Genomic DNA, 57,671 nt, shown 5'->3' on the forward strand with positions numbered 1-57,671 from the left:
AAGTACCTTATTTTTGATTTGGTGGGCTACCGGAAAGACGTCGTTCTGGTCAATCTTCGCAATAGTTTTCCGGAAAAAGAGGAAGCGGAAATTCAAAAAATAGCCCGCGACTACTCCCGAAATCTTACCGACCTGGTGGTAGAAGCCGTGAAGTTGCGCTCCATTACCCGGGAGGAGGTCAATCAGCGCTTTACGTATGATCCCCGCGTGTTTGAGCACTACTACGCGCAAAATAAAAACCTGGTACTGGTGCTGGGGCACCTGGGAAACTGGGAACTGGCCAACCTGTTTGCCTCGCTCAACTTCCCGCATCAGGTGGTGGTGGTGTACCACCGCCTCGCCAACGATACCTTTGAAGATTGGTTTTACAAGATACGTACCCAATTTGGCTCCGAACTGGTACCGATGAACGAGGCCTACCAAAAGGCGGGTGTACCGCGCCAAAGGCCGTTTATGTTTTTGCTCGTAAACGACCAGTCACCCCGGCCCGACAAAGCCTACTGGACTACCTTCCTGAACCAGGATACGGGCGTGTTTCGGGGCGTGGAGCGGATTGCCCGCCAGCTGGATGCTCCGGTACTTTACGGGGTCATCGGGCGGGACGAAAACCGGCGTGGCCACTACACCATTGGTGTGAGGTTAATTACCGAAAATCCGAAAGAGATTCCGAATAATGGTATATTAGAGCGTCAGATCAAGCTGCTGGAGGCGGACATCCGTCGGCAGCCCGCCAACTGGCTATGGAGCCACAAACGCTGGAAACACCCGCGCCCGGCCCAATTGCAGCCCGACCAAGTCCTGGAAGTAAATTTTGATTGTGAGAAAGCCGACTAAATTCCTGATCCTGCGTTTTTCGTCCATCGGCGACATTGTGCTCACGACGCCCGTGGTACGTTGCCTCAAGCAGCAATACCCCGACGCGGAGGTACACTACTGCACCAAGATCCAATATAAAACCCTGCTCGAGGCCAACCCTTACCTGACCAAGAGCTGGTACCTCGAAGACAGCCTTTGGAGCCTCATCAGCCAGCTACGCGCCGAACGCTTCGACTACGTCATCGACCTGCACACCAACCTGCGGACGCTGCAAATCAAGCTTGCGCTGGGTACCCGTTGGTACAGCTTCTCTAAGCTAAACGTGAACAAGTGGCTGTACACCACCTTTAAGCTAAACGTGATGCCGCCCGTCCATGTAGTAGACCGCTACATGGCCACGGTAGCTCCGCTGGGGGTGATCAACGACAACCACGGCCTCGACTACTTCATTCCGTACCGCGACGTAGTGGAGCGCGACTGGATTCCGGCCACGCACCGCGCGGGCTACGTCGCCTACGCCATCGGTGGGCAGCATTTTACCAAAAAACTACCCGTGCGCCGCATGATCGAGCTCTGTCGGCGGATCGACTACCCCGTTATTTTGCTGGGAGGAAAGGAAGATTTTGAGGCCGGTGAGGCCATCCGAAAGTACCTCGGCGACGGCCTGATCTTTAACGCCTGCGGCAAATGCACCCTCAACCAGTCGGCCTCGCTGGTGAGGCAGTCCCGCTGCGTATTTACCCACGACACGGGCCTTATGCACGTGGCGGCGGCCTTTAAGAAAAAAGTGTATTCTTTATGGGGAAACACTACGCCCAAATTCGGCATGTACCCCTACCAAACGTCCTTTGCGGTGCTGGAAAACAACGCCCTCCCCTGCCGTCCCTGCTCCAAGATTGGCCATAAAAGCTGCCCGCAGGGACACTTCAAGTGCATGAATGAACTGCCGCTGGATTTTGAAATCCGAGAACTTCGCGCCCGGAAATAGGGTTTACTTCCTGGACCTTGATCCATTGCTAAAAACCAACGCATGACCAAAAAAGTAAACGTAGGACTGGTGCAGATGAGCTGCACCCAGGACGTAGCCGCCAACGTACAAAAAGCCTCCGAGAAAATCCGGGAAGCCGCCGCGCAGGGCGCGCAGATCGTGTGCCTCCAGGAGCTCTTTACGTCCCTGTACTTTTGTGACGTCGAAGATCACGCCAACTTCAACCTGGCCGAACCCATACCCGGCCCTACCACCGACCACATGAGCCAGCTGGCCGCGGAGCTGGGCGTGGTGATCATCGCGTCGTTGTTTGAAAAAAGGGCACAGGGCCTTTACCACAACACCACGGCCGTCCTCGACGCCGACGGTACCTACCTGGGCAAGTACCGCAAGATGCACATCCCGGATGATCCGGGCTACTACGAAAAATTTTACTTCACGCCGGGTGACGCCTCGCCTGACGATCCCGGTTATAAGGTTTTCAAAACCAAATTTGCCACCATTGGGGTACTTATTTGCTGGGACCAATGGTACCCCGAAGCCGCCCGCATTACGAGCCTCATGGGGGCGGAGATCCTGTTTTACCCCACGGCCATTGGCTGGGATACCACCGAAACGGACCCCATCACCAACGAGGAGCAGTACGGAGCCTGGCAGACCATCCAGCGCAGCCACGCCGTGGCTAACGGTGTGTACGTAGTGTCCGTCAACCGGGTAGGAACGGAAGCAGGGCAGCAGTTTTGGGGAGGATCGTTTGTGGCCAATCCGCACGGACGCCTGCTCTACCTGGCTCCGCACCAGGAAGAAGTTGTACACGTAGAGGAGCTGGACCTTCAAAAAATGGAACACTACCGCACCACCTGGCCCTACTTCCGCGATCGCCGCGTGGATTCCTACCAGCCCATTACCAAAAGGTACATTGACCAGGGGTAGTTGCCAAAACGCCGCGCGGAGCCTCGGGTCTCGCTTTTGGTTAGGTACCTGGTAAGTCGTGTTTTTTTCGGGCTTCCTCTTCCTGCTGGAGCTGCCGGGCCGTCTTTCGGGAGCCGTCGTGGCTCCAGCCCGGCGGGCCAAACAGGTACCCCAGGGCTACTTTGAGCGAGGGTGCGCGGGCCACATCTTTGCTGATGTCGACCCACTCGTGCAGCGCGATCCGGATCGGGTTATAAGTACCCAAGTTGGTGGTGAGGCCGTAGCGTGGCCGCTCTTCTTCTTCCTGAAAGGTACCAAAGAGCCGGTCCCAGATGATGAGAATCCCCGCGTGGTTTTTGTCGAGGTACTTGACGTCGGAGCCGTGATGTACCCGGTGGTGCGCGGGCGTATTGAAAATAAACTCAATGGGCCGGGGTAGTTTGTAGATGGTTTCGGTATGAATCCAGAATTGGTACAACAGGCTAATGGCCTGCATCAGTACCACGTCGATGGGATGAAAGCCCACCAGCGGCATCCAGAGATAAAAGATAAAACTACCCGACAACTCGCCCGTCCAGGTCTGGCGCAGGGCCGTGCCCAGGTTGTAGTACTGCGACGAATGGTGTACCACGTGCGAGGCCCAAAAGTACCTCACGCCGTGGCTGGTACGGTGAAACCAGTAGTAGCTGAAATCGTCGGCCAGGAAGAGCGCCACCCAGTACCACCAGGCCGCGCGATTTAGCTCAAAAAGACGGTAGTTGTAGACTAAGACCAACGCCCCCACCACCAGGGCTTTGGACACCAGGCCCGTCACCACGTTGCCGATGCCCATCGAGAGGCTGCTGACGGTATCTTTGGTTTGGTAATGATCCTGGTGCCGCTGCAAATGGCGCAGGTAAAGTACCTCCACCACGATGGAAAGTACGAAGACCGGAATGGCGTATACAATGGGGTTATCCATAATTTGTTATGCTTGCATACCAATACACAAATATACCTTTTTTTTGTACAAAAAGGAATCGTGCTTCCAGCCGCTGAACTTTGCCTGCGCTTTACGACCTTTGCAAAGTCATTACCTTTGTTACCATCAATCTCAGGACCCGGAAGGTACCTTTTATTTTTTTGAATAATAACTTACGCTAAAAAATTTGGAACGCCACTTCCCCCATACCAACGCCACCCTTACGCCCAAGCAGCTCGGCTTTTTATTTCCGGCCGAATGGCACCCACACCGCGCCACCTGGCTCACTTTCCCGCACAACGAGGCCTCCTGGCAGGGCGACAAGCTCGCCCGGATGCGCCCCCAGTACCTGGCGTTCATCCAAGCCATCAGCCAGGGTGAGCAGGTAGGGATCGTGGCCAATGACGAGCCGCTCCAACGATTTATTCAGGCGGAGCTGGAAAAAATCGGCGTTGATCTGAGCCGCATTGAGTTTTTGATCAAACCCACCAACGACGCCTGGTGCCGCGACCACGGCCCGGCCTTCCTGATCAATCCCGAGACCAAACAGCGTATGGTCATCGACTGGGGCCACAACGCCTGGGGCGGCAAGTACCCTCCTTACGACGACGACAACCGTACCCCCACGGCCATTGCCGAGCAGTTGGGGCTGCTTTCGGTGCAGCCGGGTATCATTATGGAGGGAGGCTCGGTGGAATTCAACGGCGCGGGCACGGTGCTCACGAGCCGGTCGTGTTTGTTAAATACCAACCGCAATCCGCACCTGAGCCAGCAGCAGATCGAAGAGTACCTGCACAACTACTACGGCACCGAGCAGGTACTTTGGGTAGAAGACGGCATCGTAGGCGACGATACCGACGGCCACATCGACGACACCACGCGCTTTGTGAGCGAGGACACCGTGGTGGCCTGCGTGGAAACGGACCCCCACGACGCCAACTACGAGGTACTTCAAACCAATTTGAAGCTGCTCCAAGAAATGCGCCTGCTCAACGGCAAGCCGCTGAACGTCATCGAACTACCCATGCCCAAGGCGGTGATGATCGACGGCTTCCGGACGCCCGGCTCCTACGCCAACTTCCTGATCTGCAACGCGGGCGTGATCGTGCCCGTGTTTAACAATCCGCACGATGAGCAGGCCATCGACATCCTGGAAAAAGCCTTTCCGGAACGGAAGATCATCCCGCTGCTCGCCACGGAGATCATCTGGGGCCAGGGTAGTTTTCATTGCCTCAGCCAGCAGGAGCCGCTGGTCTAAATTTGTTTTTTACCAAACTACAAAAACACAAGTACCTCATTTCGTGAAGCGTAGCCTCTTTTTTGCCCTTATTTTTTTGTGCTCCTGCCAGGCTTCCCGCCAAACGGTCACGAGCCTTCAGGTGACGTCGCTCAAGGCGCTGGATCTGGAAGAAAACCTCACGGACGAGCTCCTGATGGCCTACTCGCTCACCAGCTTCGATGGTAGCGGCCGAGCGGTGGAGACCGTCAACGGCAGCTGGGGCATTCAGGAAACCAAGAAGAACCAGGCGTTTGACGAAAAGGCGTTCGTGCCCATCGAGATTCCGCTTCCCAAAGACGGCAAGGTGGTGGCGTCGCTGGTGCTGGTGGAAATTGACGACTACGAAAAAGCGCGCCGCACCCTAAACGAACTCCGCAAGTACCACGACATCATCAAAGTACCCGCGGGCCTGGCCGAGCTGGCCGACGTAGCCCTGACGCCCCTCAAGTACCTCTCGCTGGGGCTATCGGCGGCGGGCGTGGGTTTTCAACTCGCCGACCGCCTCGACAACGACGACGTGCTGGGTCAGCACAGCACCGAGCTCAGCTACCAGCAGGCGCTCGCCAGCCCGCAACGGCCGGTACCGGTTACGTTTAAAGGTACCCACCTGGCCAATACCTTCCATTACGAGCTCACCTACGACCTTCGCAGCCGGACCATCCTCATGAAACCAAAACGCTGAGTACTTGTGTTTTTATCCTGAGCCGAAAGGAGCTAACTTTGTGGGCTGTACAATAAATGCGTCTTGGTGCTGTTAGCTTTGTGCGCGTTACCCAATCTTATCGAACCATTGAGTCACTTTATGCCTATGTCCCGCTTGCTGTGGGCCCTCGTTGCCACCACACTAGTACTTTCCTGCAAAACCTCCAGTCCTCCTCAACAAGCTACTCCGGTCGAAACGGTGACGTTACTTCAGCTGGGAGATCGCCATTTTAGTCCCGATGAGTTTTTTCAATCGTACACCAAAAACCGCTTTTCGGCCGACTCTGCCAAGGCCCTGAGCGCGCGCGAGTACTTTGATCTGTATACCAACCTAAAACTGAAAGTACTAGCCGCCCAGCAGGAAGGCCGGGATACAGCTTCCGACTTTAAGGAGGAAATTGCCTCCTACCGCGAAACGCTCGCCAAAAACTACCTGGTGGACAAAAACCTGGTGGAAGAGCTCACCAGCGAAGCCTACGAGCGGCTGAAGGAAGAGGTACATGTCTCGCACATGCTGATCGCAGTTTCGGAGTTCGCCGCCCCGGCCGATACCCTCTCGGCCTACCGCGCGGCGGTGGCCATGCGGGCGCGGCTGCTGGAAGGCGTTGATTTTGCCGAAATGGCCGAGAAATTTTCCAAAGACCCTACGGCCCCCCAAAACCGCGGCGACCTGGGGTACTTCACGGCCTTCCAGATGCTGTACCCGTTTGAGAACGCCGCCTACCAAACCCCCGTGGGGCAGATTTCCGAGCCGGTACGGACGCGCTCGGGCTACCACCTCATCAAGGTACATGATCGCCGTCCCAGCCGGGGCAAAATTCAGGTCGCTCACCTGATGGTACGCTTAACGCCCAACGCCACCCCCGACGAAATAGCAACCGCCCAAAAACGCGCCGAAGAAGCACACCAGCGCCTGACGAAGGGCGAGGCCTGGGAAAAGATCGTGGGCATCTACTCCGACGACTTCCAGTCACGAAAAAGCAATGGGGTACTTCCGCTGTTCGGCACGGGCGAAATGGTACCTCCCTTTGAAGAAGCGGCCTTTAGCCTGGCCACTGTCGGGGAGTTTTCGCGCCCGGTGCGTAGCCCCTACGGCTGGCATATCATCCGGCTGTTGCAAAAACGAAGCATGGAGCCCTACGCGACCATGGCACCCGCCCTGCGCCAGAAAGTAGTGACCGACTCCCGCGGGAAAGTGGTAGAAGACGCTACCTACCGTCGCCTGCGCGCCCAGTATGCTATTCTTGAAAATCCGGACACCTGGGCTCAGCTCGCCAAGTTGGCCGACAGTAGCCTCGTGAAAGGTACCTGGGTAGCGCCAACAACCCCAGGTACGTCCGTAGGTCAGGTACTTTTTAGCATTGAAAAACAAAATTATGCGGCCCAGTCGTTTTTAGAATACGTTCAAAATCGTCAGAAACCACGGCCCGCTGGCTCGGCTCCGGAAGTGGTTTTGCGCAGTTTCTACCAGGATTACCTCCGCGCCCGGCTGCAGGATTACGAAAAAAACAACCTGGAAACCAAGTACCCTGATTTCCGAACGTTGATGAACGAAATACGCGAGGGGGTACTTCTCTCGCAGGTGATGGAAAAGTACGTGTGGCAACGCTCCCTGGCCGATTCGGTGGGGCAGCAGCGCCTTTACGACCAAAATCGGGAAAAGTACCGCTATCCCGAACGCGCCCTGGCCACGATCGTAAGTACCCCCGATACGGCTACGCTTCGGCAAGTCCGGCAGAGCCTGGCGCAGTCGCCCTATCCGCTCCGTCGGAAAGGCGAGGAGCTGCTATTTGCCAAGGGCCAAAGTACCTTCACGCCCGAGCTTCGCGAAAAATTATTTGGTCTCCTGGCAACATTAGTTCGCAATCAGGAGTATGTAGTAGAAGTATCGGCCTACCGCACGCCCGACGAAGCGGACAGCGTTTCGGCCAACCGCCTGCGAAATACCGTAAAGTACCTAACCGACAACCAGATTCCCATCGTGCGGATTATTGAAAAAGACCACGGCTCGTTTCGTCCCGTACCCGAGCCCGACCGCAACCGGCGCGTAGGCTTTCAGTTTTACAGCCGCTCGAAGCAAGACGTAGCCAAGGCATTCAACGCCGAGCTGAGCCAGAGCTCGGCCGACGAACCGGTGAGCCTCGAAGAAGGATATTTTTCGCAGGGATACGATTTACTACGGGGGGCTCGTTGGGAAGTAGGCGAACAAACCCTGGCGAACGCTGGCAACGCCCGCTGGATTGAGATCCGGCGCATTGAACCGGCGCGGGTAAAAACCTTCGCCGAAGCCCGGGGTAGCGTCATCAACGATTACCAAAAAGTACTGGAACAACAGTGGCTAAATTCCCTGCGGGCCCAGTTTCCGGTAAAAGTCAATGAGCCAGAGTTAGAAAAACTCGTTCGATAGCTGTATTTTAGCCAATGATATTATATTCAACTATGAAAGTTAACTCTCTTTTTTTACGTAATAGTCTGATTGTTGGGCTATTACTAGCCGCTTGGTCGTCTTTTGGACAGGATAAGCCGGGCGTAAGTATCGACAAAATCATTGCCCGCGTCGATAACTACTACATCCTCAACTCGGAGCTGGAAGAAATCTACCAGAGCTACGTAGCCGGTGGCCAGAAAGCTCCCGATCGCTGCCAGCTGCTGGAGTCGCTCATCATTAACAAAATGTTGTTGGCCAAAGCCGAAATCGACTCCGTGACGGTAGAAGACAAAATGGTGGACAACCAACTCGACGGCCGCATGGGCCAGATGATCCAGCGCTTTGGCTCCGAGAAAAACCTGGTGGAAGCCTACGGCAAAAGCATCGACGCGCTCAAAATTGAGCTCCGCCAGCAATTGAAAGAACAGATGGTGGTGCAGACGATGCAGGATAAGATTGCCGGGGACGTGAAAATAACGCCCAACGAAGTGCGTAAGTTTTTCAATTCCATTCCAAAAGATAGCTTGCCGTATATTCCCGCGGAGGTAGAGATTGGCCATATCGTGCGGCTGGGGACGGTTACGCAGGAGCAAAAAGACAAGCTTCGTAACCAGCTCTACGATCTTAAAAAGCGCGCCGAAAGCAAAGAAGAGTTTTCCATGCTGGCTCAGATCTACTCAGAGGATTTGGGGTCGGCCAAAAACGGGGGCGACCTGGGGTTTGCCAAGCGGGGTGCCATGGTACCTACCTTTGAAGGCGCTGCGCTGGCGCTGAAACCCGGTGAGATCTCAGACGTGGTGGAGAGTCCCTTTGGCTTTCACCTGATCCAGCTTATCGAAACGCGCGGGGCAGAGTACCACGCGCGCCACATCCTGCTTCGGCCCGACTACAACCGAGGCACCGACGTAACCGAGGCCACCCGCTACCTCGATAGCCTGCGTACGCTTATTCAATCGGATACCTTGCAGTTTGCCCAAGCCGCCCGGGAGCATTCCGAAGACCCGGAGTCGGCCGACGCCGGTGGCCTGCTCCAAGATCCCGAATCGGGCATGACGCGGCTTCCGCTGGATGCCTCCATGGACCCTGCCCTGTATTTTGCCATTGATACCATGAAGGTAGGCTCGGTGAGCCCGCCGATCTCCTACCGGACGAGCGACGGCCGGAGCGCGATGCGCATCATTTGGTATAAGCAGAAAACGGAGCCCCATACCGCCAACCTTCGCGACGATTACGAAAAAATAGCGCAGATTGTACTGGTTAACAAAAAGAATAACGCCCTGGAAGAATGGTTCAAAAAGGCTGAAGGAGATGTGTTCATCAGCGTGGAGCCCGAGTTTCAGAAGTGCAGTATCTTTGGTCTGTCGCCCGTTGCCAGTCAATAGCAGGCCCCTTTTATTCCTAACCTAATATATTCCTTCACCCAACTGCATCATCGTGAAATATCAATCGGACGTAGAAGCCGCCGAGGCCATGAACCAGTCCTACCAGAAACTTCGTGCCGAAATCGGACAGGTTATCGTGGGTCAGGAAGAAGTAGTTAAGCTGTTGCTCACGGCTATTTTCTGTCAGGGACACTGCCTGCTGGTGGGAGTACCCGGATTGGCCAAAACCCTGCTCATTCAGACCATCGCGTCTTCACTGGACCTGAGTTTTAACCGCATCCAATTTACGCCCGACCTCATGCCTTCGGATATTCTGGGGTCCGAAACCCTGGATCAGCAGCGGAATTTCAAGTTTATCCGCGGTCCCGTGTTTGCCAACATTATTCTGGCCGATGAGATCAACCGGACGCCACCCAAAACCCAGGCGGCCCTGCTCGAAGCCATGCAGGAATATTCCGTGACCATTGCCGGGCAAAAGCACGCATTGGACCGCCCGTTCTTTGTGTTGGCTACCCAAAACCCCATCGAGCAGGAAGGTACCTACCCCCTACCCGAGGCCCAGCTGGACCGCTTCATGTTCATGATTTCGCTGGACTACCCAGCCTACGCCGAGGAGGTCAATATTGTAAAAAATACCACGACCGACCGGCGGCACCAGGTACGGGAAGTACTAAGCGCGGCAGAGATTACCGAGTTCCAGCACCTGGTGCGGCGCGTGCCCGTCACGGATCATGTCATCGAGTACGCGGTGAAGCTTGTTCATAAAACCCGGCCCAACACCGCGCTGGCGGCGAAGGAAGCCAACGACTACCTGGAATGGGGCGCGGGCCCACGGGCCTCGCAGGCCCTCATCCTGGCCGCCAAATGCAACGCCTTGCTGGCGGGCAAGTACTCTCCGGACATCGAAGATGTGAAGGCGGTGGCCTTGCCGGTGCTGCGCCACCGGATCGTTCGAAACTTCAAGGCCGAAGCCGAGGGCATCACCCTGGACGACGTCATTGGCAAGCTTGCCTAATTGGAGAAGCCCCGAATTTTGGGGCTTTTTTTATAGTTAAATAGTAATAAAACCCCGATGGTCGGTATTAGTTAGCAGGGAAGCACCTTATCTTTCCATTCAAAAAAATATCTTTCTTTACAATTAGCTTAATGTACCCATTGCCCATGACAACGATTCAAGGAAAAAATTTTATAGGGTATTCACTGTCTGCGCTGGCTACCAAAACGTTCCGATCGTACGTACCCGCTCAGGACAACTACCTGGAGGAGACGTTTCACCCGGCTACGCCCGACGAGGTAGAACAAACCATGGCCCTGGCCGAAAAAGCCTTCGATACTTACGCTTCGCTTCCGGCTAGCCAACGAGCCGACTTCCTGGTGGCCATCACCGAAGAAATCATGGCCTTGGGCGATGCGTTACTTGAGCGCGCTCATCTTGAGACTGGCCTGCCTATGCCCCGGCTTCAGGGAGAGCGCGGCCGTACTGTCAATCAGCTACTCCAATTTGCCGACCTCATTCGGGAAGGCTCCTGGGTTGAAGCCCGAATCGATACCGCCCTTCCCGATCGTGCCCCCGCTCCCAAACCGGATCTCCGTAAGATGCTGATTCCGATCGGCCCCATTGTGGTGTTTGGTTCCAGTAATTTTCCGTTTGCGTACTCCGTAGCTGGCGTGGATACGGGTCCGGCGCTGGCCGCCGGGAATCCGGTGATCGTCAAGGCACACCCTGCACATCCGGGCGTGAGCGATCTTACGGCTCAGGCTATCGTGAAGGCTGCCCAGCGCACCGGCATGCCCGAGGGCGTTTTCTCCATGCTCTACGATGACGGCCACGAGGTAGGTACCGCGCTGGTGCAACATCCCGCTACCAAAGCGGTAGGCTTTACTGGCTCCATGAAAGGGGGAATGGCCCTCTACAAAATGGCGATGGAGCGGGACGAACCCATTCCGGTCTTTGCCGAAATGGGCAGTGTGAATCCCGTGGTGATCTTGCCCAAAGCGCTCGAAAGCCGTACCGAAAGCCTGGCCAAGACCTTGGCCGGGTCGGTCACGTTGGGTGCGGGGCAGTTCTGTACCAATCCGGGTTTAGTATTCACCGTTCAATCTCCGGCGCTGGCTCAGTTTGAAGCAAGTTTCCAGCAGGAAATAGCGGGCGTAGCTTCGGCTACCATGCTCACGGCGGGGATTTGCCAAAATTACCGGAGCCTACGAGATGAGGCCGTGGCGCACGAAGGGGTAAAAATCCTGCATCGGTCCGAAGCCGAAGCCAACCATAGCAACCAGGCCGAAGCTACTTTGGCTCGCGTAGACGCCAAAACTTTTATTGACAACCCTACCTTACAGGAAGAAGTATTTGGGCCTTTTTCGCTGCTTGTGGTTTGCGAAGATACGGAAGAACTCTATACCGCCTTGGCCCTGCTGAAAGGGCAGCTCACCACCTCGCTCATGGCCGATGCCGAGGAGGCAGCGCAGTACCCGCAGCTGCTTCGCCTCCTGACCCGGCGGGCCGGACGCTTTATCATGAACGGGGTACCTACAGGGGTAGAAGTATGCGCTGCCATGCACCACGGCGGACCATTTCCGTCGACTACCGACTCCCGCTTCACCTCCGTAGGGCGCGACGCCATCCTGCGCTTCGTGCGCCCGCAGTCTTTTCAGGATTGGGATAACTCGCTTCTGCCCGCTGAGCTCCAAAACGAAAATCCACGGGGTATTTGGCGGCTGGTCAACAATGATTGGACCCAGGCGCACGTTTAGAGTATAGTCGTTTTAACGACCGGGTGGACGAACGCAGTGATCGTCCACCCGGTTCTTTTTTTTAGGTCCCCCACACGTTCATCATTCTGTATGCTACGTATTGCTTTTTCTCTTTGCTTTTGTTTTCTGCTGTTTTCAAGTTTGGCACCTGCGGCCCGGGCTCAGCCCAAGCCTTATCCCATCGACCTGGCCGTGAGTGATTGCCTGGAAGTGAACTCCTCAACAGCCGGTATGGTACAGTGCCTCCAGAAAGGCTACGAGAAGTGGGATGAAGAGCTCAACAAGCAGTACAAAAAACTTTTCTCCCGTCTTAATAAAGAGCAAAAAGCGGCTCTTCAGGCGACCCAGCGCGAATGGATGAAATTTCGGGACCTGGAATTGGCCTACCTCACGGAGCTGTACGCCACGCAGGAAGGTACCTTGTACCGGATCTCGCTGGCGAGTGAACAGCTGGAGCTAATCAAAAAAAGGGCGCTGGTGCTAGAAAAACACAACGAGCTGCTGGACATGAAATAAAAGTACCCCGCCGGGCTATTGCTGATACCGCCGGTAGTCTTCGGGGGTGTCCAGGTCAATGGCTCCCTGATCAAATGCTACCCAGGCGATCTCCTGCTTGTGTTTTTGCAATACCGCCTTGGCTCCCTGATCGCCCTGCAAATAGGTCAGTTCGCCAAAAAGCGCTGATCCTAACAAGGCAGGTACCCCCCAGGCCTCGCCGTACCGGCACACCACGGCTTTTTTACCCGATTCCCGGTAGGTGACCAGCATTTGCTCCAGCAGGCCGGGAGTTACAAACGGCTGATCACACACCAGCAACAGGACCGCCTCCAGGTCCCGCTCCGTCATGTAGGTAGCGGCAAGTCCCATCTTCACCGAACTCGCCATCCCTTCCTGCCACTTGGGATTGTCCACGATGGTCAGCGGCAGGCCTTTCAGTTCAGGTACTACCACCTGTTTATTTGCGCCCACTACCACCACCACCGGGCGGCAGGCGGTAGCCAGGGCGGTCTCGGCCGTATGCCGAAGCAGGCTTTTTTCGTTCTCGATGGGTAACGTTTGCTTGGGAGTACCCATGCGTTGGGAAGCCCCGGCGGCCAAAATGATGATTCCGATGGACATGAAATTAAAGCTAAATCACCGCGACAGATGCGCGCTCGTGTACACTGATTTTGTCGAGGTACCTAGTTAGCACTTTTTTAAAAGAAGTCAAAAGGGTACTTGATAAAGTACCCCACTGCCGCTGTTTTTCGTTATTCCAGGTACCTCGCTGGTGTGTTACCTTACAAATGTTGTTAGCGATCATATAAAAACGGACATCCCGTCCGTGGTACTAGTAAAAGAAAAATAGGCAGAAGCTTATGAAAACAGCTCCGCCGGGTACCCTACCTCCGTCAGGAACAACCCGTGCGCCGGAGCCTGCGCGCCCGCCTGCTTGCGGTTTTTGGCGAGGATCACTTGCTCAAAATCCGCCACCGTCCGTTTTTCCAGCCCCACTTCCAGCAAAGTACCCACCAGCGCCCGCACCATGCCGCGCAAGAAACGGTTGGCCCGCACCCGAAAGACCAACGCCTCTCCGTGAAGTACCCATTGGGCCTCATTGATGGCACAGCGGAACGTTTTGACGTCGGTATGAATTTTACTAAAACTCTCGAAGTCGTCGTAACGCAGCAGCAGCGCCGCCGCTTCGTTCATAGCGACCACGTCCAGCGCAGGCCGAAACAGGTAGGCCTGCTGGTACTGAAATGGGCTTTTGTGCCGAATAATCCGGTATTCATAACAACGGTGCGTGGCCGCAAAGCGTGAGTGCAGATCGGGAGGTACTTGCAAAAGTTGGCGCACGGCAATATCATGCGGCAAAAGTCCGTTCAGGCTATTGACCACTTTCCCTACCTCCGGCAGCGGCCCCGGTAGGTCAAAATGGGCAAATTGCTGCTCGGCGTGCACGCCCGTATCCGTTCGGCTGCTACCCACGAGCTCAATCGGCTGCCGAAGTACCTTTTGCATCACCTCTTCCAGCACCTGTTGCACCGCCAGGGCGTTGGGTTGTTTTTGCCAGCCATTGTACCGGGTACCCTGGTAGCTACATTCGATGAAATACCGCATGGCACAAAGATACGCGCTCCGGGAAGATCAACGCGGCCACGGACTAACAAAAAACGCCACAACCAGCAGTCGTGACGTTTTAGTATCATCCGGTTAAAAAAGTAAAGGCTAATGGGTGGGTACGGAAGCCGTGGTAGCAGCCCCGCCAAAGTACCTTTGCATGAACAAAAATAGCATAATACAAGTACTGTGTTGTACGATAAAGACACATTTTTTCGTGCCGCTAAAAACCTTGTTTCGTTAGCGGGAAGTGAATTAACTTTGAAGAAATATTTGTATTGCCAGCGATATGACCACCGAAGAAAAAAAAGAAGAGAAAGCGCTTAACTTCATCGAGGAGATCGTAGAAGAAGATATTCGGGCGGGCAAGCACGCCGGCCGGGTACTTACCCGCTTTCCGCCGGAGCCCAACGGGTACCTGCACATTGGCCACGCCAAATCCATTTGTCTGAACTTCGGACTGGCCAACCGGTACGGCGGCGGTACCAACCTCCGCTTCGACGACACCAACCCCGTGACGGAAGACACCGAGTACGTGGAGTCCATCAAGTACGACGTGCGCTGGCTGGGCTTCAACTGGGTCAATGAACTCTACGCTTCCGACTACTTCGAGCAGCTGTACGCCTTTGCCGTAGACCTCATCAAAAAAGGATTAGCCTACGTCGACGACTCCACCGCCGAAGAAATTGCCGCGCTCAAAGGTACCCCTACCGAACCCGGCACCAACAGCCCCTACCGCAACCGCTCGGTTGAAGAAAATCTCGACCTGTTTGAGCGGATGCGCCGCGGTGAGTTTGCCGAGGGCAGCCGGGTACTTCGGGCCAAGGTAGACATGGCTTCGCCCAACATGCACCTGCGCGACCCGCTTATGTACCGCATCAAGTTTGCGCACCACCACCGCACCGGCGACGCCTGGTGCATCTACCCCATGTACGACTTCGCCCACGGCCAGTCGGACTCCATCGAGACCATCACGCACTCCATCTGTACGCTGGAGTTTATACCCCACCGCCCGCTGTACGACTGGTTCATCGAGAAGCTCGATATATTCCCCTCGCGGCAGTACGAGTTTGCGCGCCTCAACCTGACGTACACCGTCATGAGCAAGCGGAAGCTCCTGCAGCTCGTCAATGAAAAGCACGTGAGTGGCTGGAATGACCCGCGCATGCCCACCATTTCGGGTATGCGTCGGCGCGGCTACACGCCCGAATCCATCCGGAATTTCTGTGACCGCATCGGGGTAGCCAAGCGCGAAAACCTCATCGACGTGGGCCTGCTGGAGTTTTTTGTGCGGGAAGACCTGAACAAGAAAGCCCAGCGGCGCATGGTAGTGCTCGACCCGCTGAAGGTCGTGATCACGAATTTCCCCGAGGGTCAAACCGAGGTATGCTACAGTGAAAACAACCCGGAAGAACCCGCCACAGGCTCGCGCGAAGTACCCTTCACGCGGGAGCTGTACATCGAGCGCGAGGACTTCATGGAGAACCCGCCCAAGAAGTACTTCCGCCTGGCCCCCGGCCAGCAGGTGCGCCTCAAAAGTGCGTACATCATCACCTGCGACGAGGTACTTAAAGACGCAAACGGCGACGTGACGGAGGTACATTGCTCCTACGTCGAAAACAGCAAAAGTGGGCAGGATACGTCGGGCATCAACGTAAAGGGTACTTTGCACTGGGTGTCGGCCACGCAGGCCGTGCCGGTAGAAATACGGCTCTACGACCGCCTCTTCAAGGTAGAAGACCCGTCGTCGGAAGAAGGTGATTTCAAAACGTATATCAATTCTGATTCGCTGGAAGTGATTACCGGCTACGCCGAGCCCGCGCTTCAAGGTACCGAGCCGGATGAGTCGTTCCAGTTTTTGCGGAAGGGGTACTTTTGCGCCGATATTGACAGCAGCCCGGATAAACCCGTCTTCAACCGCACCGTCACCCTGCGCGATACTTGGGCCAAAAACGCCGCCAAGTAAGAGTAAAGTACCTTTGGAATACTACAAAAAAATGAGACTCCTTCCGGGTCTCATTTTTTTTGTAACCCATTCATATCAAAACAACTAGGAGCGTCGTTGTGAAAGTACCCCCATTTTTTTCCACTCCTAAACCTACCTACCGCAATGAAGAAGATCTGCTTGCTCGGACTATTGATGTGCCTCTCGGCAGTGGCGTCGGCTACCCACCTGATGGGCGGCGAAATTCAGGCCAAACACCTCAACGGCTTTACCTACGAAATTACGGTAATCCTTTACTTAAACAAACAAAACGGCGGCGCGGCAGTCGAGGCGCAAGAGCAGGTACTTGTATGCCTGGAAAACACGGAAAACGTACGGATCAATCGAACTAGTACTGAGCCCATGCCGGGCGTTGCCTTTGCCGTTAAATGCACCTACCGAACCACCTACACCTTTGCGGCACCGGGTACCTACACAATACGTAGTATTTTAGATAACCGAACAAATAATATCCTCAATGTCAATCTAGCTTCTCCATCGCAAGAAAGCTCCGGGGTAATCCAAACGACTCTCAACACGAATTTCCCTAACACGACGCCCTCTTTACCGAATCCTGTTTTGTTGACGGGCGTCCGGCAGGTGTTTACCACGCCCCTGGCCACCACCGACGTCGACGGGGACAGCCTGGCTTACCGCGTCACGCGCGTACTCAGAAGGAACGGCGCGGCTTGCCAGGCCGCAACGCCCGACCCAACCTACCGCTTCCCCAACGACCTTACCCAGGAAGGTACCTTTCGGGCAGAAAACGCCGCGCTGATTTGGAACGCCCCCACGCGGGTAGGTTCCTACCTCTACGCCCTGGTGATGGAAGAATGGCGGCAGGGGGTCAAAATCAGCGAAACGCTGCGCGAAAGCCTGGTCCTCGTCACCGACCAGGGCGGCACGCCGGTAACACTGCCTCCTTACGAAGTAGTAGGTTTCCACCCATCGGACCCGATTACCTCCCTGACGCCGCTGGAATTCACAACCGCCGACATGGCTCTGAACCTCTACCCCGTTCCGAGTGAAGAATGGCTGCACGTGGAGGTCCAAAGTCGCCGCCCCGCCAGCCACCTCATCGAGCTGCTGAATGTGCAAGGCCGCACCCTCGACCAGGTCCATTTTACCGAGCCCGCCCCCCAGCGGTCGCATTCTTTCCGGGTAGGTACTTTGCCCCAGGGTGTGTACCTGATTCGGGTGCGGGGTGAGCAGCAGTCGCTGACGCGGAAGTTCGTTAAATAATCCCCAATTTATTTAGATCGATTTTAAATAGTTATTGCTTCCTTAACAAGTAAGCCTTACCTTTGTGGACGTTAAAGGTTCGTGTCAACCCAGCCCTACTATACAAGTGAAAATCGGCGAAGAATTATTCAGTACTTCCAAAGGTAGCAGCTACCAGTGCGATCGTAGCAACCGAGTGATCCTCTGTTTTGGTGATTTAGTGACGGCTTTCCGCATTCATGAATTTGTTAATTTTCGGCGTCGTATCAACAGCATTGACATTCAAAGCAAGCTTTTTGATCTGTCCGACGAATGTGACTACGAAGTAATCGAAGCCCCCCAGCAGGCCCTGCCCCAGCGCATGGCGCTTTGCGAAGTGATTCAGCTGCGGGAGCTGGTCAATGGCACCCACTTTGCCCTGGAGCTCAACTCCCTGCTGCACGAGGTACTTTATTCGTCCTGCGAAGTATAACCCTTAGATACCTAACTACTTACCCGGAGGCACCTTAGGTGCCTCTTTATTTTTAGATTGATTCCAAATTCCTAGGATTCATTGACTTATCGAACCAACTCCGCTATTTTTGGTTTAAATAAGTACCAAATTAAATCAAGCATACGCATGAAAGACCTACTGAGACACCGGACTTCCCTGAAAGAAGAAATTGAGATACTTTTGAATAATCAGGTTAAAATGGAAGCCGAAGCTTCGGCCAAGTACCTGGCCATGGCCTCCTGGTGTGACCGCAACGGCTACCTGAAGAGTTCGGCGTACTTCCTGCGCCAGGCCGACGAAGAGCGCGAGCACATGATGAAAATCTTTAACTACATCCTGACCGTGGGCGGCACGGCCATCTCGCCCGAGGTACCCGCCGTGAAACAAGAGTACCCTACGTTCCGGAGCGTGTTCGAAACCGCCCTGCAAAGCGAGATCAGCGTGACGCAAAGCATCAACCGCATCGTGACGGCCAGCCGCAAAGAAGAAGACTACGCCACCGAGGCCTTCCTGGATTGGTTTGTGAAGGAGCAGGTCGAAGAAGAAGATAACGCCCGCCGCACGCTGGAGCTCTTCGATGTCATCGGCGAAGAAGGTACCGGCCGGTACTTCATCGACAAGGAAATTGGCAAACTGAACGGGGGCGACGCCTAATCGCTTTCTCTTTCCAAGTACCCCCATGATTCAACCGTCCGGGCCGCGCAAGCAGTCCGGACGGTTTGGTTTTTGGCCCTACTTTATTTTTTACTGACCAAGTACCCACGAAGGTTTTCCCCTGCTCCTAAACTTTCCCGCGCCCTCGGGGGTTGTTTTTAGCAACAAACTATCTATACTTTCAACGCACATGGCAGAATCGAATAAAGTAGCCTTCGTAACCGGAGGCACCAAAGGCATTGGTTACGGCATTGCCCAGGTACTTATCCAGCAAGGCATCAAAGTAGCCATCACCAGTCGCTCCCAGGCCAGCGCCGACGAGGCCGCCGCCCGGCTCAACCAGATTCAGGACGGCTACGCCCTCGGGTTGGAGTCGGATGTGCGCAGCCTGGAGTCGCAGCGGCAGGCCGTACAACAGGTACTTGACCAGTGGGGCCGCCTCGACTACTTCATTGCCAACGCCGGCATCGGGCACTTTGCGCCCATTCAAGAGATGACCGACGAACAGTGGCACGAAACCATCGACATCAACCTGACGGGCGTTTTTCACAGCGCCAAGGCCGCCCTGCCCGCCCTCAAAGACAGCCAGGGGTACTTTATCACCATCGCCAGCCTGGCCGGTACCAATTTCTTTGCCGGAGGTGCCGCCTACAACGCCAGCAAGTTTGGTCTGGTGGGCTTTAGCCAGGCCATGATGATGGACGTCCGGAACGACGGCATCAAGGTCACGACCATCATGCCCGGCTCGGTAGCGACGCACTTCAACGACCACGAGCCCAGCGAGAAGGACGCCTGGAAGATCCAGCCCGAGGACATCGGTCAGATCGTGGCCGACCTCATCAAACTACCCGCCCGGACGCTCCCCAGCAAGATCGAAGTACGGCCCTCGATGCCGCCTAAGTAGGTACTTGGCCAAAGGTACTCCGCCCGGTTTCTTTCCAGAGGCCGGGCTTTTTTGTTTTCGTTGAGTTGCTGATCCCACAAAATACCCCCAAAAAATTTGGCACAAACAAAAATTTAGTACATTTGTCTACAAGTTTACTAGACTAAATCTGCCAAGATAAACCACCTACCCAGAGCAGAGCTGGAAGCTATTCATCACTCACGACAGAAGCGACAACTACACATTCTTCGTGCAAAAGATTCCGGTCTGGTAAGGTCACAGCAACTTATTTCTGAAAGTACCCTGTCGCTTCTAATAACATGACGCTCAACTACCTGGCCCTGGCGGTCCCGTTTTTTCTGTTCTTTATCGGACTGGAGTACTTGGTGGCCAAAAAGAGAAAAAAGAACTATTTTAGTTTCAGCACTTCCATTGCTAACCTAAACGTTGGCGTCGCCGAACGGCTCATCGACCTTTTTACGGCCGGTAGCTTCTACTTTTTCTATGACTATCTTCACCGAAACTTCGCTTTTTTTGACATCCAACCTACGCTATTGTTATGGATCGCCCTGCTCCTGGCAACCGACTTTCTGTGGTACTGGTACCATCGCTACGGGCACGAGGTAAATCTCTTCTGGGGTTTTCACGTTGTACATCATCAAAGCGAAGAGTTCAACTATACCGCCGGTACCCGCATCACGATCTTCCAGGCAGTAGTTCGTACTTCCTTTTGGGCTATTCTTCCAATCATTGGCTTTCCGGCGCCTATGATAACCACCATTTTACTAGTGCATGGACTGTACCCATTCTTTACGCACACCCAGTTAATTGGCAAACTAGGTCTGCTGGAATACATCCTGGTCACCCCCTCGCACCACAGGGTACATCACGCCAGCAATGAGCAATACCTTGATAAAAACTTCGGGGATATGTTTATCATTTGGGATAAGCTCTTCGGTACTTTTGCCGAGGAAGAAGAAGAAGCCGTATACGGACTAACGGTGCCGCTGCGAAGCCATAGCTTTTTGTGGCAACATTTTCATTATCTGGTGGAACTAGCCTACGGCGTTCGTAGGCAACCTGGACTGAGGGCCAAGATCAAGCTGATCTTGGGTCGCCCCTCCGATTTTGACCCTAGTCTTCGCCCCCTCGCTGAGAAGCGCTTTCTCTCGCCACACAAGGTACAAGTAGTTTCCCGAAAATTCAGAGGTTATGTGCTCGGTCAATTCATCGCGATGGTCACGATTTTATTTTTCTTACTTTTGTTTGAGCACACCGCGTACTCTTTTCTTCAAATTACAACTGCTCTTTTTATTCTGGTCACACTGATCAATTGCGGAGCACTTCTAGAACAACGCCGCTGGGTTTTTTATTTGGAGTATATTCGGGCGGGGTTGGTACTCACCACTACCTACTACTATTTTCCCACGCCCACGATGGGAGCTCTGCTTGGCCTCGTCACGATCGCTACCATTGCTTTCTTTTCAAGCTTACAAAAGCAATATTTGCGGTATGTATACGGTTAGCGTTCTTATAAACCCATTGCTTCGTCCATGACCCCAAAGTACCTTTCTCTTCCAAAAGCTTTTCTCCTGTATAGCCTCACCACGCTGATCGCCTGTACGAACCAAAACGGCAAAAGCGAGTCGGCCGAAACAACAACCGCGGCCAGCAACTCTAAGGAATTTAGGGTAAGTACCGGCGACACCACCGGCATGAAGTGGGTACCGGGGGGTACTTTCCTGATGGGCTCCGACGAGTTTCCCGACGCCCGCCCGCTGCATCCGGTGAGCGTGGATGGGTTCTGGATGGATGCGCACGAAGTCACGAACGCCGAGTTTGCCCGCTTTGTGGCGGCCACGGGCTACCAAACCGTAGCCGAACGCCCCCTCAACCCCAACGATTACCCCGGCGTGCCCGCCGACAAGCTGGTACCCGGCTCGGCAGTTTTTTCGCCGCCCGCCCAGGCGGTTTCGTTGGATAATCCCCTGCGCTGGTGGGAATACGTGCCCGGAGCCAACTGGCGGCAACCCGAAGGTACTTCCAGCCACATCAAGGGGCGAGAAAACTACCCCGTGGTACACGTTAGCTACGAAGACGCCGCCGCCTACGCCCGCTGGGCGGGTAAGCGCCTCCCCACCGAGGCCGAATGGGAATACGCCGCCCGCGGCGGTCGGGGCAACACCACCTACTACTGGGGTGCCGAGCTGCAACCCCAGGGAAAATGGGTGGCCAATATTTACCAGGGCAATTTCCCCGACCATAATACCCAAGAAGATGGCTACGCCACCGCCGCGCCGATGGCGTCCTTTCCGGCCAATCCGCACGGCCTGTACGACCTGGACGGCAACGTGTGGGAATGGTGCCAGGACCTCTACCGCCCCGACTACTACCTCAACAGCCCCAAAGAAAACCCCACCGGCCCCACCGACAGCTACGACCCTGACGAGCCGGGTGCGGTAAAATACGTACAGCGGGGTGGCTCCTTCCTCTGTAGCGACCAGTACTGCATCCGCTACAAAGCGGGAAGCCGGGGCAAAGGTGAGGCCAGCAGTGGTAGCAACAACCTGGGTTTTAGGTGTGTGAGGGACAAATAACAAAAAAAGACGCGTTTTGTTTGCTATTTAAAAAATCATAAACTTACTTTGTCTATCATTTAAGTAGACTAATACATGGCTTATTAACCACCAGTAAGCGATGTATTGCTCACGTTTTTCATTTTAACAATTCATGAAAATGAAACGTATACGCCTATCAAGCCGTTTGGCGGCTTCTTCCATGGTGGTTTTTCCAACTGTTCCCTCTCGGAAACTTTTCACCTGCCAGCCGCCAGGTTGTTGTACCTGACTCGCTAAGTATACCCGTCCGTAGTTACTGCTTGCGTCGCTCAAGACGGAGCTAAGGACTCCCTTGGAAGGTACCTGCATCAGGCTGGCCGGAATTTTCGGTGGTTGACTATTCATGCTGGTCCGACGGGTTCTTCCGGGGTTCCTTAGCGCTGTTGTGGAGCGACGAATATACTGCTTCCGATTGAGAGCAACAATATGTGTTTCCATCAGGCAGTTGACATATACCCCTTCCATTTAGATTTTATTACTTCTTAAAAGGCCTCCTGAAATTGATATGCGGTACTTCATGGCTGTCAGCCCTCCTGGACAAAGGAGAGCTACCTAACTATTTCTATTGCACAAATGGCCATTTCTAATTCTATTTCATTCACTACACTACATGAGACGATTTATTTACTTCCTTATTCTGAACGTCTTCACACTGGCTTTGGCAAGGGCTCAGGAACATACCATAACCGGAGTCGTGACAGCCAGTTCCGACGGCCAAGCCATTCCTGGTGTGAACATCGTTGTGAAAGGTACCCAGCAAGGTACCCAAACCGACGCCAATGGCGCATACACCCTACGGCTTCCTGCGGCGAGCAATACCCTCGTTTATACGTATATTGGCTTCATAACAAAGGAATTGAAGGTCGAACGCCAGACCATTCTGAACGTGGAACTCCAAGCCGACACCCGGCAGTTAAACGAACTCGTCGTGACGGGCTATTCTACGGAAAGCCGGAAATCGTTTACGGGTTCGGCGGCAAAGGTAAACGCAGCGCAGCTCGAAAACCGCCCAGCTCAGAGCCTGGATCAGCTCCTGGGCGGGCAGGCCGCCGGCGTTAATATCGTACAGCCTAGCGGGGCGCTCAACAACACCCCTGTATTTCGGATTCGAGGCATCAATTCCATTACGTCTTCCGTGTATCCGCTCATCATCATAGACGGCGTCACTGTTTTTACGGGTTCGGCGGGTGGAGCCGTAGGGAATAACCCACTGGCAGACATCAATCCTAGTGATATTGAAACTATTGACATCTTGAAAGATGCTTCGGCCACGGCTATTTACGGCTCTCGGGCGGCCAACGGCGTGGTGGTGATTACCACTAAACGGGGTAAAAAAGGAAGTACCAAGGTGAACTATGACGCCTGGGTAAGCTTCAGCAAGCCTTTCAATCTTCTTCCCCTGTTGGGCCCCGAAGACTACGTCACGATCAAAAACGAAGCACGGGTCAACGCTGGCCTGTCGCCCGGCTTTGTGCTGGGCCGCAACGCCGATGGTAGTACTATCGGTACGGACTGGTATGACGTAGCCTACCAAACGGGCGTGTCACACAACCATAACCTTAGCTTTTCGGGAGCTAACGAGCAAACTACCTATTTTCTAGCCCTAAATTACTCTGACCAAAACGGCATACTTAAGACCAACGCCTTCAAACGCCAGGGAGCCCGCCTAAACCTGGATCACCGCCTGAATAAATTTCTAGCGCTAGGTACTACCATTTCCTACAGTAATTCGCTCAATAGTGGGCCAAATTCGGGCGCTATCGGCCCAAATTCCGTTGCGGCTTCTTCGGGCAATAGTGTCAATACCCAGTACATCGGCCTACAGCCCCTGGCCCGTTTGACCTACATTTTACCGCCCAATGTACCTATCTACAACGCAGACGGCTCTTATAACATCAATACAGCCAATGGCAACATTGGATACGGCCCCAACAGCTCCGCCCTGGGTGTATTTAATGCTTACAACCTCCAGACGATCCTCGATCTTGATAAAAATACCTCCCAAAACAATTCCCTTTTAGGAAGTATCTATGCGGAGGTTTCCCTACTAAACAACCTAACATTCAAAACGCTATATGGTATCAACAACCTGGTCGTTGAAAACCAGACCTTCCGAAATCCATACAGCAGCGAAGGCTTTCCGCAGGGCGGCTCAGCCACAAACTCCAATACTACGTTTTTTCGGTCCAACTGGACGAACACGCTGGCCTACGTTAATACCTTTGGAGATAACCATTCCCTCCGATTGCTGCTAGGCCATGAAGAAATCTACCGGCGGGTAGATGGCTGGGGAGCCTCCCGGGCCGGATTGTCTGATCCATACTACAGCAGCTACCAGGGAGGATGGACGAATATCACCCCCGCCGCCAACGTACAGGCCGAAAACGGCTTGCGTTCATTTTTTAGCACGGTACAGTACGACTACCGCAAAAAGTACCTACTAAGCCTAAACGTACGTCGGGATGGGCTATCGGCACTGGCCGCAGGCAATAAATGGGGTAACTTTGGCGGAGGCTCCCTGGGCTGGAATTTGTCGGAAGAGGCCTTTTTTCAAAACTCAACCCTATCCAATACCATCAATAGCCTGAAGATAAGGGCCAGCTATGGTATAGTGGGCAACAGTAGCCTCGACGACTATGCTTCCCTCTCTCAGTACAGCTCAAGTACCTATGCCGGCGTACCTACCCTCAATTTTGGGCAAGCTGGCAATGCCGCCCTTCGTTGGGAATCTAGTAAAAAGGTAGACATCGGTCTGGATATCGCACTATTTAACAACCGTCTGACCTTTGTAGCCGATTATTACAAAAATACCATCGACGGGCTAATACTGAGTGCTCCGCAGGCCTCCTCGCAGGGTATACCTGGCAACGCGATCGCAGCCAATGTGGGCTCCCTCTACAACGAAGGAATAGAATTTTCCATCCAGGCCCAATTGATCAACAAGGGGGCATTTCAGTGGAATACGCAGTTCAATCTTGCCACACTCAAAAACCGAGTTACTTCCCTGGGAGCAGGAGGGGATATCTATCCTACCTCGTTAAGTACCTTTGGCATCCAGAACGTCACCCGGGTAGGGTATTCGGTAGGATCTATTTTTGCGGTACCCACCGAAGGGGTCAATCCCGAAAACGGGAACCGAATTTACCGAAATCGAAATGACGAATTAGTCCAGTACAACGCCGTAGACAAGCGTTTTACTTACCTGAACGGCGAGGTAGCTCCGGCCATTGATAACTTCGCCGACGGCCGCATACTCGGGTCCTCTTTACCTACTTACTACGGAGGCTGGAATAATACGCTTTCCTACGGCGCTTTTGAACTAAATGTTGGCTTGATTTTCTCAGGCGGAAATTTGCTCCACAATGGTACCCGGGCTACCATTTCTGACCAGCGCTATTTCAATAATGGTACCTTCATTCTGGATCGCTGGACTACTCCCGGCCAAATTACCGACGTCCCCAAGCTCGTTTGGGGAGATAGCTTTACCCACGGGTTTTCTTCTACCAACTCTGCTAACGTAGAAGACGGCTCTTTTCTTAAGTTAAAAAATCTCGCGCTTAACTACCGCATTCCTGTGCAAAAAAGTGGTCTTCGCCAGTACATTTCAGGGGCACGCCTCTATGTACAAGCGGCCAATATTTTCACCCTGACCCGGTACAGGGGTTCAGACCCGGAAATATCCATCAATGGTAATTCTGTCAATTCAGGAAAAGATCAGAACGTGCCCGTTAACGCCTCAGTATATACGCTCGGTTTAAATGTAAGCTTCTAATTCGCCCTTGCGGCCACTCTTAATGCTATCAGAACATGAAAGTACCCTACTATAAACATAACGCCTGGGGCCTGGTATTGACAGTCACGCTCCTGTTTGGCACCAGTGCCTGCCACGAAAACCTCCTGGATCCTGTACCCGTTACAAGCATCTCCGAAGCTACGGCTTTTTCAACCCCCGCCAAAGTGCTAGCGCAGGTCAATGGGCTTTACGGACAATTCAGCAGTCCTTCGTTTTATGGAGGAAGGTACCTTATTTTTAATGAACAGCGCGGCAATGAATTCAGCCAAAACGATGGCAATAACTCTACCGGTGCTAACGTCTGGAACCAGTCCATTACCGGATCGGGGGATTTTGTTAATGCCGTCTGGAATGCCGCCTACTCGACCATCAATTCCGCGAATATCCTCATTGACCGTCTGGATCCTTCCTTTAGTGTCGTTGAGGACGCCGTACGTCGTAGCTACGTAGCCGAAGCCAAGTTCATTCGCGCTTTTAGCTATTTTAGCTTGGTGCAAACCTATGCCAGCCCCTACGTCCAAAAACCTACGGTAGCCGCTTTACCACTACGGCTGAGCGGGGAAACCTCCGGCGGAAATAACGACTTCGTATTCAGCACCGTAACTGACGTTTACAACCAAATCATCCAGGATCTTAACGAGGCCGAAGCGGATCTGCCTGCCACCTACGGTACCGCGCTTCTTAACGTGGCAAGAGCACGCAAAGCAACCGCCATTGCCCTCAAAACCCGGGTATACCTGGCACAGGGCAACTATACCAAGGTAGTAGAAGAAGCGGCCAAGCTGGTACCTACCACCCCTCCCTACCAGTATACAAGCGGAAGCCTTACCCACCGGCTTGAACCCAACCTGACCACCTTATTCAACGGATCTTACATAGGCAACGAGGCTATTTTTACCATTCCTTTCCTAATTCCAACGGAGGCACCCGCCCTACAAAGTGCCCTGGCCAGCAACTACCTTACGCCGGTCATCTACCTAAATCCCCAGGGTATTGTTACCGATCCGGTCTTTTCGTCGGAGACCTCTACCGACGCGCGTAAGAATTTAGTCATTACCAACACCAGCGGCCAAAAGCTATTGCGGAAGTTCCCAAAGAATTCGGCCCCCTTTACGGACTACATTCCGGTAGTTCGGTATGCGGAGGTCCTGCTCAACTACGCCGAAGCCGCGGCTCAGACCAACGATCTGCCCCGCGCCCTGGCGCTTTTACAAGCCGTTCGGAACCGATCTGACGCCACGTTCACCTTTGCCACGGGCGTAAATAGCCGGGAAGAACTTATTCAAACCATTCGAAACGAACGTCGGATTGAGCTACTGGGTGAAGGGTTCCGTACGCATGACTTGTTTCGGACCAATTCTCCGCTTCCTGCCAAAGTCGGGAATGCCGGTACGGCCCCAGCCATTGCTCCCACGGCTCCCAACTACGTATGGCCCATCCCGAGCGGAGAGCTGGCATACAATAAATTAGCCCCTCGGTAGTCCTATTTTCAACCACAACTTTCCAAATGTATGCTTTACAGAACGGGTCTTGCATTACCAAAAGCACTTAGTTTAGTGGCTTTAGCCTTTCTATTCGTCGCTTTTCGAACCCCCAACGAGGAGAAAGATAAACCTCTAGTGGCGGATAAGGTATTTATCAATGGCAAAATCATTACCGTTGATTCTATCAATTCGATCGTACAGGCCATCGCAGTTCAAGGAGGAAAAATCATTGCGGTAGGTACCAATGACCAGATCAGTACCCATAAAAGTACCACTACGGAGATCATCGACCTGCGTGGGCGGACTGTGGTACCTGGTTTTATCGACGGCCACAGCCACTTCATGAGCTTTGGCCGGGCTAGCTTGGCAAACTTAAATCCCCCTCCCGTAGGCAGCATCCGGAAAATAGCCGACCTGGTCAGTGAACTGAAGGCTTTTCAGGCTCAAAAAGGACTAAAAGACGGAGAGTGGATTAGGGGTTTTGGCTACGATGTAGATCAGCTAGAAGAAAAAAGGCATCCTACTAAGGAAGATTTTGATGCTGCTTTCCCAAACAACCCCGTCGTGATTACGCACGTGTCGGGACATATGTCGGTAGCCAATTCGGCGGCTCTACGGCTGGCCGGCATCAATGCTAACACCGTCGACCCTCCGGGTGGGGTTATTGAGCGCAAAACAAACTCAAATGAACCCACGGGTCTATTTCAAGAACGCGCCCAAGGTTTGGTACGGGTCAATATCAGTAGCTCCACTAGCGGGTCGCTGGAGGAACGCTTAGCGCAGCTGAAAGAACAGCAGCTCTACTATGCCAGCTTCGGCGTCACGACGGCTCAGGACGGCAGCACGGGCTTTGAGTCCTTGGAATTGCTGCGGGAGGCGGCTCAGCGCGGCGAATTAATCATCGACATCGAGACCCTCCCCTCCTACACGATCCTGGATAAAGTACTTGGAAATCCAAACTATCAATTTGGAGTATTAACTAACCGACTCAAGCTCAACGGATTTAAGTATATTTCCGATGGATCTCCTCAGGGAAAAACGGCCTACTTTGGCAAGGCCTACCTTACGAAGGTACCCGGATGTAACGGAGAAGAATGCCGGGGATTTCCAACGGCTAGCCAGGACGATCTGAACGAAGCCATTCTGAAAGGCTTCAAAAATAACCTTCAGACGTTCGTACACTGCAACGGCGATGCCGCCATCGACATGTACATCACTGCCATTGAAAATGCGAACCAGATCCTGGGCAACAGCAGCCAGAACCGACGCCCGGTAGTAATCCATTCCCAATTTGTACGCCCCGATCAGCTCGATAAGTACAAGGAATTAGGGATGATCCCGGCTTTGTTTAGTAATCACGCTTTTTTTTGGGGTGATGTACACGAGCAAAACCTCGGTTACGAACGAGCCAAGTTTTTAAGCCCCCTGAAAACAACCATCAAAAAAAATATTATTGCCACCAACCATACCGACTTCGGCGTAACACCCATCAACCAGCTGTTTCTGCTCTGGACTTCCGTGGAGCGGAAGTCTCGTTCCGGGAAAGTTATCGGGCCGGAGGAACGACTGACGCCGCTGGAAGGGTTACGTGCCATCACCATCAACGGTGCCTACCAGTACTTTGAAGAGGCCAGCAAGGGATCTATTGAGCCAGGCAAGCTAGCCGATCTGGTCATTCTTTCCGATGACCCTACCACGGTAGTTCCAGCGCAAATAAAGGACATTCAGGTGCTTGAAACGATCAAAGAAGGCAAAACCATCTTCAAAAAGAATTAATTCCGACCTAGTACCTTATAAAAGGGAGGAAACGAAGAAAGGTATTTCCTCCCTTTTAATTTAGTCAACCACCTAATTTTTGTTTTTCCATGAATTTATCAAATATCAAAACGGTACCCATCCGAACCCCCCAGCGCATTGCCGAAATAGCCTGGTTTGATGATATTATCGGCGGCGACACCGCCTTTTTAGGAGAACTCGATCCTGATCGCCGAAGTACTTTTGCCCATTGCCTTGACATCATCCAAGAGGCCGAGCGCCTTGGATTCAGTAACATTTTGCTCCCTACGGCCTACACCGTCGGGCAGGATGTGCTGACGTTTGCAGCCGGAGCCGCGACCCATACGAGTAAAATCACCCTGCTGGCGGCCATTCGCACCGGCGAGGTACATCCTCCCATGCTAGCCCGTGCCTTGGCTTCCCTTGATCACATGCTGGAGGGAAGATTAATTCTGAATATCATCAACTCTGATCTCCCCGGCACCCGGGAGAATCCGGAACTCCGGTACCAGCGCTGCGCCGAGGTCATCGAGATTCTTCAACAAGCCTGGACCCGGGAACGTATCCAGTTCAAGGGGCAACTCTACGAGTTTGATCTGCCGACCGACCCGGTTAAGCCTTACCAGCAAAACGGCGGACCACTTCTGTACTTTGGAGGTACTTCACCCGGTTCCCGAGCCGTATGCGCCAAGTATTGCGATGTTTTTCTGATGTGGCCCGAATCCGAAGAAAGCATGTACGCAACCATGCAGGATATGAGTGCCCGCGCGGCAGCCGAAGGGCGTAGTATCGACTTTGGCTTACGTATCCACGTCATTGTACGAGAAACCGCCGAGGAAGCCCGCGCCTACGCTCGTCACCTGATGTCAAAATTTGACGAAAAACGCGCGCTGGAGATTCGCAGCCGGGGTGAGGATTCGCGCTCGTTAGGGGTACTTCGCCAGGACGAACTCCGGGCAACGTCCGACGAAGAGGGTTACGTAGAAGATATTCTCTGGACACACATCGGAAAAGTGTTTTCGGGCTGCGGTGGGGGGCTGGTGGGGAGTCCAGACCAAATTCTGGCCAAGCTCAATCGGTATATGGACATGGGCTTCCGGTCTTTTATCTTTTCGGGTTTTCCGCTACTGGGCGAAGCTCGGCACTTTGCTGAGCTGGTACTACCCCACTTACCCAACGAGTCGATGCCCCGTCTACAAAACCGCATTCTCGCAGAGGTACCCGTCACTCCCCTCACTAACGCCGTCCTGGTGTAATTTGCACGATGAGTACCCAAACAACTACGCAGCAAATGAAGCGGGAGCTTGGTTTGCTGGACGCGACTTTGCTGGTGGCCGGAGGCATGATCGGTTCCGGAATATTTATCGTTAGTGCCGACATTACCCGTAACGTCGGCTCGGCGGGCTGGCTACTAGCCGTATGGTTGCTGGGTGGCTTCATGACTCTCACCGCCGCTCTCAGCTATGGTGAGCTCAGTGGAATGTACCCCAAAGCCGGGGGCCAGTATATCTATCTCAAAGAAGCCTTCAATCCGTTAATTGCTTTTGTATACGGATGGAGCCTGTTTGCCGTGATCCAAACGGGTACCATTGCGGCCGTTGGCGTTTCTTTTTCTAAGTTTTTATCCTACTTTATCCCACAAGTTGCCGATGATCTCGTCCTTTTTCAATGGGGTACCTGGAGCGTTTCACCCGCCCAACTCCTGGCTATAGGGCTTATCTGCTTCCTAACCTACATTAACACGCGGGGTGTAAAGGGTGGCAAGTGGGTACAAACGATCTTTACCTCTACCAAAGTATTTAGCATTATGGTGCTGATCCTGCTCGGATTCCTTATTTACAAATCTGAAGTATGGGACTTAAACTGGCAGGATGCCTGGCAGCTGCAAAAGCGGGATCGGGCGGGCACACTATCGGGTTACCCATCGGCCCCAGCCTGGTGGGGCGGGCTGGCCGCCGGGATGGTGGGTGCTATTATGAGCTACGAGGCCTGGAATAACGTAACGTTTGTGGCGAGTGAAATCAACAATCCCCGCCGAAACATCGGCTTGAGTCTTTTATTAGGTACCCTGCTCGTAACGCTACTCTACGTTGCCATCAACCTGATGTTCTTGTATGTACTTCCCATTACAGAGATTGCCGGCGCGGCCAAAGACCGGGTAGGGATTGCCGCTTCGGAGGTGATCCTGGGTAGCAGTGGAACCATACTCATTTCGGTCATGATTCTGATCTCTACCTTTGGGTGCAATAATGGTTTGATCCTGGCCGGTGCCCGGGTTTACTATAGCATGGCACAGGATGGCTTATTCTTCAAAAAAACGGCTCAACTTAATAAACACGCAGTTCCGGCCTTTGCCCTCTGGATACAGGCCGCGATGGCCTCCCTCCTCTGCCTGACGGGCAAATACGGCGACCTACTCGATATGATTACGTTCGTAGTCGTCATTTTTTATGTACTGACGATCGTAGGAATATATATTCTAAGGGTGAAAAAGCCCCTGCATGAAAGGCCCTACCGAGCGATTGGCTACCCTATTTTGCCCGCCTTATACATCTTGATGGGAGTAGCCTTCTGCGTTTTACTTATTATTTTCAAACCAACTTATACCTGGCCCGGCTTTTTTATTTCGGCCTTAGGCATCCCCCTCTACTATTGGGTAAAGCGAAGAGCCCCCTCTTACTAACACACAAAATGAAATATTTAACAAGAATAATTTTATTATAATATTTACACCTAAATTATTAAGTACCTAGGCATATGGTCATTACAAGAAATTTAAAAAAAAGCTCCATAAAAAAATGCAAATGATAGCTTGCTATTATAAATATTTAAAACTTACTTTGTCTATCATTTAAGTAGACTAGTACATGGCTTATTAACCACCAGTAAGCGATGTATTGCTCACGTTTTTCATTTTAACAATTCATGAAAATGAAACGTATACGCGTATCAAGCCGTTTGGCGGCTTCTTCCATGGTGGTTTTTCCAACTGTTCCCTCTCGGAAACTTTTCACCTGCCAGCCGCCAGGTTGTTGTACCTGACTCGCTAAGTATACCCGTCCGTAGTTACTGCTTGCGTCGCTCAAGACGGAGCTAAGGACTCCCTTGGAAGGTACCTGCATCAGGCTGGCCGGAATTTTCGGTGGTTGACTATTCATGCTGGTCCGACGGGTTCTTCCGGGGTTCCTTAGCGCTGTTGTGACGGGCGTTGTGGTGATTTTATTTCGTACTGCGCCTTTCGAAAGTACGCATCTGCTTCCAAATACCCCCAAAGTACCCTATTCGATAGCTCCGCCGGTCGGTCGGAATTTTCGGTGGTTGATCATTCACGCTGGCTTGGCGGGCTGTCAGTAGGGTACATTGGAAAAGTATACGCTTAAGCTAAAATATGTATATCAATTGGAGTTCATTCTGGTAGTTTTTTTAGGTACCTCAGCTAGTACCAGAAACACCCGTCGATGCCCTGAGCTGTGGTCAGTTGGCTTCCTTTAATCATGCATTCAATGTACCTTACTATACGCTTTAAACAAGTATTTCTTTGCGTAGCGGGCTCTTTCGTACTGCTGCTCCTGCTTAGTTCGTCCGGTGCCCAGGCCCAAGCTCGTCAGGCCGTAAAAGGGACCGTCCGGTCCAAATCAGACAATAGTCCGTTGCCGGGTATAAGCGTGGTAGTGAAAGGCACCACCCAAGGTACCTCTACCGACGCCCAAGGCCGGTTTGAGATCCAGGCCGAAACCGACGCTATCCTGACGTTTTCGGGCATTGGGTACTTAACCCAAGAAGTACCCATAAACAATCAAACGACGCTGGACCTCGTTCTGGCCGACGATACCCGGCAGCTGGAAGAGCTGGTGGTAGTGGGCTACGGTACCCAGAAAAAACGGGATCTGACGGGGGCTATTTCGTCCATTTCGGGCCGAGACATCGCCGAAACGCCCGCCCCCAACTTTCTCTCCAATGCGCAGGGTAGGCTGGCCGGGGTCGACATCGTCCGGGCGGGTGGCGCGCCGGGGGCGGGCTTTTCGATCCGCATTCGCGGTAACCGCTCGATCAACGCCAGCAACGAGCCGCTCTACGTCGTCGACGGCATTCCTACCGACGTCAACATCAGCGACTTCAACCCCAACGACATCGAGTCAATGGAAGTACTGAAAGACGCCAGCGCGGTGGCTATTTACGGCTCGCGCGGGGCCAACGGCGTGATCCTGATCACCACCAAACGCGGTAAAGCGGGCAAGGCCGTCATCAGCTACGACGGGTACTACGGCCTCAAGAAAGCCCAGAACGACCTTACCCTGATGAACGGTGAGGAGTTTGCCCGTTACGTGCGGGTATCGCGCGGGCTGTCCCCTACCGATGCCAGCCAGGATGCTTCGTTTTTAAGTCCCGTGGAAGTTAATAATCTTAACGCAGGTACCTCTACCAACTGGCTAGACCTGATTTTGCGGGATGGCATCCAGCAAAGCCACCAGATCGCGGCCAGTGGTGGTACCGACCAAACGACCTACTACCTCTCGGGCTCCCTTTTTGATGAGAAAGGGGTACTTCAGGCCAGTGATTACAAACGGTATTCGTTCCGGGCCAACCTCGATTCCCGCCTGACCCAACGGCTAAAAGTAGGGGTAAGTGCTACGGTGGCTCATGATGTACAGCACGTGATGGCCAACGCTCCCTATGCCAACGCCCTTTCGTTTTCGCCGCTCGTAACCCCTTTCGGAGTCGATGGTACTTTTGTGGCCTATCCTAATCCGCGGGAGGGCAACGCCACCAATCCGCTACTGGAATACCAGCCCAACCAGTACGCCGATGAGCGGCAGAAATACCGCATTTTTGCTAACCTCTTCGGAGAATACACCCTGGCTGAGGGGCTCAGCTACCGTCTCAACTTCGGACCCGACTTCAGTACCTACCGCCGGGGGCGCTACAACGGTACTTTGGCTGGAAGCATCAACGACGCCTCCGTGGACCACCAGCAGAACTTCGCCTATACACTGGAAAACATTCTGAACTACGACAAAAAATGGAACCAGCACAGTCTCAACGTAGTTGGCTTATTCAGCACGCAGAAAAACCGCTTTGAGTCCTCCGCCATAGGGGTACGGGATATTCCCATCGAAACTTCATCTTTCTATGACCTTGGCAGCGCCGTAGAAGTAACCAGCAAGAACAGTTCCCTGACCGAATGGGGCCTCCTCTCCTACATGGGCCGGATCAACTACGGCTTCAAGGATCGCTATCTGCTCACCCTATCGGGCCGGGCCGACGGCTCGTCCCGCCTTTCGCGGGGCAACTACTGGGCGTTTTTTCCGTCGGTGTCGGCGGGCTGGGTACTTTCCGAAGAGCAGTTCCTGCGAACTAGCAAGGTACTTTCGTTCCTGAAGCTCCGGGCGGGCTACGGCGAAGTGGGCAACACATCCATTGCTCCTTTCCAAACGCTGGGCGGGCTGGATCGCTCCACCTACGCCTTCGGCAACGCACCGGCCTACGGCTACGCGCTACGGATCATTCCCAATCCTGACTTGCAATGGGAGATTTCGCGCACGCTCAACGTGGGTCTGGATTTTGGTTTTTTGAACGACCGCCTCTCGGGCTCGCTGGAGGTCTACGACACCCGTACCCGTGATCTGCTCCTCAACCGCCTCATTCCCATCACCTCCGGCTACGAGTCCATCCTCCAGAATATCGGCGCCACCCGCAACCGAGGCTGGGAGCTGACGCTCAACGCGGGTATTTTACGAAGTACCTCCGGCTTCAAGTGGGACGCTTTGCTGAATGTATTCTCCAACCAAGAAGAGATCGTGGAGCTCTTCAACGGCCGCGACGACGACGTGGGCAACCAGTGGTTCATTGGTCATCCCATCCAGGTTTTTTATAGTTTCAAACAGGAAGGTATCTGGCGAACCGAGGAGGCTGCTCAGGCTGCCGAAGTAGGGCAGCGACCCGGCGATATCCGGATTGCGGACGTCAACGGGCGCGATGCCGACGGCCGCCTCACCAACCAACCCGATGGTGTTATCAACGCCGACGACCGTACCATCCTGGGCTCGACGGTACCCGCCTGGAGCGGTGGACTTACCAACCGCTTTTCGTTCAAGGGAATCGACTTCTCTTTCCTGCTCTACGCACGGCAGGGTCAAACGATCCGAAGCGACTTCCATAACCTGGGCGGCAACCAGTGGCAGGGCCGCTACAACAGCCTCAACTACGACTACTGGACCCCCGACAACCAGACCAACCACATACCACGGCCCTACGCGTCGTCGGCTCCGCTTTACGCCGATGCCGTCCGGTACTTCGACGGCTCTTTTGTGAAGATTCGTAACATCACCTTGGGCTACACGCTACCCAAAAGCTGGTTAGAAAAAGTAGGGATTTCAAGCCTGCGCCTGTACGGCACCGCCGACAATGCCTTCATTTTCTCCGGCTACAAACTCGTCGATCCCGAAACGGCCAGCGGGATCGTGGGCGGAAGTACCCCCATGACCTCCGCTACCTATGTGTTTGGTCTTAATCTCAAATTCTAAAAGTACCTTATTCGCAATGAAACGCTCCCTGCTATATACTTTCGCGCTGTTGCTGAGCCTGAGTTCCTGCCAGGAAATTCTGGAAGAAAATCCCGTGGGCCTGGCCACGGCCGATAGCCACTACGCCACGCCCAAGGGCCTAGAAGACGGGCTCAAAGCGACCTACAGCTACTTGCGAGGCTTTTACGGCCGGGAAGAGGCTTTTTTTCTGACCATCACCGGAACGGATATTTTTACCAATGGCTTCGGCGGCGTAACCAACTACCCCGACATCAACAATTATTCACCGAATTTTCTGGGTACAAACGCTTTCGTGACCAGTGTCTGGAACAACTTCTACCGGGGCATCAACCAGGCCAACGCCGTCATTGGCCGGGCACCTGCCGTCAGTGGCTTGTCAACCACCCGGCAGGAACAGATCATCGCCGAGGCCCGTTTCCTGCGCGCGCTGTACTACTTCCACTTGGTACAGCAGTTTGGCGACGTTCATTTTACGCTACAAGAAACCATCGGGGTAGAAACCACCGCCAAACGCACGCCCGTAGCCACGATTTATCAGGAAGGCATTATTCCGGATCTGCGGTATGCCATCGAGCACTTACCTACCCAAGCCAGCGAGTACGGTCGGGTCAATAAGCCCGCCGCAGAAGCTCTGCTGGCACGCGTACAGCTCACACTAGGCAACTGGGCCGAAGCCGAGCAACTGGCCCAACGGGTGATCAACGGCTACAACTACCAGTTGGTAAAGCCTTTTGCCCGGCTGTGGGACATCAACAACGAAGTCAATTCGGAGGTAATCTGGTCGGTGCAGTACACCCCCGACCCCCTCACCAACGGCGAAGGCAACATGGCCCACGTGCTCTTCGTGTGGGATTATACGTTCAATTCTACCATGGTACGCGACATCGCCAACGGCCGCCCCTACCAGCGCTTCCTGATGACCAACTACTTCATCAAGCTCTTCAATACCTCGCGCGACGCCCGCTGGGATGGCTCCTTCAAAACGGTATGGCTGGCCAACCAGGCCGGGGTTATCAATGGCAAGGCCGTAGCCCCCGGCGATACCTCCATCAAAATCGTAAACTACCCCGTTTCGGACGCCCAAAAAAGCCAGGCGCCCTACTGGCTCATCGACTTCCGCGACAACTGGGTGGGGAGCATCACGGGCCAGACCGAGATCGGCGGCTTGTCGCGTCGCTGCTTTCCGGTACTTAAGAAGTACCTCGACCCCCTGCGTACCAGCGTCAATGCCCTGGACGGCCGGCGGGACTTTATCGTTATTCGCCTGGCCGAAATGTACCTGATTGCGGGCGAAGCCGCCTGGCGGCAGAACAAAAGTACCCAGGCTGCCTCCTACTTCAACGTAGTAAGGAGCCGCGCCGCCCAGGCAGGCAAGGAAAATGAAATGCTGATTAGCCCCGACGACCTTTCGCTGGATTTCATCCTGGATGAGCGCGCGCGGGAGCTGGTGGGAGAATTGGATCGCTGGTACGATCTGAAACGCACCGGCCAACTACTGGAGCGCGTTCGGAAATACAACCGGGACGCCGCCCCGAACATCAAAGAAATGCACCTGGTACGACCCATCCCGCAAACGCAGATCGACCGCGTCAGCAATCCGGGCGATTTTCTCCAGAATCCGGGGTACTGATCAAGTACTTTCAACCTAAACCCGATTAGCTTTGGCGGCAGTTGGCCTTTTAGCTTGAATGAATGATTCTATTATTCTAAAGTACCCCCGGCATGAAGGATGTTAAATATACTATAATGCGCCTGGCAGGTACCTGCGCTCCGTACAAGTACCTAGTGCAAAGTACCTTGCTGACCCTGGCCGTAGTAGGTACCCTGGGCTTTCTGACGGCGGGCCGCACCTCCGCACCCGCCGAGCGGCCCAACGTGCTGTTCATCGCCGTGGATGACCTCCGTCCCGACCTGGACTGCTACGGCAACCGCACCGTCCGTTCTCCCCACCTGGATCGCCTGGCGGCGCAGTCGGCTCTTTTTACGCGGCAGTACGTCACGCAGCCTACCTGCGGGGCTTCGCGCTACAGCTTACTCACCGGCAAACTACCCCGCAACCGCGTGGAGCTCAAAAACGAGGCCATCGAGCAGCGCATTTCGGGCCAGCCCCGCACCGAAGTACCCGAAACCTTCGTGGATCAGCTGCGCCGCCAGGGCTATTACACGGTGGGCATAGGTAAGATCAGCCACTCGCCCGACGGCTACGTATACGGCTACAACGACCCCAAAAGTACCCAGCTCGAACTTCCCCACAGCTGGGACGAAATGCTCTTCGACGCGGGCCGCTGGGGTACGGGCTGGAACGCCTTCTTTGGCTACGCCGACGGCACCAACCGCCAGGGCCAGAAGGGCCAGGTGAAGCCCTATGAGGCCGCTGAAGTACCCGACGACGGTTACCCCGACGGACTATCGGCCCGGCTAGCGACCCAAAAACTCCGGGAGCTTGCCCAAAAGAAACAGCCCTTTTTCCTAGGGGTAGGTTTTTTCAAGCCGCACCTTCCCTTTACCGCCCCGCGCCCGTACTGGGATCTTTACGACGAAGCCAAAATCCCGCTCAGTGAAGCGCCCGACCTCCCTCAGCAGGTACATGCCGCCAGCCTGCATGCCAGCCGGGAGTTTAACCAATACCTGGCCGGTGAGGAATCAGCTTCGCTGGAAAAACCCATCTCAGACGCCTACGCCCGCAAGCTACGCCACGCCTACTACGCCTGCGTAAGCTACACCGACGCGCTCATTGGTCAGGTACTGGCCGAACTAACCCGCTTGAAGCTCGACCAGAATACCATCGTGGTCGTATGGAGCGACCACGGCTGGCACCTGGGCGACCAGCGCGTGTGGGGCAAGCACACGCTCTTTGAAAAAGCCGTACGCAGCGTGCTCATCGTGCGCGACCCGCGCCACCGGCAGGGAAGTACCCGCACCGAAGTAGTGAGCTCGGTGGACCTCTATCCTACCCTCATGGAACTCTGCGGCCTTCCCACTCCCGCCGGGGTAGACGGCCAAAGTTTTGCCCGCCTGGTGCAGTCACGGCAAAGTACCCCCTGGAACCACGTGGCCTACAGCTACTACAACCAGGGCATCTCGGTACGTACCGACCGCTACCGGCTCAGCAAGTACTTCCGGGAACACCAACCGGTGGTGGAACTGTACGACTACCAAACCGACCCGCACGAACGCCGCAATAGGGCCTCCGAGCAGCCCGCGCTTGTGGAGCAGCTCAGCCGCCTGCTCGAAAAAGGCAATACCGGTCTTTACCAGGATTAGTTTATATAAAATTAAAAGTACCCCCATTTGGCATGAAACAATTCGCTGGCTTACTTCTCGTTATTCTATTTTCCTGGAATCAGGTACAGGCCCAAAGTACCCCCTCGACCCGGCCCAACATCATCCTGATCGTGGCCGACGACCTGGGCTACGGCGACGTGGGTTATAACGGGCAGAAGCTGTTCAAAACGCCGCACATCGACCGGCTGGCGGCCCAGGGGATGCGCCTCACCCAGTTTTACGCCGGTACCAGCGTGTGTGCGCCCTCCCGCTCGTCGTTGATGACCGGCCAGCACACCGGCCATACCTACATCCGGGGCAACCGCGGCGTCCAGCCCGAAGGCCAGCAGCCCCTGGCCGACTCCATCGTAACGATGGCCGAGGTACTTCAAGCGGCGGGCTACCGCACGGGCGCTTTTGGCAAGTGGGGCCTGGGGCCCGTCGGCTCGGAGGGCAATCCTACCCGGCAGGGCTTCGACCGCTTCTACGGCTACAATTGCCAGACCCTGGCGCACCGCTACTACCCCAACCACCTCTGGGACAACGATCAGCAGGTGGTTTTGAAAGAAAACGGGAATCTTCAGTACAATAAGATCTTCGCCCCGGACCTCATTCAACAGCAGGCGCTGGATTTTATTGGGAAAGTAAGCAAAGACCAACCTTTCTTTCTGTTTCTGCCCTACATCCTGCCCCACGCCGAGCTGGTAGTACCGGATGACAGCCTGCTGCAGTACTACAAAGGGAAGTTTCCCGAAAAGCCTTTTAAAGGAGCTGACTACGGGCCCAACGCCACCAAAGGCGGGTACGCCTCGCAGGAGTACCCCCACGCCGCCTTTGCTGCCATGGTAGCGCGGCTAGACCGGTACGTAGGACAAATTGTGGCGAAAATCAAAGAGCAAGGCTTGGACCAAAATACCCTCATCCTGTTCACCAGCGACAACGGCCCCCACCTGGAAGGCGGCGCCGATCCGCGCTTTTTCAATAGCGGCGGCGGTCTGCGGGGCTTCAAGCGCGACCTCTACGAAGGCGGCATCCGTATGCCCACGGTAGCCTACTGGCCAGGTACCATCAAGGCCGGTACGGAGAGCCCGCACATAGCGGCCTTCTGGGATCTGCTCCCTACCTTTGCCGAGCTGGCGGGAGCCGCTACGCCGCCCTCAGCCCGCGACGGACTTTCGTTTGCGCCCCTCCTTACCGGCAAAAGTATCCCGCCCGTGCACAAGTACCTCTACTGGGAGTTCCATGAGCAGGGCGGCAAACAAGCCGTGCGCCAAGGTAACTGGAAGGCCATCCGGCTCAACGCGGCTACCAACGCTCCCTCCCCGGTGGAGCTGTACGACCTCAGCCAGGACCCCGAAGAGAAAAATAACCTAGCCTCGGCTCATGCCCAAAAGGCCCAGGAACTTGGTCGCTTGATGGACCAGGCCCACCAGCCTTCGGCGCTATTTCCGTTTGGCAGCGAGGCAAAATAAAAAAAATACTAAATAAGTATTGCTATCACTTTTTTGTTTGGAATAAATAAGTTTACTTTGTCTACTGATTAAGTAGACTATACTTAATGAATTAGCCACCAGTTCATTGAGAAGTACTATTGCTAAATAAACAGCTAAATATGTACCCTTCTCCTATTGAATTTAGACTCTCGTTGAGCCATAGTAGATGGCTTTGGCTGCAAGAAAACTCACGGAATACTCCCTTACAGATTTCTTCACTGTACACATATCTGTTTTCCTGTTGTAGACGACCCTTTGGGCCAGGCCCTTGGCTTGACTACCCGTTGAAAAATTTAATAAACTTGGGATAGAGGTAAAATCCACACCATTTATTTATCCTTCTCTTTTTCAAGAGTTAAGTACCCCATTTTCTAGATCTGGAACATCGGAAAATGGGCCAACAGGTACTTGCTCTCGTTCAAATCGTCCAAAATGTAACCTGCTTGCCGTATGAAGCAATCCTTTCTTTCATTTCTACCTTTCCCTTTCAGGGCAATAAGCCTGCAAAAGGCGGTTGGCTGGGGCATCCTTCCCAAAGTACTACCTATGTGTGTCTGACTCTCTGTGGGTCGAAAGGTCCCCATCCATTCATTCGAGTGCTTGGCCGATAGTCTGCTAACGTGGCAAAGGGGTATAGGTCAGTCTTGTACCTAGCTAAAAGCGACTATGAATACATAACCAACCAATACTTCATGAAACCGTTTCTGTATATCACTAGTATCCTATTTCTATTCTCCGGAACAGGGCTCCGGGCCCAGACAAACATTGATCTTCCGCCCGCTGATTTTGAAAAAGCAATCCAGGCAGAGGGTATACAGCTCTGGGACGTACGAAGGCCGGACGAATTTGCGCAGGGCCATATCAGAGGAGCTACTCTGGTGAACTGGGAGGACAAAGCACAGTTTGAAGCTCACGCCCAGCACCTAGACAAAAACGAAACCGTGTACGTGTATTGTCGAAGCGGAAAAAGAAGCCGACAGGCGGCCGATTGGTTGCAGGAAAAAGGATTTATCCACGTCGTTAATCTTGAAGGTGGCCTACTTGGCTGGAAAGAGCAGGATAAACCGATAGCGGTCAACCCGTCTGCCCAGCCTATCGGCAGCACACCTCAGCCTTAATTCTCTTACTCATCAACTCCATACTAAATAGTTCTTTGTCTATTATGCGATTCGCCATTCTGTTCCTTTGTTTTGTATCGGCAAGTACCCTGGCTCAGCGTGCTCGAAGCCAAGAGGCACACAGCCATCATAGTACCGAAGGAGGTCATAATCACCTTCAGCATATTCAGGCCTACCGCCAGGAAACCGCCTACGTGTTTAATTTACCGAGCCCGGTTTTTATAAACGGAATCGGTCAGTCGGATCTGAAGATAGCCACCTCGTCGGAGTTTACACAAAAGTACTTCAGTCAAGGCGTAGCTCTCCTGCACTGCTTCTGGGATTTTGAGGCCTATCGCGCTTTCAAAGAAGCTATCCGTCACGATTCTACCTCCCTGATGCCATACTGGGGCTTATACAGTGCCATTGGAGCTATCGAAGGAAACGATTTTGATCAGGATAAAAAATGGGCACTCAGTAAGCTCAAGGAACTGAAAGTAAAAGCTAGTGAACACGAAAAGCTGTACGCGGAAGCCATTCTGCTACGCGACTCCGGAGGAGAAAATGGTAAAAAAGAGTACCAGAAAAAATTAGAGATGATTGTCCACAAGTACCCCGAGGACGTTGAGGCCAAGCTTTTTCTGGCGCTGAGCAAAATGGCCGGCTACGACACCGACCTCAACCCTCGCGAAGGCCAGCTATACGCCGAGTACCTCATCCGGGATCTCCTCCGTACTCATCCCGAGAATGCCGCGGCTCACCATTACTGGATTCACCTGATGGAGAACTGCTGCCCAGAACAAGCACTGGAAAGCTCGGCCAAACTACCCCAGTTGGCCTTTAATTCCGGACACATGGTGCACATGCCGGGGCACATATACTATAAGCTAGGCGACTACAAAAAAGCCTACGATGCTTTTAGTGCCGCCGTGAAGGTCGACTCCGCCTACATGAAAGTACAGGGCATTCCGGAGGTAGATAACTGGAACTATATCCATAACATCAACTACCTCCTTTCGAACTGCGCAGAAGACGGGCGCTACGCTACGGCTCTGCATTATGCCGAAATCCTAAAGAATATGCCCGCTTCGCCTGAACGCAAGCAGAAGTTTGAAGGACGCTTTTTCTACCAGGGTATCATCGCTCCCGCCAAGATGGAACTGTGCTTCGGCTTCTATGACCGTGCCGCCGGGCGCTTACAGCAAATCCCTGACTCCGACAGTTTGTATAGTACCAAGGCTCTTGCTTACCGCGATGCCCTGCTTTACTTTGCCCGTGGCATGGACGCCGCCAAGAAAGGCAAACTTAGCGAAGCCTACCAATGGTCGCACAGGCTGGATGCTCACCTTTGGCGCAATACCACGCAGCTATCTTCCAACGATATCATCAATACCCGGCGCCTCAACGATCTTAACGTAGCTTCCCTGGAATTACAGGGGGTGATCAAAGCCGCCGAAAAGAAGTTCGATGAAGCCATAGGCTTGCTTAAAAAAGCCCATCAAAAGGAGAACGAGCTTGGGTATAGTGAGCCCCCATCCTACGCCCGTCCGGTATTAATAAGCTTAGCCGATACCTACCAGTTGGCTGGCCAATATGACCTGGCAGCCGACGCTTATACCCAGCTACTGGCCAAACGCCCCCACTCTGCCAATGCTCTGTGGGGCTTGTATAAAGTGTACAAAAAGAAAGGAGACATCGCCCGGTCCAAAGAATACGCCGCTCAGCTACAGGAGGTAGTTCAGTTTGGAGATAAATCGCTATATCCCTTATAGAATATGAAAAACCACTCTCTACTCGCCACTCTGGTCTTGGCTTTCCTTTCCTCCTGGAGCTTTGCGCTCCCCACTAGGGTGGTAGTACGTGCCAAAGCAAAGGATGCTAAGTTTATCGGTACCGGGATTGGAGGTGCCTACGTGGTGATTCGCCATACCTTATCGGGCGAAATTCTGGCGAAAGGTACAACCACCGGCGCATCGGGAAATACCGAACTCATCATGAAACTCCCACACCAGCGCAACGCCCGATTAACAGACGACCAAACGGCTCGCTTTGAAGTTACGCTTGAGCTACAGGAACCCACTTTTGTGAGCGTAGAAGTAACGGCACCCGTTAGTCGAAAAAGCGCCGCCATCACGACTTCCACACAGCTGTGGCTTATTCCGGGAAAAGATATTGACGGAGATGGCTTGATAGTAGAAATTCCGGGCTTCATCCTGGATATTCTGGAACCTCAAACGCATCAGGTCATCGGTGGCAATACCTTAATCAACGGCAAATTAAAGATCCGGATCAACCTGGTCATGATGTGCGGGTGCGTCATCAATAAGGGCGGCATTTGGGATTCGACACCCATACAAGTAGCAGCATTGGTAAAAAAAGATGGTAAGCCGCTACCACCCATAAATCTAGCATTTACCGGCGAGGATAACCTTTTTGAGGGCTTCTTGAGTACAAAAGAAAAAGGTAACTACGAAATTCAGGTGTACGCCTTCGATACTGTCACAAAAAATACAGGCGTTGACAAAATCAACTTTGTAGTACAGTAAAAGGCTAAATCACGATGATTAACCAATGATGTAAAGAGCAGAAACATTCAATCTTATTAGTATACTTAATTAATAGATTTACTATAATTTAACTTTATTACATGATGAAAAAGTCAAGCAAGTACCTAGCAACATTGCTTTTAGCAGTGACCCTCGTGGCGTTCAGGTCTGATTCTACCTACGAAAACGAAATTAAGGCCTGGCATCAGAAACGCGTTGAAGCCTTGAAAACCGAAAACGGTTGGTTGAATTTAGCCGGTTTATTTTGGCTGGAAGAAGGCGAAAATACCATAGGCGGTGATACTAAAAATACCATCATTTTTCCCCCCGATCGCTCAGATGCCTTTTTGGGTAAGATTATCGTAAAAGACGGCAAGATCACTTTTCAGGCGAAAGAAGGCGCCGAGGTACACTTCCAAAACAAGCCCGTAACTACCATAGATCTACTACCACCGGGCAAACCCGTTGTGTTGGAACATAAAACGTTACGGTGGTTCATTATCCAGCGCGGCGACAAATTTGCCATTCGGCTCCGAGATCTGGAAAGCCCCTATTTGACGGGATTCAAAGGCATCGAGACTTTCCCGATCAATCCAGACTGGCGAATCCAGGCTAGGTTTATTCCATACACGCAGAAAAAAGTCAGCATCACCGATATTACTGGCCGTACCTACGAGCAAGACTCTCCGGGTAAGCTTGTCTTTACGGTAGATGGAAAAGAAGTAAGCCTGGATGCGGTAGGTACCCGTGAAAGATTACACTTTATCTTTGCCGATCAGTCCAATAAGCACGAAACCTACGGCGGAGGGCGCTTTCTGGACGCCGAAGGACCTGACGCTGATGGAAACGTCTGGCTCGATTTTAATAAAGCGACGAATCCGCCCTGTGCGTTTACACCCTATGCCACTTGTCCAACGCCCCCTAAGGAGAACCGGCTTTCCGTGGCCATTTTGGCCGGCGAAAAACGCTATAACGATCTGCACTAACAAGCATTAATTTTCCATTTTATGCTCGATCCCCCGGCTGATTTAGTGAGGGGCTGGGCGAGTATGTCCCTTTCAAAATAATTCTTAATATTAATAATCATGAATCATCTCTACCAACGCATACACACGGGTAGGGCAGGTAGTCCATTGTCTTCAGGCAAGCTCATCTGGCTACTTTGGCTCATCACTTCTACGTCAGGATATGTCCATGCCCACTCAGGCCGCTCCGCTTTTCTTTCTCCCGTCGGAGCAATCCAATCCCCATCTGTGCCCGCCGAACGAACCATATCGGGAACAATTCGGGATAAAGAAACCAATGACCCCCTACCGGGCGTATCCATTCTGATCAAAGGAACCACTCAAGGTACCCTATCCGACCAAGACGGTAAGTTCAGCCTCGTTGTACCAGACAACGCCCGTTTGATTTTCTCGTTCATTGGCTATACCCCGTTCGAAACTGCCGTAGGGCAACAGTCCGTATTTAGCATCCAACTTGTTTCGGATACCAAGCAGCTCAGTGAGGTGCGCGTCGTCGGGTATGGTACCCAAACCAAAGCTGAATTCACCGGCTCCGCGGCCCGGGTAACCGGCGACGCCATCAAAGACATTCCGGTACAGAGCTTCGATCAGGCGCTGGCGGGGCGAGCCGCCGGCGTCAATATTGCCACTCCCAACGGGGTACTTAACAATCCACCCGTCATCCGGATCCGGGGTGTCAATTCGATTTCGTTAAGCTCCTATCCCCTTGTGGTCGTTGACGGAATCCCGATCAGCACGGGAAACGTGTCGGCCAGTACCGCTGTACCTAACAATCCATTGGGTGACATTAACCCGGCCGATATCGAATCCATCGACGTCCTAAAAGACGCGGCCTCCACATCCATCTACGGCTCAAGGGCCGCCGCTGGTGTGCTGCTCATTACGACCAAACGAGGCAAAATCGGAAAGCCTCGAATCCAGTATGAGAGCTGGGGAGGAGTGACCAACACGGTAAGATTGCCTGAACTATTAAATGCGGAGCAATACATTGCCATTAAAAATGAATCCGTATTGAACGCTAAACTATTGGGAGGAAACGCCAACAATGACAATATCGCATCGGCGCTTTTCTTTCCCAACTACCATGAGGATGGTACCGAAGTAGATACGCGCTGGTATGACTACATTTACCGAACTGGTACCTCCCAAAGCCACAACCTGAACGTATCCGGAGGCACCCAAACTACTAACTACTTCTTCTCGGCCAACTTTACCAAGCAAAGCGGCTTTCTACGAGAGAATGAATTCAGTCGAAAATCGGTCCGCTTCAACATTGATCAGGAAGTAACTCAGTGGCTGAAGGTAAACGGTAACGTTTCGTATAATACCAGCTTTAACCTATCCCCTTATGCTGGCTCCCTCCCCAACTCAAACTTTTTCCTGGTGGGCGTAGCACGTTTGGCGTTGGCACTTTCTCCCAATGTGCCGGCTTTCAACGCCGACGGCAGCTACAACATCAGCCAGATCAATCGTAATACCATCGGGATGGGCAATAATCAGGTGGTAAGCAATTGGGGAAATCCCGTAGCCCTGTTAAATGAAAACCGCTACAGTTCCGAAAATGATCGCTTCATCGGAAGTTTTGGAGCCACCGCCAGGCTGTTAAAAAATCTGGAATTCAGAACCTCCTACGCCATTGATCGCCTCCGAACGGACAACATCAGCTTTGATAGCGCCATCCAGGGAAATGGGTTTGCCTCGCAGGGGAACGCTTCGAATAGTACGGCGCTACGGGACAATTGGAACTGGACCAACACCCTCTCCTATACCCAAACCCTGGCGGAAAGGCATTCAATTACGGCGTTGGTAGGATATGACGTACAAAAATTTGCAAATAACGCCTGGGGGGCTTCTCGTACCCAAACGGCCGACCCCTTTTTCCAAAACTACCAAGGGAACTGGGGAGCCATTAATGCCTCAGGCAACAGCCTGGACGAGCGGGCATACTTATCCTTTTTCTCCCGGCTCAACTATGACTACCTCAAGAAGTACTTCCTTACGGTTAACTTCCGGCGGGACGGAAACTCTGCTCTGGGCCTAGACCGGAAATTCGGAAACTTCGGGGGAGTTTCCGGTGGCTGGGCGTTGTCAGAAGAAGCCTTTTTTCAACATTCTGCGCTGGCATCTACCCTCACGAGCGTCAAGCTACGGGCCAGCTGGGGGCGGGTCGGAAACGGCAACCTAAGCAATGCCTTCAGCTCGTTGGAACTCTACAGCGGATCGCTCTACGGCAGTGTCCCTACCTGGTCGCTTTCTCAGGCGGGCAATCCTAATCTGGGGTGGGAAACCAGCGAGCAAACCAACCTTGGGGCAGACCTGGGTTTATTCAATGACCGCGTTCAAGCGGAAATCACCTACTTTAACAATAATGTTAACGGACTGATCTTGAGTGCTCCACAAGCCGTATCTAAGGGCATTCCCGGCAATTCAATCCTTGGCAATGTGGGCTCCATGTACAACCGCGGAATCGAACTGGGTCTCAACGCAACCCTGCTTCGAAAAAGCGATTTCTCCTGGAATGCATCCATTAACTATACCTTCTTGACTAACAAGGTAACAGCCCTGGCCGATGGAAACACGGATATCGTAGGGACTACCCACGTAGCCTACGAAACCACGAATATTACCCGGGTGGGTCATTCCGTAGGTAGTTTGTACGGTGCCAAAACCGCCGGTGTAAATCCAGAAAACGGCCAGCGGATTTTCATCAATGCAAAGGGAGAGAAAGTACAATATAGCCAGGTAGTTGCCCCCGGTGGAAGTAACTGGACCTACCTGGACGGGAAGCCCGCTCCGGCCATTACAGGAACCGACTATTACCTGCTAGGCAATGCCTTGCCTAAATGGTACGGTGGGTTCATCAATAGTTTCAAATACCTGAATTTTGACGCTACGGTCAACTTTACTTTTTCGGGTGGCAATCTGGTCATGAACGGCACGCGCGCTACCCTGCTCGATCAGCGCGCGTACAACAACTCAACGGAGATCCTCAATCGCTGGCAACAACCGGGTGATATTACCGATATTCCACGCTTGGTCTATAACGACCAATTGTCCTGGGGGTCCTCCTTTCCCGTATCAACCAACGCCGAAAAAGCCGATTTTCTACGTTTACAAAACCTGTCATTGGGTTATCGCCTCCCTTCGGGACTCCTAAGCAAGGCTGGGATTAGCAGCGTCCGCCTATATGCCCAGGGCACCAACCTCCTCCTGTTGACCCAATACACGGGTGCCGACCCGGAAAGCTCCGTCAACGGTAATTCCAATACCACTCCCGGAGTAGAGAAAAACTCCGTAGGGCAAGCACGCACCTTTACCCTGGGATTGAATTTTAATTTTTAGAATCTCAATGATTTTATCCTTATGAAAGCTAGAAAAATAGTTAATAACGCTCTTACCCTTTTTGGGGGTACCAGCCTGATCCTGGCGCTAGGTTTGCTGACAGCAAGTTGCAGTGAGCAGGAACTCCTCAGGCCCGTTCCTGAGACATCCATTAGCGGTGCTAACGCCTTCGACACTCCCGAAAGGATTCTGGGCTTGGTCAATGGTATTTATAAATCAGTCAAAAACGGGAATTTCTACGGGGGCAATTACCTCATTTATACCGAAGCACGGGGTGAAGAATACATTAACCGCACCAGCAATACCTTCACAGCCTTCGAAGCCTGGAATCACAGCCTGAATGCTGGCTCCAACTACGTGGCTGGTTTCTGGTCAGCGGCCTACTCGGCAATTAACAACGCCAATATTCTTATTCAAGGTCTGGGGGAAAAACCAGGAGTCGTGAGTGAGGCGGTCAGTAAACAGTACATCGCCGAAGCGAAATTCTTACGCGCGCTCAGCTACTTTAATCTGGTAACGCTCTATGCCCGCCCCTATAACGAAAATAATGGCGCTTCGCCAGGCCTACCCTTGCGTTTACAAGCGGAAAAAACAACCGCTAATAACGACCTAAAGCGAAGTACCGTAGCGGAGGTGTACCAACAGATTATCAAGGACCTGGACGAAGCCGAAGCTGATTTACCGCTCAACCATGCTACTTCTCTCCTAAACACCACTCGGGCGCATAGAAATAGCGCAATTGCCCTCAAAACGCGCGTGTATCTCAATGCCGGCAACTACCCTAAAGTCTTGGAAGAAGCCAAGAAAATTGTATCCACTAACCCTCCTTTTCAGGCTGTTAGTGGCGTGCGGCACCAATTACAGGACATAGTAGAAATATTCCGTACCAACTACACCAGCACCGAGTCCATTTTCTCGCTTCCCATGACCGAGCTGGATAATGTAACCGGTCAATCCTCGTTTGCCTACGTATTCAACACTAATTCAGAGTATCATCTAAATCCCGCGGGCATCTGGGGGAATGAAGAATGGAGGCCTACCGACTTGCGGCGGACCTTCGCACGTACCGCCAATGGTGTGCAGTTCCTGACTAAGTATAACAAACCTTCACCCTTTCTGGATTACATACCCGTTATCCGATACGTCGAGGTACTACTCAACTACTCCGAAGCGGCCGCCCGCACCGGCGATCTTCCTACTGCCCTTCGCCTCCTGCAAGCCGTTCGTGGCCGTTCCGACGCTGGTTATACGTTCCCTGAGCAACGCATCGCTACGGCTGACGCTCTCCTTACGACCATCCTGAATGAAAGGCGCATCGAGCTTCTGGGCGAGGGGTTTCGTTCCAATGATTTATTAAGAAATCTACTCCCTATCCCCGCCAAAGGAAGTGGTATCCTCAATGCTCCAGCCGTCACACCTTCTCAGGCGAACTATATTTTTCCGTTGCCTAATACCGAAATTGTTACCAATAAGCAGCTTCTCGATTGATCAGGCAGGACAGAAGCTTTTTTTGATATTACGTAAGATTCCTCTAACTTAAAACACGGTGTGCATTTAGCAATGCACACCACTAGTAACCCCTGAAATTTCTTACTAAACGAGTCAATAACATGCGTCACCTCCTCGTGGTTTTATCCGTTTGCCTACTGGTCACTGATCTTGCTCAGGCCCAAACCCCCATCCAGATCCAGGAAACAACCACCCGCCACGGCCCCGAAACGGGCTCACTGCTCATTATTGGGGGTGGTGGCGCTACGCCCGAAATCTGGTCGCGCTTTACTGAGCTTGCCGGTGGTAAGGAAAAAGCGCGGATTGTAGTCATTACCGCCGCGGCGGGCGACTCGGCCGCGCTAAACCCAACTCCACTCGAGCTCATCAAACGCGAAACGGGCATTCAACGGGTTACGCTCCTGCACACCAACAGCCTGGAAGAAGCTAACAGCGAGCGCTTCGTCGCACCGCTGCGGGAGGCTACGGGCGTGTACTTCGTAGGCGGACGGCAGTGGCGCATTGCCGACCGGTACCTCAATACGCTCACCCACCGGGCTTTGCAGCAGGTACTTGAGCGGGGAGGTGTGATTGCCGGTACTTCCGCCGGGGCTACCATTCAGGGCTCTTTTCTGTGGCGGGGCGACACACGGGGAGCCCACATTCTGATCGGCGATCACACCCAAGGGTTGGCCTTTCTGAAAAATTCAGCCATTGATCAACATTTGTTAAGACGAAACCGTCAATTTGATTTGGTCCATTTCATTGCAAATGCACCAGAACTCATTGGGATCGGGCTGGACGAAGCCACGGCGATTGTGGTGCAAAGGGATTTACTTGAGGTAGTGGGTCGCTCCTACGTGGCTATTTATGATCATGATACCCTGGTGGGAAAAAGGACCGAAAACCACGTGGAAGACGAGAAAGAAATCTATACGGTCTCCAACGGACCCTTTATCCTCCTGAGCCAGGGACAAAAGTATGATCTGGCCAAACGAAGCGTGGTGGCTGCTCCGGCGCGAGCCTCATCAACAACTAATCAAAAATAGAGCGTTTGATTGAGGTACCCCCCAAGGTTCTTTAAAAAAAATCAGGCAGGAGCTTGTTTGTTTACAATCTTATATTTTACTTTGTCTATCAATTTAATAGAGTACTGATTATAACCACCATCATCAGTCTCTTTTCTAAACTTTCTTTGTCTATGAATGCGATATTCCTATTGCCTTCACTGAAGAAATACCTTATTCTTCTGGTGGTAACTCTTAGTCAATTCTACTATTTCCATCGCAAAGAATCCCTTTGTTGTTGACGATGATTCAACGAGGGACTTACCATATAAACGATCCTTTTTGATTTAGCATTTGAGTTGGTTTGCCAGGCGCTTTTATAACGCTCTTTTGGTCGATCGTCCATACCTGGTTCATTCTTGGGTGAGCTACTGAAATCAAAAGAGCCATTTCGTTCTTGAGGCAACATATCTACTAAACGGGCGGAGGTACCTGGTGTTTTCATCAATAAACGATCTCAGTTTAAAATCAATTAGTCTATTAATTCTATAGGAAAAGATATAAAAACAAAAATTCGAGAATTCATTGGCACCCCAATGATAATAAAACCGTCCTGCTGTTACCCGATCTGGAACATCGGATAGGCAGAACGGTCCGTGATTTAATCGTCCAAAATTAAACCAATATCAATTTATGCATTTATTTTTTACCAACCCACTACTTTCTGGAGAAAAATACAAGCGAAATCTTCTGGCTGGTGGTACCTCGCCAGGTTTAGCCTGGCGGATCCAGAGCCCCAATCGAAACCAATCATGGCTACGTGGCCTTGCTATGCTCTTTGCCCTTGGGTTGGCATCTGAGTGTCTTTTAGCTGCGCCCGCCCCTTCTTCCAAGCTACCTAGTACCCTGGAAGTTGCCATTCGTGGTAAAGTAACAGATCCGAACGACGAGGGTTTGCCGGGCGTTAGTATTCGCCTTAAAGATACCAATGTAGGTACCACTACCGACAGCGAGGGGAACTTTCAGATCACGGTACCCGGCGAGGACAAAACTCTGATCTTCTCGTTTATTGGCTACCAAACCCAGGAGGTAAAAATAGCGAAACAAACTACCCTACGCATCAAGCTTGATCCGGATCAACGCCAGCTTAACGAGGTAGTCGTGATTGGGTACGGTAGTCAGGAGCGAAAAAATCTGATTGGCTCCATCTCCAAAATAGACCCTGCCGAAACCAAGAGTATTCCGGTAGGCAGCTTCGATGCCCAGTTGCAGGGCAAAGTGTCGGGGGTGCAAATCTCCTCCAATACGGGGGTACCTGGCGAAGCCGTCAGCGTGAGGGTACGGGGGGCTACCTCCATTAATGCCGACAATTCACCTTTATACGTCGTAGATGGGGTGTTCATTAACAGCAACAGCATGCAGACGATCGGGACGGGTGGGAAAGCCACCTCCCCCATTGCGGACATCAATCCCGCCGACATTGAAAGCATTGAGGTACTTAAAGATGCCGAAGCTACTGCCCTTTATGGATCACGGGGTGCCAATGGTGTCATATTGATCTCTACCAAGCGGGGAAAATTTAATCAGAAGCCCAAGGTGAGCTTTAACCTTTCGCAAGGGTGGGCCAAAGCGGAGCGGCTTTGGGAGCTTACTACCGGGCCCGAGCATGCTACCCTGGTAAACGAATGGTGGATCAATACCGGCCAGGACACCCCCTCCTTAAATCGCACGTTTGCTAACCGCCCCTTCCGTCCGGCATCAGAAGGGGGAAGAGGCCTGCCCGAAGAGCAACAAACCTACGACCGCCTGGGGGAAATTTTCCGGACGGCCAGCTTAAAAAACTACGATATATCCCTGGCGGGAGGTACCAATACTACTAAGTACTACATTGGGGGTGGCTTTACCAGCCAGGAGTCCATCCTGCGCCCCATTACGTTTGATCGGGCTAGCTTTAAAGTTAATCTGGATCAGAAGATCAACGACAAAGTTCAGATCGGCGTGAGTAACACCTTTAGCCGTACTTTTCGGAACCAGGCCCGGGCGGGCGACGGCCCCGCTGGTGGTTTGCTACAAGCGGCCCTGCATACACCTACCTACCTTTCTCCCTACAACGAGCAGGGAGTACTGGTGGGGAGAGCCGGGTTCGACAACGTGACTCTCCTGCTCGAGCACTACGATGTAAAGTCGGTAAGCTTGCGCTACATTGGTAATCTGTACGCGGAAGCCGAATTGCTTCCTAATCTACGGTTTCGCTCAAGCTGGGGGATTGATTATAACAATTACGACGAATCAGAATATTGGAATACGTTCCTGATCTCCGGTAGTCCGGATGGACTGGCTACGTCCAGCATTGGTCAGGCTTCTACCTGGCTTAACGAACAAACGCTTACTTATCGAAAAAAAATAGGAGCGAATCATTCTTTCGGGGTACTGATCGGCAACACGCTACAAAGCGACGTCGAAACCCGTACCGCTTCCTCCGGCCGAGGCTTTGCTAATAACTCATTCCGCCTGATTTCTTCGGCTGCTACCACGACGGGTTCCAGCGGCTGGTCGAAAAAGAATCTGGCTTCCTTTTTCTCCCGCGTTGATTACAACTACGCCGGTAAGTACCTCGTCGACTTTAGCATTCGGGCCGACGGCTCTTCCAGCTTTGGAGCAGCCAACCAATGGGGGTACTTCCCCTCGGTGGGTGCAGCCTGGCGCATCAAGCAGGAAAACTTCCTGAAGGATGTTAACCTTATTAGCGACCTGAAACTCCGGGCCAGCTACGGTACTACGGGTAACCAGAATGGCCTTGGCAGCTTTGCGGCGTTAGGCCTATGGAGCGGAGGTTCTTCCTACCAGGACCAACCGGGTATTGCGCCCCAGCAATTAGCCAATCCCAATTTGCAATGGGAGCGCACCAACCAGTTCAACCTTGGGCTCAATGCGGCCTTCCTACAGGAGCGTGTCAGCTTTGAACTCAACCTATACCACAAGTATACCTCCAATGGCCTGCTGCAACTTAACCTACCCGCCACCACGGGCTTTGGTAGCTACCGAAGCAATGCCGCCGAAATCAGTAACAGAGGGTTTGAACTGGAAATTAATACCGTTAACCTTAAAAAACGTGATTTCAGCTGGAGTACCAGCTTTAACGTGGCCCGGAACATTAATAAAATCGAGAAGCTGGATTATCCGCTCTACTACGGAAGCCGCGACCTGATCCTGATGCAGCAAGGCCAACCGTTGTACTCGTTCTGGGTCTATAAAGAACTTTACGTGGATCCCGAAACCGGCAACTCCGTGTATGAGGACGTTAATAAGGATGGCCGGATCACCGTCGAAGACCGGCAGATTGTGGGGAGTGTCTGGCCTAAATTCTTTGGAGGTATTACCAACAACCTAACGTACAAAGGCTTTGACGCGAACGTTTTCTTCTCGTACCAATACGGCAACCACGTTTACAACCACAACCGTTTCTTTGGTGAAGGTGGGGGTGCCCGCGACGCCGCGCGCATCATCTTTGCCAATAACAACAACCGCTGGCAAAAGCCCGGCGATGTAACGGATGTACCCCGCCCCGACGGCGTCAATGTGAACAACTACCGCGACGGAGGCAGTCGCTGGCTGGAAGATGCCTCCTTTCTTCGCCTGCGGTCTCTATCGATCGGTTATACGATCCCTACCCGGAAAATCCCCGGCCTACGGGTCTACTTCGTGGGTACCAACCTTTTTACGCTTACCAAGTACACGGGCCTTGATCCCGAATCGAGCGCTAGCAGCAGCCAAAACCAACCCGGCATTGACCTAGGTACCCCTCCCCAGCCTCAGGGTATTCAGTTTGGAGTAAACCTTACGCTGTAATTCACCTCATTTTCTTTAAATCATGAAAAATAGTCGCTATATACTTTCTCTGTCGTTACTGCTACTCATAAGCTCCTGCGAGTCGTTTCTGGACGTACAGCCCCGCTCTTCTATTTCGGACGAGCAGACCATCGTTGACCGCTCTTCCGCCGAAACTGCCATTCGGGGCGTATACGCCGCCCTGCGCGGACACTATAGCACCAGCTTTCAATCCATCGGGTACCTTTCCGGTGACAACATCCAGTGGACGGGCTCTCAGTCGCAGGTTCAGGAGTTCATCAATCACCGGGTCAATGCCGAAAATTCGACCGTCAGTGGTGTGTGGAATTCCATTTTCGTGACGTTGAACCGCGCTAATCACGTACTCGATAAGGTACCTTCTATAACCGACCCATTGCTCACCGAGAGCCTCAAAAACCAGATTGTAGGCGAAGCCTACTTCATCCGGGCTCTGTGCTACTTCGATCTGGCCCGTACCTGGGGCGGGGCTCCCATCCTGACCCGCCCCACGCTCTCTCCCAACGACAACCGGGGTGTAGCCCGAAGTACCCAGGCCGAGGCCTACGAGCAGTCGTTGAGGGATCTGGATGCCGCCGAACTTTTGCTCCCCGAAACCACCAATCGTTTTCGGGCTACCCGCAAAACGGTTTGGGCACTCAAAGCACGCTATTTCCTGTACCGGAGCAACTGGGCCAAGGCCGAGGAATTTGCCAGCAAAATCATTGCCGATGCGGCCAACTACCGACTTAACAAACCTTATAATTCTTTCTTTGCCAACGACGCCCGTGGTACCCAGGAATCGGTCTTTGAGCTTTATTACAGCATCAATGAAACCAATGGGCACCGCGGGCAGTGGCAACCCCAGCAAAACGGAGGTACCCGGCAGTGGGCACCCAACGACGCCCTGGTGGCGCTGCTCAACAACCCCGAGATCGGTGGTACCCGCAGTACGCTCGTGGCCCGGGATAACCAGAACCGTTGGTACGGGAACCTCTACTACCGCAGTCCGGCTACTGACCCAACCTTCGTGATCCGGATCGCCGAACTGTACCTGATCCGATCCGAAGCGCGAGCGCAGCTGGCTAAACTACCCGAAGCCCTGGCTGATCTTAACGCCGTGCGTGACCGCGCCGGACTCGCCGCAAGCCCGGCCAGTACCCAAAACGAGGTACTTCTTGCCATCGAAAACGAACGGCGCGTTGAATTTGCGCTAGAACCTCACCGCTGGTTCGATTTGGTCAGAACAGGCAGGGCAGGGGCGGTACTCAGTATCTCCGATCCCAATCGGTATCTCATGCCCGTCCCGGCCGAGCAAATTTTGATCGACCCGATCCTCCAACAAAATCCATCCTACTAACTCCTCAATCCGCTACGCCTTATGGCCACTACTCCAAACGTATCCGCGTCGAGCTCGGAATGGACAAACCTCCAGAAATCCATCTTTCGATTTTTGTTTATTTACTTCATAATTCAAGCTGTCCCTTTAGACTGGAAGTTTTACCGGGATCTGTTTTCCATCCATTGGCTTGAGCTTTCCTACGGAGATATTTTCCACCTCTCAAAGTACCAGCCCAAGTTCTTTACGGGTCCAGATACGTTTGCCAACTGGCTCATTGTGGCAGGATTGGCGCTACTGGGGGCCTACCTCTGGCAGCGGCGCGATCCTCGCGACACAAACTACGACGCCCTTTACTATTGGTTGCGCGTGATTGTGCGTTATCGTCTTGCGGTAGGAGTACTTGCTTTTGGATTCATAAAACTTTTCCCCTTGCAAGCCCCCCTACCATCCCTCAGTAACCTTAACACCCACTACGGCGATTTCTCAGCCTGGAAGTTATTCTCGTTGAGTCTGGGGGTGGTACCTAACTACCAGTCGTTTCTGGGTTTGGTGGAGATCATCGGCGGTTTGTTGCTCCTGCACCGCAAAACGGCCACCATCGGTACGCTCATTATCCTGCCTTTTACTGGCAACGTTTTTCTGTCCAACGTAGCCTACGAAGGAGGCGAGTACGTGTATAGTCTGTACTTAATCACGCTGGCCCTGTTTATTTTCTCTCAGGATGCTCTACGGCTTTTCAACCTGGTTTCGCTAGAGCGTCCCACTACCCCTTACCGGTTTCATCCGGTTTTTACCCAGGCTTGGCAAAAAACCGGTCGGGTTGGGATAAAAATCGCCTTTGTACTCTTTTTCGTGGTACTTTATGGATTCAAAACCCGGACGGGATACCAACAGGGCCCCTACCAGTTTCCCCAGCAGCCTGGCCTCAAAGGAGCGGCGGGGCTCTACAATGTCCAGGACTTTGAGTTAAACGGCACGGCACTTCCCTTTTCCCACACGGACTCCGTACGCTGGCTGGATGTCGTCTTCGAAACCTGGAACACGATCAGTATTAAGTCCAACCGGGCAGTAGCGCTGGATCTTTCCAATACCGAAGAGGTACCTGCCACCGATCAGGACCGTACCTATGAATTGGCTGGCTCCCAGGGGCGTCATTACTATAGCTACAAGCTAGACTCCGCCTCCCAAACGTTGCATCTACAAAATCGAAACCCTAACTACCCTTCCGAAACGCTGCTGCTCCAGTACCAATTCCCCACCGATTCGACGATCCTGCTGAGTGGCCTTAATGAGCGTCAGGATTCGATCAGGGTGGTTCTTCACCGAATCGACAAAAAGTACCTTCTGTTTGAAGCTCAAAAAACGGGTCGCCGCCGGGGCCTGAAGTTATAACCCTTAACCTCCTATTAACCCAGCATTTATCATGGCTATCCTTGATCCTAATA

At 53.1% G+C, this 57,671-nt stretch carries 40 protein-coding genes (2 of these 40 cut by a window edge); 37 read left to right on the forward strand and 3 right to left on the reverse strand.

What is annotated here, in order from left to right; all coding sequences use genetic code 11:
* The 3 genes in view from HNQ92_RS19665 to HNQ92_RS19675 are tightly spaced (at most 42 nt apart) and all read left to right on the forward strand, a layout consistent with a single transcriptional unit that may run on beyond the window.
* Positions 1–834, forward strand: the 3' portion of a protein-coding gene (locus HNQ92_RS19665) for a lysophospholipid acyltransferase family protein (RefSeq protein WP_246440482.1). The gene continues 108 nt to the left of window position 1, outside the view; the window shows 834 of its 942 coding nt (coding positions 109–942); its start codon lies beyond the left edge, outside the window; it ends in the stop codon at positions 832–834.
* On the forward strand, positions 818–1,804 hold the full coding sequence (locus tag HNQ92_RS19670; protein ID WP_184176432.1) for a glycosyltransferase family 9 protein: 987 nt from the start codon (positions 818–820) through the stop codon (positions 1,802–1,804). Before HNQ92_RS19665 ends, HNQ92_RS19670 begins: the two co-directional genes overlap by 17 nt.
* 42 nt (positions 1,805–1,846) lie before the next feature.
* Positions 1,847–2,737 carry a carbon-nitrogen hydrolase gene (locus HNQ92_RS19675; protein ID WP_184176433.1) on the forward strand — a complete coding sequence of 297 codons (891 nt, stop codon included), beginning with the start codon at positions 1,847–1,849 and terminating at the stop codon, positions 2,735–2,737.
* Positions 2,738–2,777: 40 nt separating this feature from the next.
* On the opposite strand, the gene HNQ92_RS19680 is transcribed toward HNQ92_RS19675, so the two are convergent.
* Entirely contained in the window at positions 2,778–3,677 is a 900-nt protein-coding gene (locus tag HNQ92_RS19680; protein ID WP_184176435.1) for a sterol desaturase family protein, read from the reverse strand.
* A 187-nt stretch (positions 3,678–3,864) separates the two neighbouring features.
* On the opposite strand from HNQ92_RS19680, the gene HNQ92_RS19685 reads away from it, so the two are divergent.
* The 7 genes from HNQ92_RS19685 to HNQ92_RS19715 all read left to right on the forward strand — a co-directional run bounded on the left by HNQ92_RS19685 (position 3,865) and on the right by HNQ92_RS19715 (position 12,738).
* Positions 3,865–4,935, forward strand: a complete 1,071-nt coding sequence (locus HNQ92_RS19685) for an agmatine deiminase family protein (RefSeq protein WP_184176437.1) — start codon at positions 3,865–3,867, stop codon at positions 4,933–4,935.
* Between the two features lie 43 nt (positions 4,936–4,978).
* Entirely contained in the window at positions 4,979–5,638 is a 660-nt protein-coding gene (locus tag HNQ92_RS19690) for a hypothetical protein (protein WP_184176439.1), read from the forward strand.
* Positions 5,639–5,764: 126 nt separating this feature from the next.
* Complete coding sequence (locus HNQ92_RS19695; protein ID WP_184176441.1) at positions 5,765–8,065, forward strand: peptidylprolyl isomerase; 2,301 nt, start codon at positions 5,765–5,767, stop codon at positions 8,063–8,065.
* A 32-nt stretch (positions 8,066–8,097) separates the two neighbouring features.
* A complete protein-coding gene (locus tag HNQ92_RS19700; protein ID WP_184176443.1) occupies positions 8,098–9,468 on the forward strand; it encodes a peptidylprolyl isomerase in 1,371 nt (456 codons plus the stop codon).
* A gap of 52 nt (positions 9,469–9,520) precedes the next feature.
* Entirely contained in the window at positions 9,521–10,483 is a 963-nt protein-coding gene (locus HNQ92_RS19705) for an AAA family ATPase (protein WP_184176446.1), read from the forward strand.
* Positions 10,484–10,629: 146 nt separating this feature from the next.
* Positions 10,630–12,222: an aldehyde dehydrogenase (NADP(+)) gene (locus HNQ92_RS19710; protein ID WP_184176448.1), complete on the forward strand. Its 1,593-nt coding sequence runs from the start codon at positions 10,630–10,632 to the stop codon at positions 12,220–12,222.
* Between the two features lie 141 nt (positions 12,223–12,363).
* Positions 12,364–12,738 carry a lysozyme inhibitor LprI family protein gene (locus tag HNQ92_RS19715; RefSeq protein WP_184176450.1) on the forward strand — a complete coding sequence of 125 codons (375 nt, stop codon included), beginning with the start codon at positions 12,364–12,366 and terminating at the stop codon, positions 12,736–12,738.
* 15 nt (positions 12,739–12,753) lie between these two features.
* On the opposite strand, the gene HNQ92_RS19720 is transcribed toward HNQ92_RS19715, so the two are convergent.
* Entirely contained in the window at positions 12,754–13,341 is a 588-nt protein-coding gene (locus HNQ92_RS19720; RefSeq protein WP_184176452.1) for a nucleotidyltransferase family protein, read from the reverse strand.
* A 237-nt stretch (positions 13,342–13,578) separates the two neighbouring features.
* Complete coding sequence (truA, locus tag HNQ92_RS19725) at positions 13,579–14,325, reverse strand: tRNA pseudouridine(38-40) synthase TruA (protein WP_184176454.1); 747 nt, start codon at positions 14,323–14,325, stop codon at positions 13,579–13,581.
* A 289-nt stretch (positions 14,326–14,614) separates the two neighbouring features.
* On the opposite strand from truA, the gene HNQ92_RS19730 reads away from it, so the two are divergent.
* The 27 genes from HNQ92_RS19730 to HNQ92_RS19860 form a co-directional block, all read left to right on the forward strand.
* Positions 14,615–16,291, forward strand: a complete 1,677-nt coding sequence (locus tag HNQ92_RS19730) for a glutamine--tRNA ligase/YqeY domain fusion protein (protein ID WP_184176456.1) — start codon at positions 14,615–14,617, stop codon at positions 16,289–16,291.
* A gap of 144 nt (positions 16,292–16,435) precedes the next feature.
* Positions 16,436–17,551 (forward strand): T9SS type A sorting domain-containing protein, encoded by a 1,116-nt coding sequence (locus HNQ92_RS19735; protein ID WP_184176459.1) that lies wholly within the window; start codon positions 16,436–16,438, stop codon positions 17,549–17,551.
* A 106-nt stretch (positions 17,552–17,657) separates the two neighbouring features.
* Entirely contained in the window at positions 17,658–18,002 is a 345-nt protein-coding gene (locus tag HNQ92_RS19740) for a hypothetical protein (RefSeq protein ID WP_221307496.1), read from the forward strand.
* A 147-nt stretch (positions 18,003–18,149) separates the two neighbouring features.
* Complete coding sequence (locus HNQ92_RS19745; RefSeq protein WP_184176461.1) at positions 18,150–18,677, forward strand: ferritin; 528 nt, start codon at positions 18,150–18,152, stop codon at positions 18,675–18,677.
* Positions 18,678–18,867: 190 nt separating this feature from the next.
* A complete protein-coding gene (locus HNQ92_RS19750) occupies positions 18,868–19,581 on the forward strand; it encodes an SDR family oxidoreductase (RefSeq protein ID WP_184176463.1) in 714 nt (237 codons plus the stop codon).
* A gap of 299 nt (positions 19,582–19,880) precedes the next feature.
* Positions 19,881–21,086 carry a sterol desaturase family protein gene (locus HNQ92_RS19755; protein WP_184176465.1) on the forward strand — a complete coding sequence of 402 codons (1,206 nt, stop codon included), beginning with the start codon at positions 19,881–19,883 and terminating at the stop codon, positions 21,084–21,086.
* Positions 21,087–21,113: 27 nt separating this feature from the next.
* On the forward strand, positions 21,114–22,157 hold the full coding sequence (locus HNQ92_RS19760; protein ID WP_184176467.1) for a formylglycine-generating enzyme family protein: 1,044 nt from the start codon (positions 21,114–21,116) through the stop codon (positions 22,155–22,157).
* Positions 22,158–22,788: 631 nt separating this feature from the next.
* Complete coding sequence (locus HNQ92_RS19765; RefSeq protein WP_184176469.1) at positions 22,789–25,950, forward strand: SusC/RagA family TonB-linked outer membrane protein; 3,162 nt, start codon at positions 22,789–22,791, stop codon at positions 25,948–25,950.
* Positions 25,951–25,985: 35 nt separating this feature from the next.
* On the forward strand, positions 25,986–27,452 hold the full coding sequence (locus tag HNQ92_RS19770; RefSeq protein WP_184176472.1) for a RagB/SusD family nutrient uptake outer membrane protein: 1,467 nt from the start codon (positions 25,986–25,988) through the stop codon (positions 27,450–27,452).
* Between the two features lie 75 nt (positions 27,453–27,527).
* The gene (locus HNQ92_RS19775; protein WP_184176473.1) at positions 27,528–29,231 is read left to right on the forward strand and encodes an amidohydrolase family protein; all 1,704 of its coding nucleotides are present in this window, start codon (positions 27,528–27,530) and stop codon (positions 29,229–29,231) included.
* Positions 29,232–29,320: 89 nt separating this feature from the next.
* Complete coding sequence (locus HNQ92_RS19780; protein WP_184176475.1) at positions 29,321–30,487, forward strand: LLM class flavin-dependent oxidoreductase; 1,167 nt, start codon at positions 29,321–29,323, stop codon at positions 30,485–30,487.
* Between the two features lie 8 nt (positions 30,488–30,495).
* Positions 30,496–31,914: an APC family permease gene (locus tag HNQ92_RS19785; RefSeq protein ID WP_184176477.1), complete on the forward strand. Its 1,419-nt coding sequence runs from the start codon at positions 30,496–30,498 to the stop codon at positions 31,912–31,914.
* A gap of 811 nt (positions 31,915–32,725) precedes the next feature.
* A complete protein-coding gene (locus tag HNQ92_RS19790; protein WP_184176479.1) occupies positions 32,726–35,755 on the forward strand; it encodes a SusC/RagA family TonB-linked outer membrane protein in 3,030 nt (1,009 codons plus the stop codon).
* Between the two features lie 16 nt (positions 35,756–35,771).
* The gene (locus tag HNQ92_RS19795) at positions 35,772–37,406 is read left to right on the forward strand and encodes a RagB/SusD family nutrient uptake outer membrane protein (protein ID WP_184176481.1); all 1,635 of its coding nucleotides are present in this window, start codon (positions 35,772–35,774) and stop codon (positions 37,404–37,406) included.
* Positions 37,407–37,498: 92 nt separating this feature from the next.
* Positions 37,499–39,040, forward strand: coding sequence for a sulfatase (locus tag HNQ92_RS19800; protein WP_246440486.1), 1,542 nt, complete (start codon positions 37,499–37,501; stop codon positions 39,038–39,040).
* Between the two features lie 32 nt (positions 39,041–39,072).
* Positions 39,073–40,512, forward strand: coding sequence for an arylsulfatase (locus HNQ92_RS19805; protein WP_184176483.1), 1,440 nt, complete (start codon positions 39,073–39,075; stop codon positions 40,510–40,512).
* Positions 40,513–41,225: 713 nt separating this feature from the next.
* Positions 41,226–41,651: a rhodanese-like domain-containing protein gene (locus HNQ92_RS19810; RefSeq protein WP_184176485.1), complete on the forward strand. Its 426-nt coding sequence runs from the start codon at positions 41,226–41,228 to the stop codon at positions 41,649–41,651.
* A 44-nt stretch (positions 41,652–41,695) separates the two neighbouring features.
* Positions 41,696–43,402 carry a tetratricopeptide repeat protein gene (locus tag HNQ92_RS19815; protein ID WP_184176487.1) on the forward strand — a complete coding sequence of 569 codons (1,707 nt, stop codon included), beginning with the start codon at positions 41,696–41,698 and terminating at the stop codon, positions 43,400–43,402.
* A gap of 3 nt (positions 43,403–43,405) precedes the next feature.
* Positions 43,406–44,176 carry a hypothetical protein gene (locus tag HNQ92_RS19820; protein ID WP_184176489.1) on the forward strand — a complete coding sequence of 257 codons (771 nt, stop codon included), beginning with the start codon at positions 43,406–43,408 and terminating at the stop codon, positions 44,174–44,176.
* Between the two features lie 101 nt (positions 44,177–44,277).
* Positions 44,278–45,162, forward strand: a complete 885-nt coding sequence (locus tag HNQ92_RS19825; protein WP_246440488.1) for a DUF1684 domain-containing protein — start codon at positions 44,278–44,280, stop codon at positions 45,160–45,162.
* Between the two features lie 99 nt (positions 45,163–45,261).
* The gene (locus tag HNQ92_RS19830; protein WP_184176491.1) at positions 45,262–48,543 is read left to right on the forward strand and encodes a SusC/RagA family TonB-linked outer membrane protein; all 3,282 of its coding nucleotides are present in this window, start codon (positions 45,262–45,264) and stop codon (positions 48,541–48,543) included.
* Between the two features lie 21 nt (positions 48,544–48,564).
* A complete protein-coding gene (locus tag HNQ92_RS19835) occupies positions 48,565–50,031 on the forward strand; it encodes a RagB/SusD family nutrient uptake outer membrane protein (RefSeq protein WP_184176493.1) in 1,467 nt (488 codons plus the stop codon).
* Positions 50,032–50,153: 122 nt separating this feature from the next.
* Positions 50,154–51,080 carry a cyanophycinase gene (locus HNQ92_RS19840; protein ID WP_184176495.1) on the forward strand — a complete coding sequence of 309 codons (927 nt, stop codon included), beginning with the start codon at positions 50,154–50,156 and terminating at the stop codon, positions 51,078–51,080.
* A gap of 789 nt (positions 51,081–51,869) precedes the next feature.
* Positions 51,870–54,887 carry a SusC/RagA family TonB-linked outer membrane protein gene (locus HNQ92_RS19845; RefSeq protein WP_184176497.1) on the forward strand — a complete coding sequence of 1,006 codons (3,018 nt, stop codon included), beginning with the start codon at positions 51,870–51,872 and terminating at the stop codon, positions 54,885–54,887.
* A 22-nt stretch (positions 54,888–54,909) separates the two neighbouring features.
* Positions 54,910–56,244 (forward strand): RagB/SusD family nutrient uptake outer membrane protein, encoded by a 1,335-nt coding sequence (locus HNQ92_RS19850; protein ID WP_184176499.1) that lies wholly within the window; start codon positions 54,910–54,912, stop codon positions 56,242–56,244.
* Positions 56,245–56,265: 21 nt separating this feature from the next.
* Positions 56,266–57,618 carry a DoxX family protein gene (locus HNQ92_RS19855; RefSeq protein WP_184176501.1) on the forward strand — a complete coding sequence of 451 codons (1,353 nt, stop codon included), beginning with the start codon at positions 56,266–56,268 and terminating at the stop codon, positions 57,616–57,618.
* Between the two features lie 31 nt (positions 57,619–57,649).
* Positions 57,650–57,671, forward strand: partial view of a hypothetical protein gene (locus HNQ92_RS19860; RefSeq protein WP_246440490.1) — the start only. The gene runs 1,748 nt beyond the window's last position; only the first 22 of its 1,770 coding nucleotides appear in the window; the start codon lies at positions 57,650–57,652; its stop codon lies off the right edge, out of view.

Origin of the sequence: Rhabdobacter roseus (assembly GCF_014202275.1) — a bacterium.
Classification (GTDB): Bacteria; Bacteroidota; Bacteroidia; order Cytophagales; family Spirosomataceae; genus Rhabdobacter; species Rhabdobacter roseus.

Bases quoted from the DNA above. Each gene is read 5' to 3' on its own strand.
- HNQ92_RS19675 (WP_184176433.1), top strand. From the start codon at position 1,847: ATGACCAAAAAAGTAAACGTAGGACTGGTGCAGATGAGCTGCACCCAG.
- HNQ92_RS19680 (WP_184176435.1), bottom strand. From the start codon at position 3,677: ATGGATAACCCCATTGTATACGCCATTCCGGTCTTCGTACTTTCCATC.
- HNQ92_RS19695 (WP_184176441.1), top strand. From the start codon at position 5,765: ATGTCCCGCTTGCTGTGGGCCCTCGTTGCCACCACACTAGTACTTTCC.
- HNQ92_RS19700 (WP_184176443.1), top strand. From the start codon at position 8,098: ATGAAAGTTAACTCTCTTTTTTTACGTAATAGTCTGATTGTTGGGCTA.
- HNQ92_RS19710 (WP_184176448.1), top strand. From the start codon at position 10,630: ATGACAACGATTCAAGGAAAAAATTTTATAGGGTATTCACTGTCTGCG.
- HNQ92_RS19720 (WP_184176452.1), bottom strand. From the start codon at position 13,341: ATGTCCATCGGAATCATCATTTTGGCCGCCGGGGCTTCCCAACGCATG.
- truA (WP_184176454.1), bottom strand. From the start codon at position 14,325: ATGCGGTATTTCATCGAATGTAGCTACCAGGGTACCCGGTACAATGGC.
- HNQ92_RS19730 (WP_184176456.1), top strand. From the start codon at position 14,615: ATGACCACCGAAGAAAAAAAAGAAGAGAAAGCGCTTAACTTCATCGAG.
- HNQ92_RS19735 (WP_184176459.1), top strand. From the start codon at position 16,436: ATGAAGAAGATCTGCTTGCTCGGACTATTGATGTGCCTCTCGGCAGTG.
- HNQ92_RS19745 (WP_184176461.1), top strand. From the start codon at position 18,150: ATGAAAGACCTACTGAGACACCGGACTTCCCTGAAAGAAGAAATTGAG.
- HNQ92_RS19750 (WP_184176463.1), top strand. From the start codon at position 18,868: ATGGCAGAATCGAATAAAGTAGCCTTCGTAACCGGAGGCACCAAAGGC.
- HNQ92_RS19755 (WP_184176465.1), top strand. From the start codon at position 19,881: ATGACGCTCAACTACCTGGCCCTGGCGGTCCCGTTTTTTCTGTTCTTT.
- HNQ92_RS19760 (WP_184176467.1), top strand. From the start codon at position 21,114: ATGACCCCAAAGTACCTTTCTCTTCCAAAAGCTTTTCTCCTGTATAGC.
- HNQ92_RS19765 (WP_184176469.1), top strand. From the start codon at position 22,789: ATGAGACGATTTATTTACTTCCTTATTCTGAACGTCTTCACACTGGCT.
- HNQ92_RS19770 (WP_184176472.1), top strand. From the start codon at position 25,986: ATGAAAGTACCCTACTATAAACATAACGCCTGGGGCCTGGTATTGACA.
- HNQ92_RS19780 (WP_184176475.1), top strand. From the start codon at position 29,321: ATGAATTTATCAAATATCAAAACGGTACCCATCCGAACCCCCCAGCGC.
- HNQ92_RS19785 (WP_184176477.1), top strand. From the start codon at position 30,496: ATGAGTACCCAAACAACTACGCAGCAAATGAAGCGGGAGCTTGGTTTG.
- HNQ92_RS19790 (WP_184176479.1), top strand. From the start codon at position 32,726: ATGCATTCAATGTACCTTACTATACGCTTTAAACAAGTATTTCTTTGC.
- HNQ92_RS19795 (WP_184176481.1), top strand. From the start codon at position 35,772: ATGAAACGCTCCCTGCTATATACTTTCGCGCTGTTGCTGAGCCTGAGT.
- HNQ92_RS19800 (WP_246440486.1), top strand. From the start codon at position 37,499: ATGAAGGATGTTAAATATACTATAATGCGCCTGGCAGGTACCTGCGCT.
- HNQ92_RS19805 (WP_184176483.1), top strand. From the start codon at position 39,073: ATGAAACAATTCGCTGGCTTACTTCTCGTTATTCTATTTTCCTGGAAT.
- HNQ92_RS19810 (WP_184176485.1), top strand. From the start codon at position 41,226: ATGAAACCGTTTCTGTATATCACTAGTATCCTATTTCTATTCTCCGGA.
- HNQ92_RS19815 (WP_184176487.1), top strand. From the start codon at position 41,696: ATGCGATTCGCCATTCTGTTCCTTTGTTTTGTATCGGCAAGTACCCTG.
- HNQ92_RS19820 (WP_184176489.1), top strand. From the start codon at position 43,406: ATGAAAAACCACTCTCTACTCGCCACTCTGGTCTTGGCTTTCCTTTCC.
- HNQ92_RS19825 (WP_246440488.1), top strand. From the start codon at position 44,278: ATGATGAAAAAGTCAAGCAAGTACCTAGCAACATTGCTTTTAGCAGTG.
- HNQ92_RS19830 (WP_184176491.1), top strand. From the start codon at position 45,262: ATGAATCATCTCTACCAACGCATACACACGGGTAGGGCAGGTAGTCCA.
- HNQ92_RS19835 (WP_184176493.1), top strand. From the start codon at position 48,565: ATGAAAGCTAGAAAAATAGTTAATAACGCTCTTACCCTTTTTGGGGGT.
- HNQ92_RS19840 (WP_184176495.1), top strand. From the start codon at position 50,154: ATGCGTCACCTCCTCGTGGTTTTATCCGTTTGCCTACTGGTCACTGAT.
- HNQ92_RS19845 (WP_184176497.1), top strand. From the start codon at position 51,870: ATGCTCTTTGCCCTTGGGTTGGCATCTGAGTGTCTTTTAGCTGCGCCC.
- HNQ92_RS19850 (WP_184176499.1), top strand. From the start codon at position 54,910: ATGAAAAATAGTCGCTATATACTTTCTCTGTCGTTACTGCTACTCATA.
- HNQ92_RS19855 (WP_184176501.1), top strand. From the start codon at position 56,266: ATGGCCACTACTCCAAACGTATCCGCGTCGAGCTCGGAATGGACAAAC.